This window comes from Alloalcanivorax gelatiniphagus, from assembly GCF_005938655.1.
In the GTDB taxonomy this organism is placed as follows: Bacteria; Pseudomonadota; Gammaproteobacteria; order Pseudomonadales; family Alcanivoracaceae; genus Alloalcanivorax; species Alloalcanivorax gelatiniphagus.
Genome location: NZ_VCQT01000025.1, coordinates 114,880 through 172,142, shown reverse-complemented (window position 1 = coordinate 172,142; position 57,263 = coordinate 114,880). Strand labels below are relative to the sequence as shown.

At 65.7% G+C, this 57,263-nt stretch carries 49 protein-coding genes and 1 pseudogene (2 of these 50 only partly in view); 28 read left to right on the top strand and 22 right to left on the bottom strand.

The genetic code is table 11. From position 1 onward, the window contains the following. Positions 1-500, bottom strand: partial view of a lipase family alpha/beta hydrolase gene (locus FGS76_RS07580; RefSeq protein ID WP_138772014.1) — the 5' portion only. 424 nt of this gene lie to the left of the window's left edge; the window shows 500 of its 924 coding nt (coding positions 1-500); its start codon is at positions 498-500; its stop codon lies off the left edge, out of view. A gap of 179 nt (positions 501-679) precedes the next feature. Between FGS76_RS07580 and FGS76_RS07575 the strand changes: the two genes are divergently transcribed. Further along, the gene (locus FGS76_RS07575; RefSeq protein ID WP_170214424.1) at positions 680-1,675 is read left to right on the top strand and encodes a lipase secretion chaperone; all 996 of its coding nucleotides are present in this window, start codon (positions 680-682) and stop codon (positions 1,673-1,675) included. A 389-nt stretch (positions 1,676-2,064) separates the two neighbouring features. Here FGS76_RS07575 and gpmA read toward each other — a convergent pair whose 3' ends face one another. Beyond that, positions 2,065-2,811 (bottom strand): 2,3-diphosphoglycerate-dependent phosphoglycerate mutase, encoded by a 747-nt coding sequence (gene gpmA, locus FGS76_RS07565; RefSeq protein ID WP_138772012.1) that lies wholly within the window; start codon positions 2,809-2,811, stop codon positions 2,065-2,067. A 115-nt stretch (positions 2,812-2,926) separates the two neighbouring features. Between gpmA and rnd the strand changes: the two genes are divergently transcribed. Genes rnd through FGS76_RS07540 form a run of 5 tightly spaced genes read left to right on the top strand, consistent with a single transcriptional unit; the run spans position 2,927 to position 5,679 of the window. Then, positions 2,927-4,033: a ribonuclease D gene (rnd, locus tag FGS76_RS07560; RefSeq protein ID WP_240692458.1), complete on the top strand. Its 1,107-nt coding sequence runs from the start codon at positions 2,927-2,929 to the stop codon at positions 4,031-4,033. Positions 4,034-4,054: 21 nt separating this feature from the next. Further along, complete coding sequence (locus tag FGS76_RS07555; protein WP_138772010.1) at positions 4,055-4,381, top strand: YcgL domain-containing protein; 327 nt, start codon at positions 4,055-4,057, stop codon at positions 4,379-4,381. 5 nt (positions 4,382-4,386) lie between these two features. Beyond that, on the top strand, positions 4,387-4,824 hold the full coding sequence (locus FGS76_RS07550; RefSeq protein ID WP_138772009.1) for a YcgN family cysteine cluster protein: 438 nt from the start codon (positions 4,387-4,389) through the stop codon (positions 4,822-4,824). 28 nt (positions 4,825-4,852) lie between these two features. Further along, positions 4,853-5,233: a hypothetical protein gene (locus FGS76_RS07545; RefSeq protein WP_240692457.1), complete on the top strand. Its 381-nt coding sequence runs from the start codon at positions 4,853-4,855 to the stop codon at positions 5,231-5,233. Next, entirely contained in the window at positions 5,230-5,679 is a 450-nt protein-coding gene (locus FGS76_RS07540) for an HIT family protein (RefSeq protein ID WP_138772008.1), read from the top strand. The genes FGS76_RS07545 and FGS76_RS07540 overlap by 4 nt, the downstream gene beginning before the upstream one ends. A 100-nt stretch (positions 5,680-5,779) precedes the next feature. Here FGS76_RS07540 and FGS76_RS07535 read toward each other — a convergent pair whose 3' ends face one another. The 4 genes from FGS76_RS07535 to FGS76_RS07525 form a co-directional block, all read right to left on the bottom strand. After that, positions 5,780-6,517: a class I SAM-dependent methyltransferase gene (locus tag FGS76_RS07535; protein WP_138772007.1), complete on the bottom strand. Its 738-nt coding sequence runs from the start codon at positions 6,515-6,517 to the stop codon at positions 5,780-5,782. Beyond that, positions 6,514-6,864 (bottom strand): PilZ domain-containing protein, encoded by a 351-nt coding sequence (locus FGS76_RS07530; RefSeq protein WP_138772006.1) that lies wholly within the window; start codon positions 6,862-6,864, stop codon positions 6,514-6,516. The genes FGS76_RS07535 and FGS76_RS07530 overlap by 4 nt, the downstream gene beginning before the upstream one ends. A 4-nt stretch (positions 6,865-6,868) precedes the next feature. Next, positions 6,869-7,024 (bottom strand): hypothetical protein, encoded by a 156-nt coding sequence (locus FGS76_RS19440; protein ID WP_170214423.1) that lies wholly within the window; start codon positions 7,022-7,024, stop codon positions 6,869-6,871. Positions 7,025-7,099: 75 nt separating this feature from the next. Further along, entirely contained in the window at positions 7,100-9,427 is a 2,328-nt protein-coding gene (locus tag FGS76_RS07525; protein WP_138772005.1) for a TRAP transporter large permease subunit, read from the bottom strand. Positions 9,428-9,624: 197 nt separating this feature from the next. Between FGS76_RS07525 and FGS76_RS07520 the strand changes: the two genes are divergently transcribed. Next, on the top strand, positions 9,625-11,454 hold the full coding sequence (locus FGS76_RS07520) for a long-chain-acyl-CoA synthetase (RefSeq protein ID WP_138772004.1): 1,830 nt from the start codon (positions 9,625-9,627) through the stop codon (positions 11,452-11,454). 92 nt (positions 11,455-11,546) lie between these two features. Here the strand turns inward: FGS76_RS07520 and FGS76_RS07515 are convergent, their stop codons facing one another. The 3 genes from FGS76_RS07515 to FGS76_RS07505 all read right to left on the bottom strand — a co-directional run bounded on the left by FGS76_RS07515 (position 11,547) and on the right by FGS76_RS07505 (position 16,000). Next, positions 11,547-13,871 (bottom strand): TRAP transporter large permease subunit, encoded by a 2,325-nt coding sequence (locus tag FGS76_RS07515; protein ID WP_138772003.1) that lies wholly within the window; start codon positions 13,869-13,871, stop codon positions 11,547-11,549. A gap of 108 nt (positions 13,872-13,979) precedes the next feature. Beyond that, positions 13,980-14,987, bottom strand: a complete 1,008-nt coding sequence (locus FGS76_RS07510) for a putative solute-binding protein (RefSeq protein ID WP_138772002.1) — start codon at positions 14,985-14,987, stop codon at positions 13,980-13,982. A 74-nt stretch (positions 14,988-15,061) separates the two neighbouring features. After that, a complete protein-coding gene (locus tag FGS76_RS07505; protein ID WP_240692456.1) occupies positions 15,062-16,000 on the bottom strand; it encodes a hypothetical protein in 939 nt (312 codons plus the stop codon). 446 nt (positions 16,001-16,446) lie between these two features. Here FGS76_RS07505 and FGS76_RS07500 point away from each other — a divergent pair, with 446 nt between their 5' ends. After that, on the top strand, positions 16,447-17,814 hold the full coding sequence (locus tag FGS76_RS07500; protein WP_138772000.1) for an ABC1 kinase family protein: 1,368 nt from the start codon (positions 16,447-16,449) through the stop codon (positions 17,812-17,814). An 84-nt stretch (positions 17,815-17,898) separates the two neighbouring features. Here FGS76_RS07500 and FGS76_RS07495 read toward each other — a convergent pair whose 3' ends face one another. The 6 genes from FGS76_RS07495 to FGS76_RS07470 all read right to left on the bottom strand — a co-directional run bounded on the left by FGS76_RS07495 (position 17,899) and on the right by FGS76_RS07470 (position 23,829). Further along, positions 17,899-18,933, bottom strand: coding sequence for a putative solute-binding protein (locus FGS76_RS07495; protein ID WP_138771999.1), 1,035 nt, complete (start codon positions 18,931-18,933; stop codon positions 17,899-17,901). After that, positions 18,930-20,018, bottom strand: coding sequence for a putative solute-binding protein (locus tag FGS76_RS07490; protein WP_377899630.1), 1,089 nt, complete (start codon positions 20,016-20,018; stop codon positions 18,930-18,932). Before FGS76_RS07490 ends, FGS76_RS07495 begins: the two co-directional genes overlap by 4 nt. A gap of 314 nt (positions 20,019-20,332) precedes the next feature. Next, entirely contained in the window at positions 20,333-21,106 is a 774-nt protein-coding gene (locus FGS76_RS07485; protein ID WP_138771997.1) for a YciK family oxidoreductase, read from the bottom strand. A 14-nt stretch (positions 21,107-21,120) separates the two neighbouring features. Then, complete coding sequence (locus FGS76_RS07480; RefSeq protein ID WP_138771996.1) at positions 21,121-21,783, bottom strand: HAD-IA family hydrolase; 663 nt, start codon at positions 21,781-21,783, stop codon at positions 21,121-21,123. Next, positions 21,776-22,480: a bifunctional 2-polyprenyl-6-hydroxyphenol methylase/3-demethylubiquinol 3-O-methyltransferase UbiG gene (gene ubiG / locus FGS76_RS07475; RefSeq protein WP_138771995.1), complete on the bottom strand. Its 705-nt coding sequence runs from the start codon at positions 22,478-22,480 to the stop codon at positions 21,776-21,778. Before ubiG ends, FGS76_RS07480 begins: the two co-directional genes overlap by 8 nt. After that, the gene (locus FGS76_RS07470) at positions 22,477-23,829 is read right to left on the bottom strand and encodes a TRZ/ATZ family hydrolase (RefSeq protein ID WP_138771994.1); all 1,353 of its coding nucleotides are present in this window, start codon (positions 23,827-23,829) and stop codon (positions 22,477-22,479) included. Before FGS76_RS07470 ends, ubiG begins: the two co-directional genes overlap by 4 nt. A 298-nt stretch (positions 23,830-24,127) precedes the next feature. Between FGS76_RS07470 and gyrA the strand changes: the two genes are divergently transcribed. From gyrA to FGS76_RS07410, 12 genes are all read left to right on the top strand, one after another. Beyond that, positions 24,128-26,860 (top strand): DNA gyrase subunit A, encoded by a 2,733-nt coding sequence (gene gyrA / locus FGS76_RS07465; RefSeq protein ID WP_138771993.1) that lies wholly within the window; start codon positions 24,128-24,130, stop codon positions 26,858-26,860. 107 nt (positions 26,861-26,967) lie between these two features. Beyond that, positions 26,968-28,047: a 3-phosphoserine/phosphohydroxythreonine transaminase gene (gene serC, locus FGS76_RS07460; protein ID WP_138771992.1), complete on the top strand. Its 1,080-nt coding sequence runs from the start codon at positions 26,968-26,970 to the stop codon at positions 28,045-28,047. Then, complete coding sequence (pheA, locus tag FGS76_RS07455) at positions 28,047-29,126, top strand: prephenate dehydratase (protein ID WP_138771991.1); 1,080 nt, start codon at positions 28,047-28,049, stop codon at positions 29,124-29,126. The genes serC and pheA overlap by 1 nt, the downstream gene beginning before the upstream one ends. 100 nt (positions 29,127-29,226) lie before the next feature. Continuing rightward, positions 29,227-30,333, top strand: a complete 1,107-nt coding sequence (gene hisC / locus FGS76_RS07450; RefSeq protein WP_138771990.1) for a histidinol-phosphate transaminase — start codon at positions 29,227-29,229, stop codon at positions 30,331-30,333. Continuing rightward, positions 30,330-32,600, top strand: coding sequence for a bifunctional prephenate dehydrogenase/3-phosphoshikimate 1-carboxyvinyltransferase (locus FGS76_RS07445; protein ID WP_138771989.1), 2,271 nt, complete (start codon positions 30,330-30,332; stop codon positions 32,598-32,600). The genes hisC and FGS76_RS07445 overlap by 4 nt, the downstream gene beginning before the upstream one ends. Next, positions 32,597-33,268 carry a (d)CMP kinase gene (gene cmk, locus FGS76_RS07440; protein ID WP_138771988.1) on the top strand — a complete coding sequence of 224 codons (672 nt, stop codon included), beginning with the start codon at positions 32,597-32,599 and terminating at the stop codon, positions 33,266-33,268. The genes FGS76_RS07445 and cmk overlap by 4 nt, the downstream gene beginning before the upstream one ends. 211 nt (positions 33,269-33,479) lie before the next feature. Continuing rightward, positions 33,480-35,159: a 30S ribosomal protein S1 gene (rpsA, locus tag FGS76_RS07435; protein ID WP_138771987.1), complete on the top strand. Its 1,680-nt coding sequence runs from the start codon at positions 33,480-33,482 to the stop codon at positions 35,157-35,159. A 69-nt stretch (positions 35,160-35,228) separates the two neighbouring features. After that, positions 35,229-35,579, top strand: a complete 351-nt coding sequence (gene ihfB / locus FGS76_RS07430; RefSeq protein WP_138771986.1) for an integration host factor subunit beta — start codon at positions 35,229-35,231, stop codon at positions 35,577-35,579. Between the two features lie 22 nt (positions 35,580-35,601). Continuing rightward, positions 35,602-35,841, top strand: a complete 240-nt coding sequence (locus FGS76_RS07425) for a DUF1049 domain-containing protein (protein ID WP_138771985.1) — start codon at positions 35,602-35,604, stop codon at positions 35,839-35,841. Continuing rightward, a complete protein-coding gene (gene lapB, locus FGS76_RS07420; RefSeq protein ID WP_138771984.1) occupies positions 35,838-37,013 on the top strand; it encodes a lipopolysaccharide assembly protein LapB in 1,176 nt (391 codons plus the stop codon). The genes FGS76_RS07425 and lapB overlap by 4 nt, the downstream gene beginning before the upstream one ends. Then, complete coding sequence (pyrF, locus tag FGS76_RS07415) at positions 37,010-37,705, top strand: orotidine-5'-phosphate decarboxylase (RefSeq protein WP_138771983.1); 696 nt, start codon at positions 37,010-37,012, stop codon at positions 37,703-37,705. The genes lapB and pyrF overlap by 4 nt, the downstream gene beginning before the upstream one ends. A 101-nt stretch (positions 37,706-37,806) precedes the next feature. Then, positions 37,807-38,214, top strand: coding sequence for a ComEA family DNA-binding protein (locus FGS76_RS07410; RefSeq protein WP_138771982.1), 408 nt, complete (start codon positions 37,807-37,809; stop codon positions 38,212-38,214). A gap of 354 nt (positions 38,215-38,568) precedes the next feature. On the opposite strand, the gene nth is transcribed toward FGS76_RS07410, so the two are convergent. The 3 genes and pseudogenes from nth to rsxB form a co-directional block, all read right to left on the bottom strand. Further along, on the bottom strand, positions 38,569-39,207 hold the full coding sequence (gene nth / locus FGS76_RS07405; protein ID WP_138771981.1) for an endonuclease III: 639 nt from the start codon (positions 39,205-39,207) through the stop codon (positions 38,569-38,571). Between the two features lie 201 nt (positions 39,208-39,408). Beyond that, positions 39,409-39,939, bottom strand: coding sequence for a glycine zipper 2TM domain-containing protein (locus FGS76_RS07400; protein WP_138771980.1), 531 nt, complete (start codon positions 39,937-39,939; stop codon positions 39,409-39,411). A gap of 480 nt (positions 39,940-40,419) precedes the next feature. Further along, positions 40,420-40,818: pseudogene (gene rsxB / locus FGS76_RS19640) on the bottom strand (electron transport complex subunit RsxB); the annotation flags it as partial. Positions 40,819-41,108: 290 nt separating this feature from the next. Between rsxB and FGS76_RS07390 the strand changes: the two are divergent. Next, positions 41,109-41,567 (top strand): Spy/CpxP family protein refolding chaperone, encoded by a 459-nt coding sequence (locus tag FGS76_RS07390; RefSeq protein WP_138771978.1) that lies wholly within the window; start codon positions 41,109-41,111, stop codon positions 41,565-41,567. Positions 41,568-41,999: 432 nt separating this feature from the next. Here the strand turns inward: FGS76_RS07390 and metG are convergent, their stop codons facing one another. Beyond that, a complete protein-coding gene (metG, locus tag FGS76_RS07385) occupies positions 42,000-44,021 on the bottom strand; it encodes a methionine--tRNA ligase (protein WP_138771977.1) in 2,022 nt (673 codons plus the stop codon). Positions 44,022-44,163: 142 nt separating this feature from the next. Continuing rightward, positions 44,164-46,959, bottom strand: a complete 2,796-nt coding sequence (locus FGS76_RS07380; RefSeq protein WP_240692455.1) for a hybrid sensor histidine kinase/response regulator — start codon at positions 46,957-46,959, stop codon at positions 44,164-44,166. A 133-nt stretch (positions 46,960-47,092) separates the two neighbouring features. On the opposite strand from FGS76_RS07380, the gene FGS76_RS07375 reads away from it, so the two are divergent. From FGS76_RS07375 to FGS76_RS07360, 4 genes are all read left to right on the top strand, one after another. Continuing rightward, on the top strand, positions 47,093-48,517 hold the full coding sequence (locus FGS76_RS07375) for an alkaline phosphatase D family protein (RefSeq protein ID WP_138771976.1): 1,425 nt from the start codon (positions 47,093-47,095) through the stop codon (positions 48,515-48,517). Positions 48,518-49,150: 633 nt separating this feature from the next. Beyond that, entirely contained in the window at positions 49,151-49,462 is a 312-nt protein-coding gene (locus FGS76_RS07370) for a DUF2288 domain-containing protein (RefSeq protein ID WP_138771975.1), read from the top strand. 171 nt (positions 49,463-49,633) lie between these two features. Then, complete coding sequence (locus FGS76_RS07365; protein ID WP_138771974.1) at positions 49,634-50,680, top strand: PA0069 family radical SAM protein; 1,047 nt, start codon at positions 49,634-49,636, stop codon at positions 50,678-50,680. 38 nt (positions 50,681-50,718) lie between these two features. After that, entirely contained in the window at positions 50,719-51,369 is a 651-nt protein-coding gene (locus FGS76_RS07360) for an alpha/beta family hydrolase (RefSeq protein ID WP_138771973.1), read from the top strand. Here FGS76_RS07360 and FGS76_RS07355 read toward each other — a convergent pair. Next, a complete protein-coding gene (locus tag FGS76_RS07355; RefSeq protein ID WP_138771972.1) occupies positions 51,344-51,817 on the bottom strand; it encodes a hotdog fold domain-containing protein in 474 nt (157 codons plus the stop codon). The genes FGS76_RS07360 and FGS76_RS07355 overlap by 26 nt on opposite strands. A 158-nt stretch (positions 51,818-51,975) precedes the next feature. Between FGS76_RS07355 and FGS76_RS07350 the strand changes: the two genes are divergently transcribed. Next, positions 51,976-54,864 (top strand): DUF748 domain-containing protein, encoded by a 2,889-nt coding sequence (locus FGS76_RS07350; RefSeq protein ID WP_138771971.1) that lies wholly within the window; start codon positions 51,976-51,978, stop codon positions 54,862-54,864. Further along, a complete protein-coding gene (locus FGS76_RS07345; protein WP_138771970.1) occupies positions 54,864-55,610 on the top strand; it encodes a spermine/spermidine synthase domain-containing protein in 747 nt (248 codons plus the stop codon). Before FGS76_RS07350 ends, FGS76_RS07345 begins: the two co-directional genes overlap by 1 nt. Before the next feature lie 168 nt (positions 55,611-55,778). On the opposite strand, the gene htpX is transcribed toward FGS76_RS07345, so the two are convergent. After that, positions 55,779-56,675 (bottom strand): protease HtpX, encoded by an 897-nt coding sequence (htpX, locus tag FGS76_RS07340; protein WP_138771969.1) that lies wholly within the window; start codon positions 56,673-56,675, stop codon positions 55,779-55,781. Positions 56,676-56,791: 116 nt separating this feature from the next. Here htpX and FGS76_RS07335 point away from each other — a divergent pair, with 116 nt between their 5' ends. Next, a protein-coding gene (locus FGS76_RS07335) for a class I SAM-dependent methyltransferase (protein WP_138771968.1) crosses the window boundary here: on the top strand, positions 56,792-57,263 show its 5' portion. Its footprint extends 449 nt past the window's final position; only the first 472 of its 921 coding nucleotides appear in the window; the start codon lies at positions 56,792-56,794; its stop codon lies off the right edge, out of view.

Below are 57,263 nucleotides of genomic sequence, written 5' to 3'. Positions count from 1 at the left end.
AGGTCGATAAGACCGGCCAGGGAATTGCCCAGGTAGGCGATCAGGTTGCCGGAGAAGGGCACATTGTCGGCCACGCCCTGCAGCACGTCCGCCAGCCGGGCGCCCCAGTTGACGCCGCCCACGCTGGTCACCGAACTCACATACTGCGGATACACCGAGGCCACGTAACGGATGGTGGGCCCGCCGTGGCTGTGGCCGATCAGGTTGACGCTGTCGGCGCCGGTGCTGGCGAGGATGGTTTCCACCTGGCGGGCCAGCTGTTCGCCGCGCACCACGGTGTCCTCGGCGGCACTGACCTGGGCCACGTACACCTGGGCGCCGCTGCGGCGCAGTTCTTCGGGAATCCGGTACCAGTAATCGACGCCGGCGGCGGTGTCGAAACCGAACAGGCCATGCACCAGCACGATGGGGTGGCGGGTCTCGGTGTAGCCGGCGGTGGCGGGGCCGCTCAGGCCGAGCAGAAGCAGGGCGCCCAGCAGCGCGTGAATGACGATTTTCATAAGCTTCCCTGGTCGTTGTTGTTGAAATGTATTTCTTGCCAATGTCCTATTGGGAAACTCCCGGCCATTGACCGGGCGTGCAAACAGCCTAATTCGGCTGTCCATTGGATTTCATTAATAAAAAAGTAGTAATCCGATTAATGGTCGGTGAACAGGGATGGACAATAAGGAGAACATGGATGCGGGTATGGCTCCCGGGACTACTGATTTTGCTGGCTTTGGCGGTATTGGCCTGGACGCTGGCGCCATTCTCCGGCGACGACGACAGGCCGTCCGTGACGCCCACTTCTGCACCAAAAAGTCCGGTGAGGGCGGACAGCCAGGGCAATGATTTCGATACCTTCGTGGCACGCGGCGAGAAACTGAAAGAGACCCCCGCGTCCTGGCGGGGCACGGTGCCGGACGGTGAACTGCGCCACGACGACAACGGCGACCTGGTGGTCAGCGAAGGGGTGCGGCGGCGATTCGACTATTTTCTTTCCGCCCTCGGCGAGGAAGACCTGAACGTGCTGCGCGCCCGGCTGGCCGCCCATCTGGCCCAGGCGCTGCCGGATAAGGCGGCGCACCAGGCCTGGGCGCTGTTCGAGCAATACATCGGTTATCGGGCGGCGCTGCGCCAGCTGGAGGAGCCGAACCGGGAACCGGAGTCACTGCGGCGTAGCCTGGAGCAACGCCAGGCGTTGCGCGCCCAGTGGTTCGACGCCACCACCCGGGAGGCGTTTTTCGGCTTCCGCGACCGTTATGACCAGTTCGCCCTGGCGCGCCGGAAAATCCTGGAAAACCAAGGGCTGGACGCGGACCAGAAGGCGGCCCGCATCGCCGAGCTGGAAGCCTCCCTGCCGGAGCATATGCGTGACATGGTGGCGGCGTCGCGGCAGCCCGTGGAGGTGGCCTCCCAGGTGGCGGCCCTGCGCCAGCAAGGGGCGTCGGATTCGCGCGTCTATCAGTTGCGCGAGCGGGAGCTGGGGGCGGAGGCCGCGGAGCGGCTGGCGGCTCTGGACCGGCAACAGGCGGAATGGGAGCGCCGTTACCGTGAATACCGCGAGCAGCGCCGGGCGATTCTGGACAGCGGCCTGGCACCGGCGGACCGGGACGCCCAGGTGGAGGCGTTGCGGACGCGGCTGTTCGATGAAGGGGAGCTGCGTCGGGTGGAGGCGTTGGATGGTGTTCGGTGATGCTCCGGGGGGATCGCGACTGAAGTCGCTCCTACTCGGGACACCTTGTAGGAGCGACTTCAGTCGCGATTAATTCTCAGCCCTTGGTCTGATTCGCCACCGCTTCGGCGGCCTTGGCGGCGGCTTCCTCGTCGCCCAGGTAGTAATCGCGGATCGGTTTCAGATCGTCGTCCAGCTCGTAGACCATGGGAATGCCGGTGGGGATATTGAGCTGGCACCGGCGGACCGGGACGCCGAGGTGGAGGCGTTGCGGGCGCGGCTGTTCGATGAAGGGGAGCGGCGTCGGGTGGAGGCGTTGGATGGTGTTCGGTGACGCTCTGGGGGATCGCGACTGAAGTCGCTCCTACAGTAGGTCACCTTGTAGGAGCGACTTCAGTCGCGATTAATTCTCAGCCCTTGGTCTGATTGGCCACCGCTTCGGCGGCCTTGGCGGCGGCTTCCTCGTCGCCCAGGTAGTAATTGCGGATCGGTTTCAGATCGTCGTCCAGTTCATAGACCATGGGAATGCCGGTGGGGATATTGAGCTTGACGATATCCTCGTCGGAGATGCCGCTGAGGTGCTTGACCAGGGCGCGCAGGCTGTTGCCGTGGGCGCAGATCAGCACCTGCTTGCCGGCGCGCACCTGGGGCTCGATTTCCGCCTGGTAGTAGGGCAGGAAGCGGGCCACGGTGTCCTTGAGGCTCTCGGACAGGGGAATGCGTTCTTCCTCCAGATCCTTGTAAACGCGCAGCCGGCCGGCGTAACGCTCGTCGTCCCGGTCCATCTTCGGCGGCGGGGTGTCGTAGCTGCGACGCCAGATCAGCACCTGCTCATCACCGTATTTCTCGGCGGTTTCGGCCTTGTTGAGGCCCTGCAGGGCGCCGTAGTGGCGCTCGTTGAGGCGGTAGTCACGGATCACCGGAATCCACATCTGATCCATGTTGTCGAGAATCGTCCACAGGGTGCGGATGGCGCGTTTCAGCACCGAGGTATAAGCCATGTCGAACTCAAAGCCTGCTTCCTGCAGCAGCACGCCGGCCTGACGGGCCTCCTCGCGGCCCTGTTCGGTCAGGTCCACGTCTTTCCAGCCGGTGAAACGGTTTTCCTTGTTCCAGACGCTTTGGCCGTGACGGACCAGTACCAGTTTGGTGGTCATGGGGATGTCCTGTGGGTTTCGATGAACGTAAAGGCCGCGAATCTTACCAGAAACCTCCGGGAGGCCGAAATGCCGTCGGCCGGCGCCGTTCCAGCCGCCGCCCGCGACCCGTATAATGCGGCGGATCATTCGCAAGCCCTGGACCGAAATGAGTTATCTCTGGTGCGAGAGCACCGATGCCATCGCCGAATGGGCCGCCGCGTTGCCCGCCGGCGCGCCCCTGTACCTGGACACCGAATTCATGCGCGAGCGCACCTATTATCCGCGCCTGGCGCTGGTACAGGTGCACGACGGCCAGGCCATCCGTCTGATCGACACCACCCGGGTGGCGGCGGCGGACCTGGCGACGGCGCTGGCCGGCCGGGTGCTGGTGATGCACGCCTGCTCGGAGGATCTGGAAGCGCTGGCCACCTTCACCGGCGACTACCCGGCGCGGGTGGAAGACACCCAGATCGCCGCCGCCCTCACCGGCGAGGACATGCAGATGAGCTACCAGCGGCTGGTGGAGGACCGGTTGGGAGTGAGCCTGCCCAAGGGCGCCACCCGCACCGACTGGCTCAAGCGGCCATTGAGCGAGGAGCAGCTGCGTTACGCGGTGGACGACGTGAAGTACCTGATCGAGGTGGCCGAGGGGCTGCGCGAGCAACTGGCGCGGCTGGGCCGGCTGGACTGGTGGCACGAGGAATGCGAGCGCCTGCGCGAGGACGCCCTGCGCCGTGCCGCCCCCGGTGACGCCTGGCGTCAGGTGAAGGGCGCCGGGGCCCTGCGCGGCCAGGAGCTGGCGGTGCTGGAGGCTCTGGCGGAGTGGCGCGAGGCCTGTGCCCGGGAGCGCGACCTGCCCAAGGGGTTCGTGCTGCGCGATCCGGAGCTGCTGGAACTGAGCCGGGTGACGCGGCCCTCCGAGGAGGCCCTGCGCCAGGCCGGCATGCACCCCAAGGCGATCCGCCGCGACGGTGAGCAGGTGCTGGCGCTGATGGCGCGGGCCGCCACCGCCACGCCGCCGGCGCCGTTGCCGGCGCCGCTGGACCCGGCCCAGCGCCAGCAGGTCAAGGCGCTGCGCGAGCGGGTCGGCGCCATCGCCGAGCAGTTGGATCTCAAGCCCGATGTGCTGGTGCGCCGTCGCTGGCTGGAAGCGCTGGTGCGCGACCCGTCCCGGTTGCCCGAGCCGCTCACCGGCTGGCGCCACGAGCTGGTGGCCAAACCGCTGCTGGAACGGCTCTGAGCCGATTCGACGGAGATTCCCATGCTGCAAGGCAAGCTGTTTTGTTCGATCTATAAAAGCCCGCGCCGCGAGGGTATGTACCTTTACGTGGAACGGAGCAAAGGCCTCAAGGACCTGCCGGACGCCCTGCGCGAGCGGTTCGGCACGCCCCGCCATGTCAGCGACCTGATTCTCGATCCGGCCCGGCCGCTGAGCCGCGCGGACGTGAACCAGGTGATGGCCCGCATCCGTGAGCAGGGCTTTTACCTGCAGATGCCACCGCCGCCGGATCAGGACCTGTACCTGGCGGAAGGGCACCCGGACCGGCCAAGACCGGACCAGACCCGCCCGGACCGGAGCAGAGACTGAACGTTATGCGTGAACGGTTCTGGGAATTGCCCCTGGCGGAACTGGACGCCGACGAATGGGAAGCGCTCTGCGATGGCTGCGGGCGTTGTTGTCTGGTTAAACTGCAGGATGAGGACAGTGGCGAGGTGGCGTTCACCAACGTGGCCTGCGCCTACCTGGACGACCAGGGCTGCCGCTGCACGGTGTACGCCGAGCGCCAACGTTATGTGCCGGATTGTATGCGGGTGACCCCGGATCTGGCCGAGCATTTCGATTGGTTGCCGGTGACCTGCGCCTACCGGCGGCGGGCCCATGGCCAGGCTCTGAACGCCTGGCATCCGCTGATTTCCGGGCGCGCCGATTCGGTGCGCGAAGCGGGCATCAGCGTGGCCGGCCGGGTAGTGTCCGAGCGCGGGGTGGCCGACGACGACCTGGAAGAGCATATTGTGCACTGGGTGGGCTGACGCCGCCCTTCGATTAACTGGAGTAACCGTGACGACGAAAGCCTATATGTGGGGATGGTTCGCCTATTTGCTGGGATGTGTGGGAGTGCTGTTCGTGCTGTGGTACATCACCCGGCCGTTCGCCACCGCCGTGCGCCTGCCACTGCGCGCGGTGGGCGCGGCACTGCTGCTGACGCCCTGGTCGGTGTCGCCGGAACACGGCGAGCTGGCGCCGGCCTGGGTGGTGGTGGTGTTCGACGGGCTGTTCCAGGAAGACACCAGCCCGTGGCGGGCCGGCGCGCCGCTGCTGGCGATCCTGGTGGTGGCGGTGCTGGTGGCGACGGCCGAGATCTGGCGCCGGCGGCGCAAGTATGGCCAATACGATCACCACCATGATGACGACGATGACCGGTACGCGGGGGCGGAGTGAGCGATTGCGTTTTCTGCCGCATCCGCGATGGTGAGTTGCCGGGCAGCGTGGTCTACCGGGACGAACGGGCCATCGTGCTGCTGGATCTGTTTCCGGTGCGCGAAGGCCATTGCCTGGTGATTCCCCTGGACCACCACCCGCTGCTGCAGGATCTGTCGCCGGAACTGACCGCCCATCTGTTCGAGCTGGCGCGGCGCACCATCCGCGCCCAGAAGCGGGCCGGGCTGGATGTGCTGGCGCACAATGTGATGGTCAACGATGGCCGCGAGGCCAACCAGCACGTGCCCCATGTGCACATCCACGTGATCCCCCGGCGCGGCGGCGACACCCTGGCCACGGCGCTGACCTGGGGCACGCGCATGATGAACATCTTCGGCCTGGCCAAGCGCCGCCACCGGCTTGATCGGCTGGCTGGTTTGCTGGCCGAGCATTTTCCCAAGGCCTGATCTCGCGTGGGATCGCGACTGAAGTCGCTCCTACAGTAGCGTGAACAGGGCGCTGTAGGAGCGACCGGGCGGCGTTCCGCTTCAGTCGCGATCCAACCCCTCAAGGCCGCGCGCAACAACGCACCCGCAACGGCCAGCACACGGTTCTTTTCCCTTCACCCCAGGCCGCCCGCAGGGCCGGCACAAAGGCCGCCAGCGGGTCCTCCCCGGCGGCGCGGGCGCTGACCAGCGCCGACCAGGTATCCAGGTAACCGGCCATATCCCGCCAGCCCCATTGGCGCCGGATCGGCGCGGTCGCCAGGTCGGGCAGTTCCGGCCAGGGCAGGGGCAGGCCACGATAACCGTCCACCACCAGCCAACGGGCCGCCGGCCACCAGGGCCGCAGGGTGCGGTCGTGGAAGTCCTCCACCAGACCCTCCAGCCCCTGCACCATGCACAGGCCATAGCTGATGATCGCCAGCACCCCGCCCGGGCGCAGCACCCGGCCGGCTTCATGGAAAAAAGCGGGTAACGGAAACCAGTGCAGGGCCTGGGCCACGGTGATCAGATCCAGGCTGGCGTCCGCCAGCGGCAGGGCATCGGCGCGGGCGGCCAGATAGTGGGCGCCGCCCGGCGGGGCGGCACGCAGCTGTTCCAGGCTGACATCGGCGCCCAGCACCTGCTGGAAGTGCGCGCCCAGGGCGCGGCAGGCCTGGCCGCTGCCGCACCCCAGGTCCAGGGCCAGGCGGCGCGCCGGGGCCCGTTGGGCCAGGGCGGCGAACAGACTGTCGGGGTAGTCGGGCCGGTGGTTCTGGTAGCGGGCGCCGCGCTGGAACAGGCGCTCCGCATCGTCCTTCATGACGCCACGCCAGGGGCGAAGCGCGCCTCCCAGCCGGCACCGTCGCCGCGCTCCAGATTCAGGGCGATGCCGGCGCGCCACTGGCCCAGGGGGGCGGCGCACCAGGCCACGGTGCCGAACAGGTGCAGCGTGCCAGCGCCGGGCTCGGGCAGGTGTACCCACAGTTCCACGTCGGTGTCCGGGGGGATGGAGTGGGGAAAGCGGACGCCGAGACCGGTGCGTGACAGGTCCCGGCAAAGCAGCTCCAGGGGTTCCTGATCATCCCCGCGCTCCGGGCGCAGGATCAGGGTGACGCCCCCGGGGGCGTCGTGGCGGGGATGCTGGCGGTGCTCGTCGCTGGCGCCCATGGGTTCAGCCGTAGATCAGCCGGTCCACCACCGCGGCGGCCACGGCGATGGCCGCGGTCACCGCCAGCAGGGCCCCCAGCAGGGTGAGGGCCGGCCGCCAGCTTTTGGGCAGGGGTTCAGTGGCGCGCAGCGGCGTGCGATCAGATTCCGGGCGTTTCATGACGGCCTCGCATGGCGGAAAAACATCTCCGCAGATTAGCGCATAGGGCTTGCCCGAGGCCAGACACCGGCGCCCTTATCCGGCCTGAATTTTCTGGAACACCCAACCGTGCACGCTATCCGAGAGCAGCGGCAGAAACGCCACGATCAACAGCACCGTCAGCATCACCGAAATGGGCAGCAGGAACTTCTCGTAGCGGCGGAAGAAACTGCCGGTCTTGAGTTTCGCGCTTTCCACTTCGTCGTCGCCCACCACCTGTCGGGTCAACAGGTGGTTGAGCGCCACCGGCGGCGTCAGATAGCCCAATTCAAAGGCCACCAGCGCGATCATCCAGAAGTGCAGGGCGCTGATGCCGTTGGCCTGGGCCATGGGCGCCATGGCGGCGTTGACCAGAATCACCGCGCCCAGCGGGTCGATGAACATGCCCACCAGCACCAGGGCCACCACGAAGAAGGCGGCGGCGATCCACACCGAGCTGAAGGCGCTGGGCAGCGCGTCCAGTACCCCGGAACGCTCAATGATGCCGGAGGCGGCCATGGACATGGCCATCAGCAGCAGCAGGGCGCCGATATGGCCGGTGGTCTCGGTGGTGGCGAAGCGCATGGAGCCTTCCAGTTTTTCCGAGATGCCTTTTTCTGGCGCATAGTGCGGGTCCTGGTCGCCGGTGGGCACCAGGTAGTGCACCACCAGGAACAGGGTGAACAGCAGGTTGCGCCACAGGTCGCCCCACAGTGCCGACTCCAGTTCGGTGGCGTTGACACCGGCGGGCAGGGTGCCGCCGCTGATCGCCTGATAGCCATCCCAGATGCCCATGTAGGAACTGATCAGCATGCCGGCCATGAACAGGGCGAACAGATGCACCACGTGGCGGCTGAATTTTTCGTACACCAGGATGGCGATCAGCATCACCGGCAGAATGATCGGCGCGGAAAACTCATCCAGTTGGCGGGCCAGCAGGTCATTGAAGAACAACGCCACGGCGCCCACCACGATGCCGTAGGGCATTAGCGGCACGGCGCGCTTGAGGCTGGCCGGCAGCGCCTTGGCGAACGGCGCCACCCGCGCCGGGGTGGTGCGCGCGAACTGGCTGTACAGGAAAAACACCAGCAGGCTGAGGAAGAACACCTTGCCGCCGGCGGAGAACATCTCGGCGGTGGTCACGCTCTTGTTGAGCGCGGCGATTACCACCACGATCAGGCAGGGGCGCAACACCACGCCCATGGAACCGGACATGGCGGTGGCCGCCAGGGCCAGCTGCTTGCGGGCGCCCACGCGGATCAGTTCCCGATAGATGGTGGCACCGGCGGCGATCACGAAAATACCGGAGGCACCGGTATAGGCGGTGAGTACCGCGGCGAACGACAGCACCACCAGACACATCAGTTCCGGTGACAGGTTCCAGGGGCGCATCAGGTCGAACACGATGTGCGTCAAACGGGTTTGCTTGAGCATCATGCCGATCCAGATGTACAGCGCCAGGTTCAGGAACAGAGTGGACAGTTCCATCATCATGTTCATGTAGACGCTGACGCCGTGGAAATAGCCCTGGCCGTAGAACTGCACCGACGCCGAGATGCACATGAAGCTGAACAGCGGAATGGTGAGCAGGGCCTTGCCCCAGGAGCCGCCGGTTTCCAGATCACGGGGCGGCTTGAGCAATTGATACAGCGCGGCCAGCGCCAGTATCGCGAAGCCGATCACCCAGACCCAGTGCAGGTACAGCGCATCCACGGTGACGCCGGCGTTGGCGGCGCGCAGGTCCGCGTTGCGGTAGACGATGGCGGAGACCAGCAGCAGCGAATTGGAAATCACCTGGGCGCCCATGGAGATCAGGTGGTCCTTGCGGGTGCGCGATGGCCGCAGGCAAATGTGGTGGCGCTGGAGGGTGGTGGTGGTGGCGCAGATCAGCAGCAGCAAGGCCAGCAGCAGGCGCTTGTAGTCCCCCAGGGTGGCCACCAGGGTGGCCACGCCGCCTTCCAGGTTGCGGAACGCCACCACCCCTGGCGTGACCTTTTCCTGCACGGTCTGGAAGCGCTCCCACTTGGCCCGGCAATTGGCACGGGCGGCGGTCAGCGACTGGCGCACCGCGTCACGGTCAACGCTGCCGCCGCCGAGAATGTCGGCGAGCGGGTCGGCGCTGGCATCCGCCTGACGGCGTTGCACGATTTCCTCGGTGCGGGCTTCGATGTCCGGGTCGCGCTCGCAGGTGGGCGGCGGCGTCAGACCGGCGGTGCGCAGCAGGAAATATTCGTCCCAGGTGGTTTCGCCGATTTTCAGCAATTGGGAGTGAATGATCTGACCGGAAGAGAGGAAAACCACCAGCAGCAACAGCAGGAACACCGGCAGCGTGGAGAGCCATTCCTGGGGGGAACGGCGGAGTATTTCCGGATTCCTTGTTTCCATGAAGCGATTCCTTTTTTGTTTATGTGTTCTTGATTTTTGTTGTGGTGGTTCGCTTTTTTCTATGTGTACAACTATAAACATTGATGCTATAGATTCGTCCCCTGTACCGCAACGCGGTGGATTGACCGAAGCCACACGCCCGGCCCGTGTTTTCAGTCAACGAACATTAGAACAATACCGATAATGGGGGACAAACCATGCGCCATACGGATGTGATTACCTTGCCAAAGCTGCTGGCCCGGGTGCCCGACGTGATCGGACACCTGCCCGGGCTGATCAAGGGATCGCGGATGAGCAAAATCACCGATACCCAAAAGCCGGTGGGCTTGGGCGTGGCCTTCGAGCGCACCGCCAAGCTGCACCCGGCGGGGATCGCGCTGATTCAGGACGAGCGCGCTTTCACCTACCGCACGTTGAATGCCTGGGCCAATCGCATTTGCCACTATCTGGCCGGGCTGGGTCTGAGCAAGGGCGACACCGTGGCGGTGAACCTGGAAAACCGGCCGGAGCTGATCGCCACGGTGATCGCCTGCGCCAAGCTGGGGGTGTGCGCGGCGCTGCTGAATACCTCCCAGAAAGGCAAGGTGCTGGTGCACAGCATCAATCTGGTGACGCCGAAGGCGGCGATCATCGGCGCCGAGCAACTGGCGGTGGTGGAGGCGGTGCGCGGACAACTGGCGGTGGACGGTCCGTTCCTGTATTTCGCCGACCAGGACACCCTGGCGGACCCGGGGCCGGCGCCGGAGGGCTATATCAATCTGGCCGAAGTGATCCACGGCCGGCCCGATGAAAACCCGGCCAGCACCTACCACACCTATCTGCGCGATCCGCTGTTTCACATCTACACCTCCGGCACCACCGGCCTGCCCAAGGCGGTGGTGTTCAATCATGGCCGCTGGGAAAAAGCCTACGGCGGCTTTGGTTATTCCTCCGTGCGTTTGGGGGAGCAGGACCGCCTGTACTGCACCCTGCCGTTCTACCATGCCACCGGCCTGGTGGTGTGCTGGGCCTCGGTGATCGCCGGCCAAGGTGGTCTGGTGTTGGCGCGGCGGTTTTCCGCCAGCGCTTTCTGGCACGAGGTGCGCAAGCACAACTGCACCGCCTTCGGCTATGTGGGTGAGCTTTGCCGCTATCTGTACGAACAGCCGGAACGGCCGGACGACGCCGATAACCCGGTGCATACCATCGTCGGCAACGGCCTGCGGCCGGGGATCTGGAAAGGGTTCAAGCAGCGCTTCGGCATCGAGCGGGTGGCCGAGTTCTACACCGCCTCGGAAAGCAATGTGGCGTTCACCAATGTGTTCAACTTCGACAACACCGTGGGCTTCTCGCCGGTGAGCTATGCCATCGTCCGCTATGACAAGGACGGTGACCGCCCGCTGCGCGACCGGCGGGGCCGCATGATCCGGGTGGGCAAGGGCGAGGCCGGTTTGATGCTCGGCGAAATCACCGACAAGACCCCCTTCGATGGCTATACCGATCCGGAAAAAACCGAGAAGGCGATCTTCCGCGATGTGTTCAAGAAGGGCGACGCCTGGTTCAACACCGGCGACCTGATGCGCGATATCGGTTTCCGCCATGCCCAGTTCGTGGACCGGCTGGGGGACACCTTCCGCTGGAAAGGGGAGAACGTGTCCACCACCGAGGTGGAGCAGATCTTGGACGACACCGGTCCGGTGGTGGAATCGGTGGTCTACGGGGTGGAAATTCCCGGCACCAATGGCCGTGCCGGCATGGCCGAACTGCGCCTGGACCGGGCCCACGGGGAAGTGGACTGGGCCGCCTTTACCGCCGCCCTGGGCGAGCAACTGCCGCCGTTCGCGGTGCCGGTGTTTCTGCGCATCAACGACCAGGGCGTGGAAACCACCGGGACCTTCAAGCACCAGAAGAACAAGCTCAAGGAAGAAAAGTACGACCTGGAACGGGTGGGTGACCCGGTTTATGTACTGCTGCCCGGGGAGCGGGTTTATCAGCCGCTCACACCGGAAATCCAGAAGGGCATCGATAGCGGTCGGTACCGTTTCTGACACCATCGATCCATGTAGGAGCGGCTTTAGCCGCGAAAAAAAAGCGGGCCGAGGCCCGCTTTTTCCTTTCTCCGTTTTTTCTCCGTTAACCGTCAGCCCACCTGGATCCGGTGGAACAGCCAGTCGTGCAGGCTGTCCGAGATCAGCGGCAGGAACGACACGATCAACAGGGCGGTGAGCATCACCGCGATTGGCAGGATGAACTTCTCGTACCGGCGGAAGAAGCTGCCGGTGGTGAGCTTGGCACTCTCCACCTCGTCGTCGCCGACCACCTGTCGTGTCAATAGATGGTTGAGCGCCACCGGTGGTGTCAGATACCCGAGTTCGAATGCCACCAAGGTGATCATCCAGAAGTGCAGCGGCGCGATGCCGTTGTCGAAGGCCACCTGGGCGATGGTGGCGTTCACCAGAATCACGGCCCCATAGGGGTCCATGAACATGCCGATGATCACCATGGTCACCACCAGAATGGCCATCGCCACCCAGATCGAGGAGAAGGTCTCCGGCAGCATCTCCAGCACACCGGAACGCTCGATGATGCCGCCGGTGCTCACCGACAGCGCCATCAGCATCAGCAGGGCACCGATATGCCCGGTGGTTTCGTTGGTGGCCAGCCGCAGGGCGCCTTCCATTTTTTCCGACACGCCTTTTTCCGGCGCGTAGTGCGGGTCCTGATCACCGGTTTTCACCAGGTAATGAATCACCAGGAAGCCGCCCAGCACCAGGTTACGCCAGAACTCCGCCCACAACACATCTTCCAGCTGGGCGGCGGAAACGCCCGCCGGCACATTGCCGCTGCTCAGGGCCTGGTAGCCTTCCCAGATGCCCATGAACGACAGCACCACCATCACACCCAGGAACAGGCTGAACAGATGCAGCAGATGGCGGCTGAGTTTTTCGAACAGCAACACCGCCAGCAGCATCACCGGCAGAATGATGGGCGCGGAAAACTCGTCCAGGTGCCGGCCCAGCAGGTCGCTGAACAGCACCAGAATGGCGCCCACGATGATGCCGTAGGGCATCAGCGGTACCAGCCGCTTGAGGCTGCGGGGCAGGGCTTCGGAGAACGGCGCGATGCGCGCCGGTGAGGTGCGCGCGAACTGGCTGTAGATAAAGAACAGGAACAGGCTCAGGAAGAAGATCTTGTAGCCGGACGCGAACAGCTCGGCGGTGGTCACGCTCTTATTGAGCGCGGCGATGATCACCACCAGCAGACAGGGGCGCAGCACCACGCCCATGGAGCCGGACATGGCGGTGGCCGCCAGGGCCAGCTGCTTGCGGGCGCCCACGCGGATCAGTTCCTGGTAAATGGTGGCACCGGCGGCGATCACGAAGATACCGGAGGCACCGGTGTAGGCGGTGGGGATAGCGGCCACCGCCAACACCACGAAGCACATCAGCTCCGGGGACATTTTCCAGGGCCGCAGCACATCGAACACCAGATGGGCCAGCCGGGTCTGCTTGAGCAGCATGCCGATCCAGATGTACAGCGCCAGGTTCAGGAACAGGGTGGACAGTTCCATCATCATGTTCAGATAGACGCTGATGCCGTGGTAGTAGCCCTGGCTGATGAACTGGGCCGACGCCGTCAGACACATGAAGGTGTACAGCGGAATGGTCAGGAATGCCTTGGGCCAGGAGCCGCCGGCTTCCAGATCCCGGGGCGGCCGTATCAACTGATACAGGGACGCGGCGGTGAGCAGGGCGAAGCCGGCCATCCAGAAGGCATGCAAATAGAAATTGCCCACCGTGACCCCGGAGGCCATGGCCTGGGTATCCTCGGCGCGATACACCGAAGCCGACATCAGCAGCAGGCCGTTGGCGGCCAACTGAGCGATGGTGGAGACGTAATGGTCCTTGCGGGTCCGTGGCGGCCGCAGGGCGATATGGTGGCGCGCCAGGGTGGCGGTGGCGGCGCAGATAATCACCAGCAGACACAGCAGCAGCCGTTTGTAGTCACCCAGGGTGGACACCACGCTGGCCACGCCGCCCTCGATATTGCGGAAGGCAATGACCCCGGGGGTGACTTTTTCCTGCACCGTTTTATAGCGCATCCACTTGGCGCGGCAGTTGGCGCGGGAGGCCTCCAGGGACTGGCGGATGGCGTCCTCGTCCACCTCGGAACCACCGAGGATATCGGCCAGGGCGTCGTCCGCCTGGGCCTGGCGCTGCTCGACGATTTCGCGCACGCGCTGGTTGATATCCGGGTCCGGGTTGCAGCTGGGCTCGGCCACCATGCCGGCGCCCCTCAGCAGAAAATATTCATCCCAGGTGGACTCACCAATCTTGAGAAGCTGGGAATGAATGATCTGACCGGAGGAAAGAAAGATCACGATCAGAAGGATAAACAGCGTTGGCAGTGACGAAAGCCACTCGCCCACCGAACGTCTGGCCACGGTAAAGGTTGGTTTTTCCATTTTTCACCCGGTTACTGGTTCACCGCCGGATTGGCGGCATGGGGCGCGGAGGGGATTAAGAAACGGGGCCCGGAAGGGCCCCGTGGGCTGGTCGATCACGTTACCCCATCAAAGGGTGCATTCGGCCCGGGAGGGCTCGTAGCGGCAACGCACTTTCTTGAGCAGGGAAATCAGGTCCTTGTTGTAAATACCGTCCTCGGTCATTTCCATGCGCGCTTCGCGGAGCATTTCGTCGTAGCGCAGCTTGTCGTCATGGGGAATATCGATCCACCACTTCTTATCCACTTCGTTTTCCGCGTTGTGGATCACGTTCATGGCGCGGTCGAACTGGCCATACATGAATTTGCGGGACTTCTGATCGAAACCTTCCGGGAAGCGGTCGGCGCGAAGCACGATCTGGGTGGTCAGCATGCCCAGGGTGTAGCGCACGATGCCGCCGTCCGGCTGCATGCCCTTGTAGAGCTCCAGGGCGGAGTAGGCCACCACCGGCGCGAAGCAGATGTCCACGGAGTTGTTGTTGAAACGACCGGCGAAGTTGGTGATGTCGGACAGCACCGGGGACATGCCCACCTTGGCGGCCATTTCCGCCTGGGCCGGGTCGTATTCCATCACCGAGATGGACTTGCCGGACAGTTCACCGACGGTGTCGATGGACTTGTCCTTCACGAACAGATAGGCGGCGCCCATGGGAATCATGCCGCCCATGGTGTAGTTGCCGGTTCTCATTTTCTCGGTGATCTTCGGTGAGTCGCTGGCCATGACCTGCATCACCGTTTTCAGCTCTTCGTAGGTGGGGATGGCGCCAATGGCCTCCATGCTCCCGGAGAAGCTGTTGAACTGGCGCACACGCAGGCCGGTGAGCACCGCGCCGTCGCACTGACCTGCTTTCAGGTCCTCGGCGGCGATTTTCTCGTCGGTGTAGGGTTTCAGCGTCAGGTTGACGCCCCAGCCCGCTGCCTGGGTTTTGAGGTCCTTCATGACGTTGAACACGTCACCGTTGGCGCCAATGATGTCGAACACGCACAGGCTGCGGTCCACGGCCGCCTGGGCCGGGGACAGGGCGCTCAGGCCCAGAGAGGCTGCCGCGGCCAGGGCGAAAGTCTTGAAAACGCGCATCACGGTATCTCCTTGCGAATACTTCTTGGAATAGGCGGGACCGGCTCGGGGTGGTCCCGCCCGCAGGGTGCGGATTAAAGCAGGTCGTCGATATCGACCTCGGACTCTTCCGGCTCGTCATCCCAGAAGGTGCCCAGGGCGCCGATGGGGGTACGCTTGCCGGTGTTCTCGGTCCACAGCAGGTCGGACAGACCGGTCACCAGCACGCCGGCGATGGTGTCCATCATCATGTACTGCGGGTCCACGTTGTCGCCGTTGGCGGCGAAGTTGCGGATCGCGTCGCGCAGGCGCTCGTTGTCGCCCTTGCTGTAGGCGCTCATGGCGTAGAAGGCGCTGCCCAGACGAACACCCTGCTCGAAGCCCATCTGTTCGGACTCATGCAGGACTTTCCACGGCTCGGCACCTTCCGGAGCCAGCTGGGGCAGGATCGACCAGATGGTGGCTCGCACGCCCATGGGGGCGCCCCACCATTTTTCGTTGTCGAGACACTTCATGCGACGCTCGACCTTGGCGACGATGTCGCGGGGCACGCCCACGGTACCGTCGGCGGCGCCGTCGGCCACCAGCGCCTGGACGCCGGAGATGTTGCCCACCAGCCAGACCAGTTCATCCAGATCCTTGCGCAGGTAGGGGCACTGGCCCTCTTCCAGGGGACCGAATTTCTCGTTCATCAGGGTGTAGGCTTTGTACAGCCGCTTGGCGGCCACGGCGGACAGACGTTTCTGGGCGATACGTGCGTCCTGGGCACTGGAGACGTTGCCGGCACGGACTTCACGGTGGTAACGCAGTTCTTCCTCGAGAGCCTGTTGCTGCATGCAGACGGCGGCGGTGGTGAAGGTCAGCACGCCCAGTTTTTCGGGCCAGGAGCCGACTTCGGCGAACGACATGAGCAGCGGAGTCTGAGCTTCGCCGGTCATGCAGCCCATGCGGATATCGTCGTAGGTGAACAGGTACGGGGCCATTTCGGCTTCGCCGAAGGTGACCAGGATGTCCCCGGTGCTTTTCCAGATCATGGCACAACCGGAGAGCGCTACAACCATCCCCCCCGCCAGCACAAGACGCGAGGAACGGATGATCTTATCGAGTAGAGAACGCATTCCATGAGCTCCTTTTTATTGTTCTCTCGGCGCGGGCAACATTACAGAAAGGCTCTGAGTTGGCACAAGCGCCAATTACATAAATGCCTGTAAGTCATTACAAACATGATGCTAGCCTTGCGATGATCGGTTTGCGGCACGCCGGTGATAATGACCCTGCGTCTCGGCTCTACTGTCAAAATAGTCAATGCCTTCATGTGAATCCTCGTGGTGGCCTGCTGAAAGCCTTGTTTTTCAAGGTGTTGGCGAGAGCGTGGCGGGGCGCCGGAATAGTGAACGCCTGTTTTCGAAAGAGCTGTCCGAAAAACAACAACAAAGGAGGACCCTGTCGATCAACGGATTGGCCATTGAACGGAGTTTAAATGAGCAAGGAATCCACCCTGAAAACCGGTCGCGGTGATCTGGCCCGCGAACGGGAAGGTCTGGCGCTGATGCGTAACACCGCCCGTGGCGCCCTGCGCGTGATGGAAACCGTGGGCGTGGTGGGCCGCCAGGGCATGGGCTGGCTGCTCGGTGACCGGGACGAGCTGCCGGTTCGCCTGCGGCGCACCTTTGAGTCGCTGGGGGCCACCTACATCAAGCTCGGCCAGTTCATCGCCAGTTCCCCGTCCCTGTTTCCCGAGGACTATGTCCGCGAGTTCCAGAAATGCCTGGATCGCACCCCGCCGATGCCGTTTCACTATATCCGCGACACCGTGGAGCAGGAGCTGGGCCAGCCGCTGAGCGCTCTCTATGAGTGGGTGGACCCGGAGCCCCTGGCGAGCGCCTCCATCGCCCAGGTGCACGCGGCCCGGCTGCACAATGGCGCCGATGTGGTGATCAAGGTGCAGCGCCCCGGCGTGCGCCATGTGCTGCTCACCGATTTCAACTTTCTGTATTTCTCGGCGCGGGTGTTGGAATCCCTGGCGCCGGGCCTGTCGCGCTCGGCCCTGTCCGGGGTGATCGAGGAGTTGCAGGCGGGCATGCTGGAGGAGTGCGACTTCCTGCAGGAGGCCCGCAATCTGGAGGCGTTCAACCGGTTCCTGGTGGAAAGCGGCAATAATGCCGTGGCGGCGCCGCGCCCGGTGGCCAGCCACACCACCGCACGGGTGCTGACCATGGAACGCTTCCACGGCGTGCCGCTCACCGACCTGGAGGTGCTGCGCGCCTACACCGACGACCCGGCCGGCACCCTGATCACCGCGCTCAATACCTGGTTCTCCAGCCTGATGATGTGCGACTTCTTCCACGCCGACCTGCACGCCGGCAACCTGATGCTGCTGGAGGACGGCCGCGTGGGCTTTATCGACTTCGGCATGGTCGGCCGCATTCGCCGGGAAACCTGGGCGGGCATGATGGAGCTGTTCGAAGCCATCGGCCACGGCGACGTGGACAGCATGGCGCGGGCCATGGCCATGGTTGGCATGACCCGGGAGGAGGTGGACGTGGCCGCCCTGGCCCGGGACATCGGGGCCCTGCAGGACCGGCTCACCGATGTGGACGCCAGTTCCCTGGTGCAGGCGGACCGCAACGACCGGGAGGTGAACCAGCTGCTCACCGATCTGGTGCGCATCGGCGAAGGCCACGGCATCCGTTTTCCCCGGGAGTTCGCGCTGTTGCTCAAGCAGTTCTTGTATTTCGACCGCTATGTGCAGGCGTTGGCCCCGGAGCTGGACATGTTCAGCGACGGCCGGGTGGATATGTTCGGTGCTCTGGATCAGCTGCCGGGTGGGGATGAGCCGCTGCATTGAGGGGGGGTTGATCGCGACTGAAGTCGCTCCTACATCGCGCCGTGGCGGGGTAGGAGCGACTTCAGTCGCGATCACACACGGATTTCATCGCTTGATATCCGAACACTCCGCACGGGTATTATCCAGCTTGCAGCGGATCTTCTTCTGCAGCGCCAGCATGTCGCCACTGTAGTAGCCGCGCTGGCGCAACTCCTCGCGCGCCTCCCGCATCATCACCTCGTACTCCCGTTTGTCTTCCTCGGGGATGTCCACGAACCAGTGCTTGGGCACCACCTTGGTTTCCTGGTGCACCCGGCCCAGGAAGTCGTCGTAGCTCTGGAAAAACAGCTCCCGGGTAATCTGCGCCAGTTCCGGGGTCACCCGGTCCCGGTGGCCCACCAGCTGCAGGGTGATCTGCGCAAGTGGGTAATCGATGATGCCGCCATTGGGTTTCAACCCCTTGTACAGCTCCATCAGCTGATAGGCGGCCAGCGGCGCGGCCAGCACGTCCACCACGCCGTTGTTGAACAGGCCGGGGGCATGAACGATGTCCGTGGGCACCGGCGCGGCGCCCAGGTCGCCGACCATTTCCGCCTGCACCGGGTCGTAATCCAGCACCGCCACTTTCTTGCCGGCGGCCTTGCCCAGGGTGTTGATGCGCTTGTCGTTGACGAAGATATAGGCGCCGCCGGCGGGGGCCACGCCCAGTATCACGTACTCACCCTGGGTCATGCGCGGCGCCGAGCGCGGATCGGCCAGCACCTTGAGCAGCAGACGCAGGTGCTCGGAGGTGGGCAGGCCGCCGATGGAATCGATGGTGCCGGTGTATTGATTGAACAGCCGCGCGCGCATGCCGGTCATCAGGGCGGCATCGCAGCGGCCGGCCTTGAGTTCCTCCACCATTACCCCCTCGTTGGTGTACGGCTCCAAATTGACCTTGATGCCGTACTCCAGGAACCGGGTGGTTTGATCCTGGGCGGCGGTGAAGATCGGCCCGTGGCGTCCCACCAGATCCCAGATGCAGATGTTCACCTCGCGGCGTTCCGCCAGGCGTTCGCGCAGCGGGCGCTCATCGGCGCCGGCGGGGGAGGCCAGGGCGCCGGCCAGGATCAACAGGGTGCTGAGCAGCGCCGCCTTCATGGGTTGCCCCCTTCGCCGGCGCACTCGCCCCGGGAGCTGTCGAATTTGCAGCGGATGCGCCGTTGCAGGTCCAGCATGTCGCCGTTGTAGTAGCCTTCCTTGCGCAGCACGTCGCGGGCGTCCTGCATCATGCTTTCATAGACCCGGCGTTCGTCGTCGGGAATATGAATCCACCAGTGTTTCGGTACCCGGTCTTCCTCCACCTTGACCCGCTCGCGCACCTGGTCGTAGGCCTCGAAGGAGGCTTCCCGGATCAACTGGGCGATTTCATTGGGAAACTTATCCAGCCGCCCCACCAGCTGCATGCTGAGCTGGGCGATGGGGTAGTCAACGATGCCGCCCTTGGGGTCCATGCCCTTGTACAGTTCCAGCAGCTCATAGGCCACCAGCGGCGCGGCGAGAATATCCACCACGCCGTTGTTGAACTTGTTGGGGGCGCTGACGATGTCGGAGGGCACCGGGGTGGCGCCGATGCCGGCCACCATTTCCGCCTGGGTCTGGTCGTAGTCCAGCACCGCCACTTTCTTGCCGGCGGCCTTGGCCAGGGAACTGATGCGCTTGTCGTTGACGAAGATATGAATACCGCCGCCGGAGAACATGCCCATGATCACGTATTCACCCTGAACCATCTTGTCCGCCTGGCTGGGGTGGGCGAGGACCTGCAACAGGGTGCGCATATGTTGGTTGTCCGGCACCCCGCCGATGGCATCGATGGAGCCGGTGTAGTTATTGAACAGGCGGGCGCGGAAGCCGCTCATCAGGGCCGCGTCGCAACGCCCGGCCTTGAGCTCCTCCACCATCACGGTCTCGTTGGTGAACGGCACCATTTCCAGATTGACGCCGTATTCCATGGCCAGGGCGCGCTGGTCCATGGCCGCCTGGAACACCGGCCCGGCCCGGCCGGCGATGTCCCAGATACAGATCTTGCGGCTGAGCGCGGTGCCCGGTGGCATCTGATCAATGCCCACCAGTTTGGCGATGGCCTTGAGCCGCACCCGCACCGGCATGTCCCGGGAATAGAAAATATCCGAGAGCCCTTTTACCAGCCGGTCATCGATGGTGACCCCGGGCAGCAGTTTTTCCATGGCCGCGCGCTGGTCATTATTAAGACGCAGCTCCTGCGCGCTCACCGCGCAAAAACCGGTGAATACCATTGCAAAAATAATGAGAAAAAATCGGCGCATATTAATCCCTGCTGTTGTTTTTAGAGGGTGATGCGCGGAGTAAAGCACGGCGTTCCGGGCGGGAAGATGCCGGTAGGACGAGGGCGGATGGCGCGGCGGCCAAAGGGGGCGGAGGCGTTGAAAGCCCGAGTGTAGGAGCGGCTTCAGCCGCGATGCCGGTGGCACCGACGCTGATCGCGGCTGAAGCCGCTCCTACAATTATACGGTTGGGGCGCTTATTTCGGTTGCGCGTCCAGCGACACACCGTTGATGTCGGCGCTGTCCGGGCCCAGCAAAAACAAATAGGGGGCAACGATGTCCGCCGGGGTTTTCAGGGTGGCCGGGTTTTCGCCGGGGTAGGCGAGGGCGCGCATGTCGGTGCGGGTGGCGCCGGGGTTAATGGTATTGGTGCGGATGCGGCTGGTGTTTTCCAGTTCATCGGCCAGGGTCTGGGCCAGGTTTTCGGTGGCCGCCTTGGAGGCGGCGTAGGCGCCCCAGAAGGCACGGCCCCGGCGGCCCACGCTGGACGAGGTGAACAGGATGCGGCCGTCCTCGCTGCGGCGCAGCAGCGGCAGCAGCGCCTGGGTCAGATAGAAGGCGCTGTTCACGTTGACCCGCATCACCGAGTCCCAGGTGTCCGGGCCGTAGCGGTCCAGGGGAGTCAGGTCGCCGAGCACCGAGGCGTTGTGCAGCACGCCGTCCAGGCGGCCGAACTCCCGGTCGAACAGGTTGGCCAGTTCGTGGTAGTCCTCCGGGCGGGCCACTTCCATGTTCACCGGCGCCATGGCTGGCTCGGCGCCGCCGGCGGCCTTGATCTGGTCGTAGACCGCTTCCAGTTTGGCCTGGGTGCGGCCCAGCAGGATCACGGTGGCGCCGTGGGCGGCCAGGGCCAGGGCCACGGCGCGGCCGATACCCGCTCCGGCGCCGGTGACCAGGATAACGCGGTCCTTGAAGGCGTCGGTGGCGCATTGATAGCCCACGGCGCGGTCGTTGATCCCTTGGATGTCCATACGGGTGTTCCTCGTTACTGCATCAGACGTTGCAACAGCGGTGGCAGCTGGTCGCCACGCTCCAGATAATAATCCGCCGCCCAGGCCCGCGGGTTGTCATCCGGGTCCACATAGCCGAACGCGGCGGTGGCGGTGAGCATGCCGGCGTTAATGCCGGCCTGGATGTCGCGCAGGTGGTCGCCCACATAAAGGCAGCGGGCCGGGTCGGCGTTGGCGGCGGCGGCGGCCATCAGCAGGCCTTCCGGGTCCGGTTTGCGCTCGCGTACATGGTCCGGGCAGATCACCGCCACCGCCCGGTCGAGCAGGCCCAGGCCGGCCAGCACCGGGCCGGTGAAACGCTCCGGCTTGTTGGTGACCACGCCCCAGGGCAGGCCCCGGCGGTCCATCCAGTCCAGCGACTCGGCCATGCCGTCGAACAGGCGGGTGTCCACGTCCAGGCGGCCGGCGTAGGCGTCCAGCAGCTGCTGCAGATAGCGGTCGAAGTCCGCATCCCCCGGCGCCAGGCCAAAGCCCAGTTCGGTGAGCGCGCGGGCCCCGTTGGACACGGTGGCGCGCACCGCCGCGTAGCTCACCGCGTCGCGGCCATGGTCGGCCAGCACCTGGTTGAGCACCACGTGGAAGTCCGGCGCGGTATCCACCAGGGTGCCGTCCAGGTCGAAGAACACCCCTTTAAGCATGCCGCACCGCGTGCATCAGGTAGTTCACCGACACGTCCCGGTTCAGTTTGTAGACCTGGGTCAGCGGGTTGTAGGTCATGCCGGTGGTGTCGCGCACCTCCAGGCCCGCGTCCCGGGCCCAGCCGGCCAGTTCCGACGGGCGGATCAGCTTGGCGTATTCGTGGGTGCCCCGGGGCAGCAGGCGCAGCACGTACTCGGCGCCGACGATGGCGAACAGGAACGCCTTGGGATTGCGGTTGATGGTGCTGAAGAACACCTGGCCGCCGGGTTTCACCAGGGTGAAGCAGGCGCGGATCACCGAGGACGGGTCGGGCACGTGTTCGAGCATTTCCAGGCAGGTGACGGCGTCGTACTGGCCGGCCCGCTCGGCGGCGATGTCCTCGGCGGAGATTTGCCGGTATTCCACTTCCACGCCGCTCTGTTCCGCGTGCAGCCGGGCCACCGCCAGGGGCGCCTCGCCCAGGTCGATGCCGGTGACCTCGGCGCCGCGCCGGGCCATGCCCTCGGAGAGCAGGCCACCGCCGCAGCCGATGTCGATCACCTTCTTGCCCGGCAGGCTCAGGCGCTCATCGATGTAGTTGAGGCGCAGCGGATTGATTTCGTGCAGGGGCCGGAACTCGGAGTTCGGGTCCCACCAGCGTTCCGCCAGGGCGTTGAATTTAGCGATCTCGGCGCTATCGACGTTGGCTTGGCTCATTGTTCGTTCTCCGGTGATTGGTCGGCCCGGGCAATCCTTTCCCGCCATTCGCCGGCGTTCTTGGCGATCAGGACGGCGTTAAGCGTGGTCAGTTGGCGGTCTTGCATCAGGCAGCGGCCGGCCACCCAGCTGTGGGTCACCTGGTCGCGGGTGGCGGCGTACACCAATTGTGCCACCGGGTCATAGACCGGTTGGGTTTCCAGGGCGCTCAGGTCCACGGCCACCATATCCGCCTGCTTGCCAATCTCCAGTGAACCGGTGCGCTCCTCCAGGCCCAGGGCGCGGGCGCCGTTGAGGGTGGCCATGCGCAGGGCGGTGGCGGCGGACACCGCCTCGGCGCGCAGGCTCACGCCCTTGGCCAGCAGGGCGGCGGTGCGCATCTCGCCGATCATATCCAGGTCGTTGTTGCTGGCGGCGCCGTCGGTGCCCAGGGCCACGTTGACGCCGGCCTCCAGCAGCCGCTGCACCGGGCAGAAGCCGCTGGCCAGCTTGAGGTTGGATTCCGGGCAGTGCACCACCTGGGTGCCGGTGTCCACCAGCCACTGGATTTCCTCGTCCAGCAGCTGGGTCATGTGCACCGCCAGCAGGCGGGGATTGAGCAGGCCCAGCTGCTTGAGCCGGGTCAGGGGGCGTTCGCCGCTGGCCTCCACCGCCGAGTGGATCTCGCCGGCGGTCTCGTGCACATGCATCATCACCGGCGCGTCCAACTCCTCGGCCAGGGTCAGGATCTTGCCCAGTGGCTCGTCGGACACGGTATAGGGAGCGTGCGGGCCGAAGCCGATGGTCAGGCGCGGCTCATGGCGCCAGGCGTCGGCGGCGCGGGTGGCCTGGCCCAGATAGTCGTCCGGGCCGTCGCCCATGGGCGTGGGGAAGTCCATGATCGGCGCGAACAGCACCGCCCGCAGGCCCGCCTCCATGGCCACCCGGGCGGTGGTTTCCGGAAAGAAGTACATGTCGCCGAAGCAGGTGGTGCCGGAGCGGATCATCTCCGCCGCCGCCAGCCGGGCGCCGTCGCGCACGAAACCTTCCTCGCCCACCCAACGGCCCTCGGCGGGCCAGATGTGCTTTTCCAGCCAGGTCATCAGGGGCAGATCGTCGGCCAGACCCCGGAACAGGTTCATGGCGGCATGGGTGTGGGCGTTGATCAGCCCTGGAATGAGCAGGTGGCGGTCCAGGGTGACGGTCTCCGTGGCGGTCCATTTCTGGGCGGCCAGGGCGGTGGGCAGCAGGTCGGCGATGACGCCGCCGCGTACCACCAGGGCGTGGTCGGCCAGCACACCGGCGTCGGCGGGCGCCACCGGGGCCACCCAGCGGGCCTGGATGATCAGATCCGCGTGGTTATCGCTCATGCAAGGCTCCCTGTTTGGTCAGGCCGCGAGTATAGCCGTCCGGCAGTTGAAAGTTAAAAGTTGCAAGTTGAAAGGGGCGGCGCGGCCACGGCCGGGCTGGCCGCAGGCCACGGGAAAGCCGCCCGGTCGGCTCAGCCTTGCAACTTTTAACTTGTAACTTGCGACCGACTGGCCGGTGCCCCGACCTTCCCGTTGGCATCGGTACCCTGGTCCGTTTGTCCGTATCGCCCGGCGAGCCGGCGCTGTGCTATGATCCGGGGCTTTCCGGACTGTACCTGGACTCTTATAAAGGAACGCCATGACGGACCTCGCCAAAGAAATCACACCCGTCAATATCGAGGACGAACTCAGGCAGTCGTACCTGGATTACGCCATGAGCGTGATCATTGGTCGGGCCCTGCCGGACGTGCGTGACGGCCTCAAGCCAGTGCACCGCAGGGTGCTGTTCGCCATGCACGAGCTGAGCAACGACTGGAATAAACCCTACAAAAAATCCGCCCGGGTGGTCGGTGACGTCATCGGTAAGTACCACCCGCACGGTGATTCCGCCGTGTACGACACCATCGTGCGCATGGCGCAGCCGTTCTCGCTGCGCTACATGCTGGTGGACGGGCAGGGTAACTTCGGTTCCATCGACGGTGACTCCGCCGCGGCCATGCGGTACACCGAAGTGCGCATGTCCAAGATCGCCCACGAGCTGCTGGCCGACCTGGACAAGGAAACCGTCGATTTCGTCGATAACTACGACGGCACCGAGCGGATTCCCGAAGTGATGCCCACCCGGGTGCCGAACCTGCTGGTCAACGGCTCCTCCGGCATCGCCGTGGGCATGGCCACCAATATTCCGCCGCACAACCTGCGCGAGGTGGTGGACGGCTGTCTGGCGCTGATCGACGACGACAGCCTGACCCCGGACGACCTGATGGAGTACATCAAGGGTCCGGATTTCCCCACCGCCGGCATCATCAACGGCCGCGCCGGCATCGTGCAGGCCTACCGCACCGGCCGGGGCCGCATCTATGTGCGCGCCCGCGCCGACATCGAGCAGATGGACCGGGGCGGCAAGGAAGCGATCATCATCCATGAGCTGCCCTATCAGGTGAACAAGGCTCGGCTGATCGAGAAGATCGCCGAGCTGGTCAAGGACAAGAAGATCGAGGGCATCACCGAGCTGCGCGACGAGTCCGACAAGCAGGGCATGCGCGTGGTGATCGAGCTGCGCCGGGGCGAGAACGCCGAGGTGGTGCTCAACAACCTCTATCAGCAGACCCAGATGGAGTCGGTGTTCGGTATCAACACCGTGGCCCTGGTGGACGGGCAGCCCAAGACCCTCAACCTGCGCGAGCTGCTGGACGCCTTCCTGCGGCACCGCCGCGAGGTGGTCACCCGCCGTACCGTCTATGAACTGCGCAAGGCCCGTGAAAAGGCCCATCAGCTGGAAGGTCTGGCGGTGGCCCTGGCCAACATCGATCCGGTGATCGAGTTGATCAAGGCGTCCCCCAGCGGTGCCGAGGCCAAGGAAAAACTGCTCGGCCGGGGCTGGGCGCCCGGCGACGTGACCGCCATGCTGGAGCGTGCCGGTGGCGAGAACGCGGCCCGCCCGGACGGTCTCGACGAGCAGTTTGGCATGCGCGACGGCCTTTATTACCTGAGCCCGGAGCAGGCCCAGGCGATCCTTGATCTGCGCCTGCAGAAACTGACCGGCCTGGAACGGGAAAAGCTGATCACCGATTACCAGGAGCTGCTGGAGCAGATCAGCGAGCTGATGCTGATCCTGGCCGATCCCGAGCGCCTGATGCAGGTGATCCGTGACGAGCTGACCGCCATCCGTGACGAATACGGCGACGAGCGCCGCAGTGAGATCCAGACCTCCCGTCTGGATCTGAGCATGGAAGACCTGATCGCCGAGGAAACCGTGGTGGTAACCCTCAGCCACGGCGGCTACGCCAAGATTCAGCCGATCGACACCTACCGGGCCCAGAAGCGCGGCGGGCGCGGCAAGTCCGCCGGCCAGCTGAAGGACGAGGATTACGTGGAGCAGCTGCTGGTGGCGGGCACCCACGACACCCTGCTGTGCTTCACCAACGTGGGCAAGGTCTACTGGCTGCGGGTGTTCGAGCTGCCCCAGGGCGGCCGGGCCTCCCGGGGCAAGCCCATCGTCAACCTGATTCCGGCGCTCAAGCCGGAGGAACGGATCACCGCCATCCTGCGTCTGGACGCCGAGCAGGTGCGCCAGCAGGCGGGCCCTGAGGACGAGGAAGAGGGTGAAGTGGACACCGCCGAGGTGGTCGAGGACGTGGAAGCGGTGGAAGCCGTGGACGGCGCCGATGCCGAGGTGGAAGCGCCGGCGACCTCCGGGCCCTTCATCTTCATGGCCACCTCCAGCGGCGTGGTCAAGCGCACCGAGCTGGCGCGCTTCGCGCGGCCGCGCAGCAGCGGCCTGATCGCGGTGCGCCTGCTGGAAGGCGAGGACCTGGTCAACGTGGCCATCACCCAGGGCGACGAGGACGTGGTGCTGGTGGCCGGCAACGGCAAGGTGGTGCGCTTCAAGGAATCCCGCGTGCGGGTAATGAGCCGTATCGCCCGGGGCGTGCGCGGCATGAAGCTGGCCGACGGCGAGCAGGTGATTGCCCTGATCGTGCCCCAGGACGGCGGCCAGATGCTGGCGGCCTCGGAGCACGGCTACGGCAAGCGTACCGATCTCAGCGAGTTCCCCACCAAGGGCCGTGGCACCCAGGGTGTGATCGGCATGGTGGTCAACGAACGCAACGGGCCGCTGGTCGGCGCCACCCAGGTGTTCGGTGGCGAGGACGTGATGCTGATCTCCAACCAGGGCACCCTGGTGCGCACCCGCGTGGACGAAGTCAGCCACCTGGGCCGCAACACCCAGGGCGTGCGTCTGATTCGTCTGGGTGACGGGGAGGCCCTGTCCGGGTTGGCGCGGATTCCGGAGCTGGACGGCGACGACCAGGACCTGGACGAAGTGGACCCGGACGCGCCGGAAGCACCGGTCGAGGACGGCGAGGAATAGGCCGGCTTTTGCCGGCGTGTGGATTGATCGCGGCTGAAGCCGCTCCTGCGGCGGGGAGTCCGCGTGGTAGGAGCGGCTTCAGCCGCGAACCAACGGGAGAACAATGAATGAGCCGCGCGTATAACTTCTGCGCCGGGCCAGCGGCGCTGCCGGAGCCGGTGCTGCAACGGGCCCGCGAGGAAATGCTGGATTATCAGGGCACCGGCATGTCGGTGATGGAAATGAGCCACCGTGACGATGTGATCGTGCACATGGCGGAAAAGGCGGAGCGCGACCTGCGCGACCTGCTGGGCATTTCCGACGACTATGCGGTGCTGTTTTTGCAGGGCGGCGCCAGTGCCCAGTTCTCCATGGTGCCGCTCAACCTGTTGGGCGACGCCGGCAAGGCGGATTACGTCAACACCGGCCAGTGGTCCACCAAGGCGATCCAGGAAGCGCGCCGCTTCTGCGAGGTGAACGTGGCGGCGTCCAGCGAGGACGCCAACTTCAGCTACGCGCCGGCGCAAAGCGAATGGCGGCTGTCCGACGACGCCGCCTATGTGCATTACTGCCCCAACGAGACCATCGGCGGCCTGGAGTTCGACTTCATTCCGGAGGTGGACAAGCCGCTGGTGGCGGACATGAGCTCCACCATTCTGTCGCGGCCGATGGACGTGAACCGCTTCGCGCTGATCTATGCCGGCGCCCAGAAGAACATCGGCCCGGCGGGCCTGACCCTGGTGATGGTGCGCAAGGATCTTCTCGGCCGCGCCGGCCCAACGGTGCCGGCCATGCTCAACTACCAGATCCACGCGGACAACGGCTCCATGTACAACACGCCGCCCACCTTCGCCTGGTATCTGGCCGGCCTGGTGTTCGAATGGCTCAAGGAGCAGGGCGGCCTGCAAACCATGGGTGAGATCAATGGCCGCAAGGCGGCCAAGCTGTATGATTTCATCGATGGCAGCGATTTTTACGGCAACCCGGTGCGCCCCGGCCAGCGCAGCCGGATGAACGTACCCTTCGTGCTCGCCGACAGTGCCCTGGACAAGGCATTCCTGGCCGAGGCGGACGCCGCCGGCCTGCGCAACCTCAAGGGCCACCGCAGTGTCGGCGGCATGCGCGCCAGCATTTACAACGCGGTGCCCGAGGCGGCGGTGGACGCTCTGATCGGGTTCATGTCGGACTTCGAAAAACGGAAAGCCTGATGACGGATCTCAACGCACTCAGGGACCAGATCGACGCCCTGGACCAGCAGCTCCAGGACCTGCTCAACAAGCGCGCCGACCTGGCCCATCAGGTGGCGGAGGTGAAGCGCGCCGAGGACCCGGAGCCGGTGTTCTACCGGCCCGAGCGTGAGGCCCAGGTGCTGCGCCGGATCAAGGAGCGCAATGCCGGCCCCATCGGCGCCGAGGAAATGGCGCGCCTGTTCCGCGAGGTGATGAGCGTCTGTCTGGCCCTGGAACAACCCATGCGGGTGGCGTTTCTGGGCCCGGAGGGCACCTTCACCCAGCAGGCGGCGATCAAGCATTTCGGCCACGCCGTGGAGAGCGTGCCCCTGGGCGCCATCGACGAGGTGTTCCGGGAAGTGGAATCCGGTGCGGTGCATTTCGGCGTGGTGCCGGTGGAAAACTCCACCGAGGGCATGGTCAACCATACCCTGGATTCGTTCATGAATTCGGACCTGAAGATCTGCGGCGAGGTGGAGCTGCGCATCCACCATCATCTGTTATCCGGGCCGCACACGCGCCGGGACAAGGTGACGCGCATCTATTCCCACCAGCAGACTTTGGCCCAGTGCCGCCAGTGGCTGGACGCGCACATGCCGGCGGTGGAACGGGTGGCGGTAAGCTCCAACGCGGAAGCGGCCCGTCGCCTGCGTGATGAATGGAACGCCATGGCCATCGCCGGCGACATGGCCTGCGAGCTGTATAACCTGGACAAGGTGCAGGTGAACATCGAGGACCGGCCGGACAACACCACCCGGTTCCTGATCATCGGCCGCCAGGACACGCCGCCCTCCGGCCACGACAAAACCAGCCTGCTGGTGTCCGGCAAGAACCGTCCGGGCCTGCTGTCCGACCTGCTGCGCCCGTTCCGGGAAAAAGACATCAACCTGACCCGCCTGGAAAGCCGGCCGTCGCGCATCGCCAACTGGAGCTATGTGTTCTTCGTGGACTGTGAAGGCCACAAGGAAGACCCGGCCCTGACCGAAGTGCTCGACGCCCTGGACAGCGACGGCACCACCATCAAGGTGCTCGGCTCCTACCCCAAGGCGGTTCTATAAGGAAGCAGGAGCGCCGAGGATCGCGCTCCTGCAGTGAATCCGTAGGCGCGAGCGGCTTTAGCCGCGATCAAGGCAGCGGACCAGAGCACAAGGAAAAACCATGACCTGCGATTACACCCAACTGGCCAACGACGGCGTGCAGCGGCTGCGGCCTTATCAGCCCGGCAAACCCATCGAGGAGCTGCAGCGTGAGCTGGGCATCCGCGACGTGATCAAGCTGGCCAGCAACGAAAACCCGCTGGGCCCCAGTCACAGGGCGCTGGACGCCGCCCGCCACGCTCTGGACCAGATTCACCTGTACCCGGACGGCGCCGGCTTCTCGCTGAAGGCGGCCCTGGCGGAACGGCTGGGCGTGGGCGCGGACCAGCTGGTGCTGGGCAACGGCTCCAACGACGTGCTGGAACTGATCGCCCGGGCCTACCTGCAGCCCGGCGACGAGGCGGTGTTCTCGGAATTCGCCTTCGCCATCTACCCGCTGGTGACCCTGGCCTGTTCCGCCAAACCGGTGCAGGTGGAGTCGCACCTGTTCGGCCACGACCTGGCGGCCATGGCCGACGCCATCACCGAGCGCACCCGGGTGGTGTTCCTGGCCAACCCCAACAACCCCACCGGCACCTGGTTCAATGACCATGCCCTGGACGCTTTTCTGGCCCGGGTACCGGAAAACGTGCTGGTGGTGCTCGACGAAGCCTACTTCGAGTACGTGGAAGAGAGCCATTACCCGGACGGGCTGCGGCGCATGGCGCGCTACCCGAACCTGATCGTGACGCGCACCTTTTCCAAGATTCATGGCCTGGCCGGGCTGCGGGTGGGCTACGGCGTGGCCCATCCGCAGGTGGCGGACGTGCTCAACCGGGTGCGCCAGCCGTTCAACGTGAACATTCCGGCCCTGGCCGCCGCCGAGGCGGCCCTGGACGACAGCGATCATATCGAGAACTCCAAGAGCGAGAACACCACCGGCCTGGTGCAGCTGGCCGAGGGGCTGGCGGCCCTGAATCTCGAGCAGATTCCGTCGGTGGCCAACTTCGTCGCCTTCGACTGCGGCGGTGACGCCCAGCCCGTATATGAGGCGCTGCTGCGCGAAGGCGTGATCGTGCGGCCGCTGGGCGGCTACGGCATGCCCCGCCATCTGCGTGTGACCGCCGGCACCGCCCGCGACAACGAACGCTTCCTGGCGGCCCTGGGCAAGGTTCTGAGCGCCCGATGAGCGCCGGGCCGCTGTTCCGGCGGGTGACGGTGATCGGCCTGGGGCTGATCGGCGGCTCCTTCGCCGCCGCCCTCCGTGAGCGAGGATTGGCCGGCACCGTGGTGGCCGGCTCGCGCTCCGCGCGCACCCTGGAGCAGGGCATGGCCCTGGGCCTGATCGACGAAGGCAGCCAGGATCTGGCGCTGGCGGTGCGCGGCGCCGACCTGGTGTTCGTGTCCACGCCGGTGTCGGCCATGGAGGCGGTGTTCCAGGCGCTGGCCCCGGGGCTGGCGGAGGGCGCCATCGTCACCGACGGCGGCAGCGTCAAGGGCGCGGTGATCGAGCAGGCCAGGCGCACCCTGGGCGCCGGGTTTGCCCGCTTCGTGCCCGGCCATCCCATCGCCGGCAAGGAAAAAAGCGGGGTGGAGGCCGCCGACGCGGAACTCTACCAGCATCACCGGGTGATCCTGACGCCGGTGGCCGACACCGATGCCGACGCCGCCCGCCGGGTGGCGGAGCTGTGGAGCGCCCTGGGCGCGGAAGTGCTGACCATGGCCCCGGAGCACCACGACCGGGTGCTGGCGGAAACCAGCCACCTGCCGCATCTGCTGGCGTTTTCGCTGGTGGATACCCTGGCCCGCCAGGGGGACTCCACCGAGATTTTCCGCTACGCCGCCGGTGGCTTCCGCGACTTCACCCGTATCGCCGGGTCCGACCCGGTGATGTGGCACGATATCTTCCGTGAGAATCGCCAGGCGGTGCTCGATGCCCTGGATCTGTTCAGTGACGGCATCGAACGCTTCCGCCGGGCGGTGAGCGACCAGGATTCCGAGGCCATGATGGGTATCATGAGCCGGGCGAACACCGCCCGGGCCCATTTCCTGGCCATGAACACGCGCTCGTCCTATACCCGGGCGCGTCATTCCGACGACGAGACAGGCATGACACACGATTCCGATCCCACCTTCGTGGTATCCCCCGGCGGCCGGTTGCAGGGCCGGTTGCGGGTGCCCGGCGACAAATCCATGTCGCACCGCTCGATCATGCTGGCCTCCCTGGCCGAGGGCAGCACCGAGATCAGTGGCTTTCTGGAGGGCGAGGACGCCCTGGCCACGCTGCAGGCGTTCCGTGACATGGGCGTGGTGATCGAGGGCCCGCACAACGGCCGGGTGGTGGTGCACGGGGTCGGCCTGCATGGTCTGCGTGATCCCGGCAAGCCGCTCTATATGGGCAACTCCGGCACCTCCATGCGGCTGCTCACCGGCCTGCTGGCCGGCCAGAGCTTCGACACCGAGCTGACCGGCGACGAGTCGCTTTCCAAGCGCCCCATGGAACGGGTGGCGGCACCGCTGCGGGAAATGGGCGCCGTCATCGACACCGGCGAGGGCGGCCGCCCGCCGGTGCGTATTCACGGCGGCCATACCCTGAAGGGCATTCATTACCACCTGCCGATGGCCTCCGCCCAGGTCAAATCCGCGGTGCTGCTGGCCGGCCTGTACGCCGAGGGCGCCACCTCGGTGACCGAACCTGCGCCCACCCGTGACCATACCGAGCGGATGCTGACCGGCTTCGGCTACCCGGTGGGCCGGGACGGCGCCACCGCCACGGTGCACGGCGGCGGCGCTCTCAGCGGCGGCCGGCTGGACGTGCCCGCGGATATCTCCTCGGCGGCCTTCTTTCTGGTGGGCGCCAGCATCGCCGAGGGCAGCGAAGTGACGCTTCCCCATGTGGGCGTGAACCCCACCCGCACCGGCGTGATCGATATTCTCAAGCTGATGGGCGCGGACATTCGCCTGGAAAATCAACGGGATGCCGGTGGTGAGCCGGTGGCCGACCTGGTCGTGCGCAGTGCCCCCCTGAAGGGCATCACCATCCCCGAGGAGCTGGTGCCCCTGGCCATCGATGAGCTGCCGGCGGTGTTTATCGCCGCCGCCTGCGCCGACGGCGAGACCGTGCTGCGCGGCGCCGAGGAGCTGCGCGTCAAGGAGTCCGACCGCATCCAGGTGATGGCCGACGGGCTGGCCACCCTGGGGGTGGAGCATCAGGTCTATGAAGACGGCATCCGCATCGTTGGCGGCGCCTTCGGCGGCGGCCAGGTGGAATCCCACGGCGATCACCGCATCGCCATGAGCTTCGCCATGGCGGCGCTGCGCGCCGGCGCGCCGATTACCATCCACCACTGCGCCAACGTGGCCACCAGCTTCCCCGGCTTCGCCACGCTGGCCGCCGGCGCCGGCCTGGCCCTGGACGTGCAGGGCGCGGCGGTGCCGGCCGGAGAGGGCTCATGATCCCGGTAATCACCATCGACGGCCCGGTGTCCTCCGGCAAGGGCACCGTGGCGCGGCGGGTGGCCACCGGGCTGGGCTGGCATCTGCTGGACTCCGGGGCACTCTACCGGGTGCTGGGCCTGCACGCGGAACGGCGCGGCGTGGCCCTGGACGACGAAATGCGTCTGGTGGACCTGGCCGAGCAGCTGCCGGTGGAATTCCGGGAAGGAGGGAACGACACCGCGGTGCTGCTGGACGGCGAGGACGTGGGCCAGATCATCCGCGAGGAGCGGGTCGGCGAACTGGCCAGCCAGGTGGCGGTGCTGCAGCCGGTGCGCGATGCCCTGTTCGCCCGCCAGCGGGCCTTTGCCCAGCGCCCGGGGCTGGTGGCCGACGGCCGCGATATGGGCACCGTGGTGTTCCGTGACGCGCCGCTGAAGATCTTCCTCACCGCCAGCGCCGAGGAACGGGCCCGGCGGCGCCTGGGCCAGTTGAAGGAAAAGGGCTTTGATGCTAACCTCGCCACCCTTATCGAAGACATCCGCACCCGGGACGAGCGCGACATGCAGCGTGCCGTCGCCCCCCTGAAGCCGGCGCCGGACGCGGTGGAGATTGATTCCACCGAGCTCAGCGTGGATCAGGTGGTGGAGCGGATTCTCGACGAAGCCGGTGCCCGGTCCCTGACCTGAGGCAGCGGTTGTCCAGATTACCCCGTAGGAGCGGCTTCAGCCGCGATATCTCGCCGGCCGGCCAGTATCGCGGCTGAAGCCGCTCCTACAATGGTGTTCTGACTTTTCTGAAAACAGGTCGCCCGGTTTCTTACAGTAAACCAGCTTGGAACCGCGGCCTTTTATGAATAACCCATGCCTGCTGGTTGGTATGTGTATCACGAGATTATCCATGACTGAATCTTTTGCCGAACTTTTCGAAGAAAGCCTTAAGGACCTGGACGTTGCCCGCGGTTCCATCATCAAAGGTACCGTGGTCGCCATCGACAGTGACTGGGTCACCGTCAACGCCGGTCTGAAGTCCGAAGGCATCATCGCCCGCAACGAATTCATCAGCGAAAGCGGTGAGCTGGAAATCGCCGAAGGCGACGAAGTGGAAGTGGCGGTCGACGCCATCGACGACGGCATGGGCTTCACCCGCCTGTCCCGTGAGAAAGCCAAGCGCGCCGAAGTATGGGCCGAGCTGGAAGTGGCTTTCGACAAGGACGAAATCGTCAAAGGTCAGATCTCCGGCAAGGTCAAGGGCGGCTTCACCGTCGATATCGGCCCGATCCGCGCGTTCCTGCCCGGCTCCCTGGTGGACATCCGTCCGGTACGCGATGTTACCCACCTGGAAGGCAAGGACCTGGACTTCAAGGTCATCAAGCTGGATCCGAAGCGCAACAACGTGGTGGTTTCCCGCCGCGCAGTCATGGAAGCCGAACACTCCGCCGAGCGCGAAGCGCTGCTGGAGTCCCTGCAGGAAGGCATGGTGGTCAAGGGGATCGTCAAGAACCTCACCGACTACGGTGCGTTCGTGGACCTGGGCGGCATCGACGGCCTGCTGCACATCACCGACATGGCCTGGAAGCGCATCAAGCATCCCAGCGAAATCGTCGAAGTGGGCCAGGAAATCGAGATCAAGGTTCTCAAGTTCGACCGCGAGAAAATGCGCGTCTCCCTGGGCCTCAAGCAGCTGGGCGAGGATCCGTGGCACGACATCGTGCAGAAGTACCCGGAAGGTTCCAAGGTCCGTGCCCGCGTCACCAACCTCACCGATTACGGCTGCTTCGCCGAGATCGAGGAAGGCGTGGAAGGCCTGGTTCACGTATCCGAAATGGACTGGACCAACAAGAACATCCACCCGTCCAAGGTGGTAGAGATTGGCGACGAAGTGGAAGTGATGATCCTCGACATCGACGAGGACCGCCGCCGTATTTCCCTGGGTATCAAGCAGTGCATGTCCAACCCGTGGGAATCCTTCGCCGAGAACTACCAGAAGGGCGACCGCATCAGCGGCAAGATCAAGTCCATCACCGACTTCGGCATCTTCATTGGCCTGGAAGGCGGTATCGACGGTCTGGTGCACCTGTCCGACATCTCCTGGGAAGAGCAGGGCGAGGAAGCGGTGCGCAACTTCAACAAGGGCGATGAACTGGAAACCGTGGTTCTGTCCATTGATGCCGAGCGGGAAAGAATTTCCCTTGGAATCAAGCAGTTGACAGACGATCCGTTTGCTCAGTATGTTGCTGCCAATGAGAAGGGCACCATCGTTAAGGGCACGGTAAGGGAAGTGGACGCCAAAGGCGCCACCCTGGACCTGGCCGAGAACGTGGAAGGCACCCTGCGTGCCAGCGAAATCAGCCGCGACCGCGTCAACGATGCATCCGAAGTTCTCAAGGTGGGCGACGAGGTGGAAGCACGTATCACCAACATCGACCGCAAGAACCGCATCATCAATCTGTCCGTGCGTGCCAAGGATCAGGTACAAGATCGTGAAGCCATGGACAACCTGCAAGGTCAGGACGCCAATTCACCGAAAACCATCGGTGACCTGATCAAGCAGCAAATGGAAAACAGCAACGAGTCATAACGGCTCCTCCCCGGGGGCCGGCCAACCGGCCGGCCCCCCTGGGCAGGGAGCCCAGGGGAGAAGGTTGCAATGGCGTCAGCGTTAACGAAGTCGAAACTGATAGCCCGGATTTCCAAGCAGAATGACCACTTGTCTCCCAGGGATGTGGAGCTCGCCGTCAAAACCCTGATCGATTACATGGCCGACACCCTTTCCGAGGGAGGCCGTATCGAAATCCGCGGGTTTGGCAGCTTTTCCCTTCATTTCCGCGCCCCCCGAGTGGGCCGCAATCCCAAAACCGGCGCCAGCGTGAAGCTGGACGGTAAATACGTTCCGCACTTCAAGTCCGGCAAGGAACTGCGCGAACGGGTCAACGAATCCATGGTCGATGATGAAACCGACGACCACGGTGATTCCCGGGGCCAGGCCGCCCACGGCTGATTCCACCGGGCAGGATGAAGTGATGCGAAATCTCTACCGAATTTGTTTGATCGTTGCGCTGCTGGCGGTGTTCGTCGCGGCGTTTCTGTTTGTCACCGCCAACACGCAGCTGGTGACCCTGGCGCTGCCGGTCACCGGCTGGCAATGGCAGGTCACCCTGGGCGCCATGGCGGTGCTGCTGCTGGCCCTGGGGCTGTTGCTGGGGCTGCTGACCGGACTGGGCCTGCGAGGAGTACGTGGTCTGTTCGGGTCCCGTTCATGAGCGAACCGCTTTGGCTGATTCCGCTGTTCTTCTTCGCCATCGCCACCGGCTTCTATCTGGGGCGACGGGAAGGTAAGCGCCGCCAGCGCCGGCGCATGGAGTCCCTGTCCCAGGAATACGTGGCCGGGCTCAACTTTCTGCTCAATGAAGAGCCGGACAAGGCGGTGGAAGCCTTGCTCAGCAGCCTGGAAGTCACCGACCAGACCCTGGAAACCCACCTCAGCATGGCGCGGCTGTTCCGCAAACGCGGCGAATTCGACCGTGCCACCCTGATTCACTCCCACCTGCTGGAGCAGGGCGAGCTGCCGCGCGCCACCCAGGAACAGATCCAGCTGGAACTGGCCGAGGATTACCTGGCCGGCGGCCTGTTCGACCGGGCCGAGGAAGTGCTGCTGGAGATGCTCGACCAGGACTGCGAGAAGCGCGAGCAGGTGATCCGCCAGCTCACCCACCTGTACGAGCAGGAACGGGACTGGACCAGCGCCATTTCCATGGGCGAGCAGCTGGTCAAATCCGACCCCAAGATGGCGCCGATCCTGGCCCATTACTGCTGTGAGGAAGCCGACTCGCAAATCGCCCGGGGCGAACTGACCCCGGCGCGCCGCATGTTGCGCCGGGCCCTGGGGTTCGACCGGCAGTGCGTGCGCGCCAGCGTGGTGCAGGGCCGGCTGGAAATGCGCGAGGAGCAGTGGGGCGACGCCATCGAAGCCTTCAAGCGCATCTGGCAGCAGGACAAGGATTTCTTCGACGAGGTGCTCGGCGAGTTGCGCCAGTGTTACCAGCACCTGGAAAAAGAAGAAGAGTTTATCCGCCTGCTGGCCGATTTCAGCGCCGAGCAACCCTCCACCGCCCGGGTATTGCTGCTCTCGGAACAGCTGCGTGAGCGCTACGGTGACCGCGAGGCGGCGGACTTTATCGCCGATTACATGAAAGCCAACCCGTCGGTGCGCGGGCTGCAACGCATCATCGACATGAATCTGCAGGTGTCCGCCCAGGGCGAGGCCCGCGAACACCTGGGCATGCTCCGGGAACTCACCGAGCGCCTGGCCTCGGACAAAACCACGTACCAGTGCCGCCGCTGCGGCTTCCAGACCCCGCTGATGCAATGGCGCTGCCCGAGCTGCCGCCGCTGGGGCACCATCAAACCGCGCTCCGAAGGAGGCAAATCGTGACCGCCGACAGCCCCATTATCGTTGCCCTGGACTACCCGGAGGCCGACCAGGCCCTGGCCATGGCGGAGCGGCTGGACCCGGCACGGGTGCGCGTGAAGGTGGGCAAGGAGCTGTTCACCCGCGCCGGCCCGGCGGTGGTGGAAGCCCTGCGCCAGCGCGGTTTCGAGGTGTTCCTGGATCTCAAATTCCACGATATTCCCAATACCGTGGCCGGTGCCGTGCGCGCCGCCGCCGACCTGGGAGTGTGGATGGTCAATGTGCACGCCAGCGGCGGCGGGCGCATGATGGACGCCGCCCGGGAAGCCCTGGCCAATTGCAGCGAGCGCCCCCGGCTGATCGCGGTGACCGTGCTGACCAGCCAGACCGAGGACGATCTCCGCGAGATCGGCGTTACCGTCAGCGCCGAGGAGCAGGTGCGCCGGCTGGCCCTGTTGACCCGTGACCATGGCCTGGATGGCGTGGTTTGTTCCGCCCGGGAAGCGCCCATGCTGCGCGAGATCTGCGGCGCCGACTTCGATCTGGTAACGCCGGGCATCCGGCCCGCCGGCAGCGCCGGCGACGATCAACGGCGGGTGGTGACGCCGGCCCGGGCCCGGGAGCTGGGCGTAAGCCATATGGTGATCGGCCGGCCCATTACCCGTGCGCAAAATCCTACAGCGGTGGTGGACGATATCCTACAAAGCCTGACCTAGATGTCCGGCATTGGATCAGGCCGGTAGCCTACAGCCGGCCTGATCCGTTTCTCCTACAGTGAAGTCACCTTCAATTAAGGATGACTGACAGGAGAAAAAACATGGGACTTATTCGGAAAGCAATCGCCCGCAAAGGAATCACCCCGCAACCCTTTATCCCGCAGGACCTTCCCTCGAACGGCGCCGCCCGCCGCCGGACCAGCGCCACCCGCGCGCGGCTGGCCCCGGTGCTGCTGCTGGGCGCCTTGCTGACCGCCGGCCTGCCCCCGGCCCAGGCGGCCCAGCCCGCGGACGATGCCGCCCCGGCGGCGGCCATCGCGCCGATCAACCTGAACACCGCCACCGTGGAGGAGCTGCAACAGCTGCGCGGCGTGGGACCCGCCACGGCGGCGCGCATCGTGGCCTGGCGGGAACAGGAAGGGCCGTTCAAATCCGTTGATCAACTGATGGCGATCAAGGGCATCGGCGAGAAAACCCTGGCCCGTTTCCGCGACCGGCTGACGCTCTGACGGTGGGCGCGGTCTCCCCGCGCTGACGGTGTTTTGCGTGGAGCGTGCGCTTGTGGGTCCATGGCAGGCTGCTACTCCTTGGCTCCACGCGTCCGGCTATCCTGCCCCGGGATAGCCGGCTTTTTATGGGCTGCACACGACGGCCGTAACGGTGGCGGGGCGCCAGTTACAAGTTGAAAGTTGAAAGTTGAAACGCGGGTGGGGCCGACGATACGGCGGGGCCGTGCCCGCGCTCCCGGCCGCAGGCCGCGGGAAAGCCGACCGGCTATCTCTCTTTAACTTTCAACTTTCAACTGGCTTTTGCTCGGCACGGCACCACCTCCATCCTGCCCTGGCTTGCAGCTTGCAGCCGCCTCAGACCGGGCGCTGGCTTGGGGGAAACTCGCACAGGTCCGCGATGACGCATTCGCCGCATTTCGGTTTGCGGGCGGTGCAGGTATAGCGGCCGTGCAGGATCAGCCAGTGGTGGCAGTCCCGTTTGAACTCCTCGGGCACCACGCGCATCAGCCGGTTTTCCACTTCCACCACATTCTTGCCCGGGGCGATGCGGGTACGGTTGCTGACCCGGAAGATGTGCGTATCCACGGCGATGGTGGGTTCACCGAAGGCGGTATTGAGCACCACATTGGCGGTTTTGCGGCCCACCCCGGGCAGTGCCTCCAGGGCGGCGCGGGAGCGCGGCACCTGGCCATCGTGCTTCTCGATCAGCTGATCGCACAGCTTGATCACGTTGTTGGCCTTGGAATTGAACAGGCCGATGGTCTTGATGTACTCCTTCAGACCGTCCACCCCCAGGGCGCGGATCGCCGCCGGCGTATTGGCCACCGGGAACAGGCGCGCGGTGGCCTTGTTGACGCCCACGTCGGTGGCCTGGGCGGACAGCACCACGGCCACCAGCAGCTCGAAAGGGGTGTCGTAGTGAAGTTCAGTGGTGGGTACCGGGCGCTGGTCGCGCAGCCGGCGGAAGATCTCGGTGCGTTTTTCGCGGTTCATGATGGGCGCTTCCGGCCTGTCCGATCAATGAAACGCGCAGTATAGAGAGAATGGATCCAGGATGCAGGATTCAGGGCGAGACGTTCCCGCGACCTTCGGCCGGTAAAGGTATGCACGGCCCAGAATGCTTTAAGCGCGGGCACGGCCTTTCCGCCTCAGGGGCCCCGGCCCGCGCTGTATCCTGCATCCTGTATCAGCCTGTCAGTCGGTAACCACCTGGCCGTTTTCCACCGGCAGCCGGTCGCCGGGCTTGTCGTCCATGTGCACGGTGTGGGTCTGGCCATCCAGCCGGTAGGTAACGTTGTAGCCGTTTTTCTCGGTGCGGGTATTCATCACCGTCTGGCAGCGTTCCTCGGTGGTGGTGTAGGTGTTGTTCTGCTGCATCCGTTCCTGGGCCTTGTTGCCGGCGTAGCCGCCGGCGATGGCGCCCGCCGCCGTGGCCGCGTCCTTACCGCTGCCGCCGCCGAACTGGTGGCCAATGACCCCGCCGACCACCGCGCCGATGGCGCTGCCGGCGATCTGGTGTTCATCCTTCACGGGCTTCTGGCGCTGCACGGTGACCTGCTCGCAGCGTTGCTCCGGCTCCTGGTAGCTCTTGGTGGCCTGTTCCACCTTCACCACCTCGGCATAGCGATCCGCGTCGCCACCGAGGGCCTGATAGCCGGCGTAACCCACACCGACCACCGCCAGGGTGCCGGCCACGGTCAGGGCCAGCGTTGCGGGAGTATTCATGACGGCCTCCTTATTCCTTATTGGCATCGCTGCTTTTTTAACGGAAAACCGGCGTGAACGTTGTATAAGGTGGTTAAACGCCCCTCAATCGGCCTGATCGGACGGGCCCAGGTCATCCAGGCGCCGCCGGGCCTGGTCGGCGCGGGCCTGCATGGCCTCCACCCGGGCGCGCATGGCGTCCAGATCGCCGCTGCCCTGGCGTTGCGCGCGCTCCAGGGCGGCGCGGGCCTGTTTGCATTGCTTATGGGCCATATTGTAGGCGGTGGTGAGCTTGAGCCGCTGACGTCGCTGGTCGTCGCCGGCGGGGGCGGCGGGCGCCGGTGGCGGCGCCGTCGGCGGTTCGGCGCGGCGCGCCTGCCGCCGTTCCATCTTGCGGGCCTGTTCCCGGGCCAGGCGGGCTTCGCGGGCCTGGAAACGGTCCCGGGCCTGGTCCGCCCGCTGCCGTTCCGTCGGGTTGCGGGGATCAAAGGCCGGGCCACCAACGGTCAGCATATCGATGCAGTCCACCGGGCAGGGCGCCACGCACAGGTCGCAGCCGGTGCATTCGTCGGCGATCACCGTGTGCATGCGCTTGGCGGCGCCGACGATGGCGTCCACCGGGCAGGCCTGGATGCACTTGGTGCAGCCGATGCACTCGTCCTCGCGGATAAACGCCACCTGGCGGGTGGCGGCGTCCGGGTAGCCACGCGGGTCCAGGGGCAGCGACGGCCGCGCCAGCAGTTCCGCCAGGGCGTCGGCGGTGGCCTGGCCGCCCGGTGGGCAGTGGTTGTGCGCCTCGCCATCGGCCACCGCCCGGGCATAGGGCCGGCAGCCCGGGTGGCCGCACTTGCCGCACTGGGTTTGTGGCAGAAGATCGTCGATGCGCTGGACCAGAATGTCCTGTCCGGCGCTCATGGTAGCCGGGCCGTGCCGGCCACGGAGAACGGCGTCTCGATCATGGTTTTCCTCGATCCTGGCGCTGTGAGGCGGTGAGTTTAGCAAAATTTTCCGATTCCGAGAGACCCCCTGGAGGCCCCGTCATCACCGGGCCGGGCCCGCGAAGCGCCAGGCGGACACCGCCCCGGGTGGTGAAAACCTGGGGAACGGGGATGAAGTTCCGTTGCCCCATCGGGTAGGGTGATGCACTTACTGCGGATCACCGATTCGAGATTGGCTGAATGGAGAACCATATGACGACCGTAAAGCGACTGAGTATCGCGCTGCTGATGGCCCTGGGTGTAACCGGCACCGCCATGGCTCAGCAAGGCCCGGGAATGGCCCAGGGCGACCAGGTGGAGCAGCTTGATCAGCTGGTGAGCCTGAGCGCCGACCAGAAGAAGGAACTGCGCTCTCTGATGCAGGACTCCGAGGCCAAAATCAACGAAAAACGTAAGGAGGCCCAGGCGCTGCAGCAATCCCTGAGCAGCCAGATCGGTCCCGATTACGATGAGGACAAAATCCGTGACGACGCCGAGGAACTGGGTGAAGTCACCGGCGACATCGCCGCCGAGAGCGTGCTGCTGCAAGCCCGGATTCAGGACAGCCTGACCGAGGAACAGCGTAACACCCTGGAAGAGCGTGCCCGCCAGCAGCGCGAGCAGATGCGCCAGATGCAGGAGCAAATGCGCCAGCAGGGGCAGCAGCAGTAACCGTCGGCCCACACGGCAATAAAAAAAGCGCCCTTCGGGGCGCTTTTTTTTGCCATAACGAACCGCTAACTGCTGTTGTAGGAGCGGCTTCAGCCGCGATCAAAGGCGCAGCCAACCGCATCGCGGCTAAAGCCGCTCCTACGGGGAATTCCCCGCACTACGGCGAGGTTTTTGTAGGAGCGGCTTTAGCCGCGATTAAAGGCGCCGCCATCCGTATCGCGTACGGGGGATTCCCCGGCACTACGGCGAGGGTTTTGTAGGAGCGGCTTCAGCCGCGATCAAAGGCGCCGCCATCCGCATCGCGGCTAAAGCCGCTCCTACGGGGATTCCCCGGCACTACGGCGAGGTTTTTGTAGGAGCGGCTTCAGCCGCGATCAGAGGCGCTGCCATCCGCATCGCGGCTAAAGCCGCTCCTACATAAAACCGCTGGGGTTAGCGGACTTCCATGCCCGGTTCGGCGCCGTTGTCCGGTGACAGGATGAAGATGTCCTCGCCGCCGGGGCCGGCGGCCAGCACCATGCCCTCGGAAACGCCGAACTTCATTTTGCGCGGCGCCAGGTTGGCGACCAGCACCACCATTTTGCCTGCCAGGTCCTCGGGGGCGTATTTCGCTTTGATGCCGGCGAACACATTGCGCTGGCCCAGTTCGCCCACATCCAGGGTCAGTTGCAGCAGCTTGTCGGCGCCTTCCACGTGCTGGGCCTGCACCACGCGGGCGGCGCGCAGCTTGACCTTGAGGAAGTCGTCGATGGTGATGGTGTCGTCACCGTCCTCCGCCGGTTGCTCGTCCTTGGCCGCCGCCGGGGCCGGGTTGGTTTCCCGGGAGTCGCTCAGCATGGCTTCGATATGGGCCATGTCCACCCGCGCCAGCATCGGCGTGAACTTGTTGATCTCGTGCTCCAGCAGCAGGGCGTCGCTGTCCGCCCAGGTCAAAGGCGGAATATTGAGAAACGCCTCGGCCCGTTCGGCCAGACCCGGCAGCACCGGCTTCAGGTACAGCACCAGCAGGCGGAACACGTTCAGGGCGGTGGTGCAGATCTCCAGCACTTCCTGCTCGCGGCCTTCTTCCTTGGCCAGCGACCAGGGTGCCTTGTCGGCGATGTAGCCGTTGGCGTGGTCGGCCAGCTGCATGACCTCGCGCATGGCCTTGCCGAATTCGCGCTGCTCATAGAAGCCGGCGATGGCGGCGGCGGCCTGCTGCGCTTCCTGGACCAGCAGCGGATTGTCCGGATGGTCACTGAGGGTGCCGCCGAACTTCTTGACGAAGTTGCCGGTGCGGCTGGCGATATTGACCACCTTGCCCACCAGGTCGGTATTCACCCGCTGGGCGAAGTCCTCCAGGTTGAGGTCGAAATCGTCCACCCGGTTGTTGAGCTTGGCGGCGAAGTAATAGCGCAGGTATTCCGGATTGAGATGGTCCAGGTAGGTGCGCGCCTTGATAAAGGTGCCCCGGGACTTGGACATCTTGGCGCCGTTGACGGTGACGAAGCCGTGGCTGTAGATCGCCGTGGGTTTACGCAGCCCGGCGCCATCCAGCATGGCCGGCCAGAACAGGCCGTGGAAGTTGATGATGTCCTTGCCGATAAAGTGGTAAAGCTCGGCGTCGGAATCCGCTTTCCAGTAATCGTCGAAGTCCAGGCCTTCCCGGTCGCACAGATTCTTGAAGCTGGCCATGTAGCCGATGGGCGCGTCCAGCCAGACATAGAAATACTTGCCCGGGTAACCGGGGATCTCGAAGCCGAAGTAGGGCGCTTCCCGGGAGATGTCCCAGGGTTGCAGGTCCTCGATCCATTCCTGCAGCTTGTTGGCGACGCCTTCCTGCAGTGAGCCGGAACGGGTCCACTGGCGCAGCAGAGGCTCGAACTGGGGCAGGTCGAAGAACAGCTGGGTGGTTTGCTTCTCCACCGGGGTGGCACCGCTCACCGCGGAGTAGGGCTCGATCAGCTCCGAGGGCGAGTAGGTGGCGCCGCACACTTCGCAGTTGTCGCCGTACTGGTCGGCGGCGCCGCATTTCGGGCAGGTGCCGCGCACGAAGCGGTCGGACAGGAACATGCCCTTTTCCGGATCGTACAGCTGGGTGATCTCCTTCTCGATGATGTAGCCGGCGTCCTTGTTACGCTGGAAAATCATCTCCGAGAACATCCGGTTTTCCGGACTGTGGGTGCTGTAGTAGTTGTCGAAGCGGATCTGGAAATCGGCGAAGTCCCGCTCGTGGTCGGCTTTCACCGTGGCGATCTGCTGCTCCGGGGTAACGCCGTTTTCCTCCGCCTTGAGCATGATGGCGGTGCCGTGGGCGTCGTCGGCGCAAACATAGAGGCATTGCTGCCCGCGCAGCTTCTGGAAGCGCACCCAGATGTCGGTCTGGATGTACTCCAGCAGGTGGCCCAGGTGAATCGGGCCGTTGGCGTAGGGCAGGGCGCTGGTGACCAGGATCTTACGGGGTGTGTCGCTCATGGGGCCTTCAATCTTCGACGGGAAAACAGGGCCGCTATGATACTGGCCCCGGGGCGTGGTTGAAACTGTGCCTGGATGGATCGCGGCTGAAGCCGCTCCTACGGCACGCGAGTTTGTAGCAGCGGCTTGAGCCGCGATCCCTTCAGCCGGCGCCGCTCAGCGCCCGGTTGCGCTGCAGTGCCTCCAGCACCTGATCCCGGGATACCGGCTTGCTCAGGTAGTCGTCGACGCCGGCGTCCCGGGCCCGCTGCACATAGTCGCCGGTGGCATGGGCGGACAGGGCGATGATCCAGCACGGGTCCACGTCGCGGTCCTGCTCCAGCAGACGGATCTCGCGGGTGGCGTCGTAGCCGTCCAGCACCGGCATCTCGCAGTCCATGAAGATCACGTCCCAGTTGCCCGGGGTGTCCTCCATGCGCCGCACCGCCTGGGCGCCGTCGGTGAGCAGGGTGGCATGGATGCCGATGGAGCGCAGGATGCTGTCGATCACCAGCTGGTTGACCGCGTTGTCCTCCACCACCATCACGTTCAGGCGCGACAGCCGTGGCAGCCGTTCGCTGTTTTGCTCTGGCGGCACCTCGGCGTTGGCTTCTTCCCGCTCGCGCAGTTGCGTGCACAGGCTGTGCTTGAGAGCCCGGGACGACACCGGCGTTTCCACCAGCAGCATGTCCATGGGCAGCTCACCGGTGATCTCGGCGCCGGTGGCCTGCAGGATCAGCAGCGGCGGATCGCCCAGGCGCCGGCGCACTTCCATCAGCTCGGCGCGGCGCGCCAGGTTGGGCTCGGAGGCCAGCAGGATATCGGCGGCCTCCTCGCCGTCCGGCGCCGCCAGGGCCTGGTCACAGTCCGCGTATTCCCGCACCGACAGGCCCCAGCGGGCCATCAACTGCGACAGGCTCAGCGCCAGGGAGGCGTCGTGGCTGATCATCACCGCCTGGTGGCCGGCCAGGGCCTTTTCCGGACGCGCCGGTTCGCGGACCACGGTGGGCAGGCTGAGCCAGAAGGTGGCGCCCCGGCCCAGCGAGCTGGACACGCCGATTTCGCCGCCCAGCAGCTCGGCCAGGCGCTTGCAGATGGTCAGCCCCAGGCCGGAGCCCTGCATGCGATGGCGGTGGTTGCCGCCGCCGTTCTGGCCGAACACCTGGAACAGGTTCTGCTGCTGGGCCTCGTCCAGGCCGATGCCGGTGTCCACCACCTCCAGCATCACCACGCAGTTGCCCTGGTCGTCCGGCGGCTGGCGCACGCCCAGGTGCAGCGCCACCTGGCCCTGGTCGGTGAACTTATAGGCGTTGCTGAGCAGGTTGGTGAGCAGCTGTTTGACCCGGATCGGGTCGGTATGGATACGGCGTGGCACCCGCGAGTCGATAAAGGTGTACAGGGGCACGCCGCTTTCCGAGGCACGCAGGGCGAACAGCCGCACGCAGTCGTCCACCAGCTGCTCCACGTCCACGTCCTGATATTCCAGCTCCAGCTTGCCGGATTCGATGCGTGAGTAATCCAGGATGTCGTTGATCACCGTGACCAGCGACTGGGTGGACTGATGGATGGTGTCCACGTACTGGGCCTGCTGGGTGCTCAGGGTGGTGCGGCGCAGCAGGTCGGTCATGCCGATGATGCCGTTCATGGGGGTGCGGATTTCGTGGCTCATGGTGGCCAGGAATTCGCTCTTCGCCTGGTTGCGGGCGCCGGCCTTGAAGGCGTCCATCTCGGCCACCGCCTTGTCGCGCACCGACAGGGCGTGGGCTTCCTTGAGCCGGTTGATGCGCCGCGCCAGGGCCAGCGACAGCAGTACCACTTCCAGGAACACGCCGGCCTGCAGCAGATTTTCGGTGAGGTCGGTGCGTGGCAGTATCCCGTACTTGTTCAGTGACATGGCGGCGGCGCCGACAATAAAACACAGCCAGGCGGCGGTGAAGATGCGCGCGTCCGGGTCACCGGCGGCGGCACGCAGCAGGCTGGCCAGCAGGATGCTGAAATCCATCGCCAGAATCGCCAGCACCGCCAGCGGCACCAGCCATTGTCGCTCCACGAAGGGCGCCGCCAGCAGCAGCACCACGCCGGTGCCGACCAGCGCCTTGAGCAGCCGCGCCAGGGGTGGCGCCCGCCGGGGCAGATCGAGAAAGTGCAGGGTGAACAGGGTGGGCAGAATCACCAGCATCGGCAGCAGGTAATGCAGGATGTAACGGCTGAGCAGCGGCGCGCCGGGCCACAGGTACTTTTGCCCATAGCCGTGCAGGATCGCCATGAACAGGGTGATCGCCAGGGACCAGAACACATAGAGCAGATAGGCCTTCTCGCGGATCGAGAAGAACAGCGACAGGTTGTACAGAATCATCACCAGCATGCCGCCGAAGAACAGCCCCTGCACCAGGGTGTGGCTGAGCAGGCTCTGATCCAGGGCCGGCTTGCTCATCAGCTTTATAGGCAGTTGAATGCTATGGGGCGAGGTGATATCGATCAGCACCGTGCGCGCGGCGCCGGCGGGCAGGACCAGCGGAAAGGTGGGCAGTGCCTGATCGCCCGGGCGCACGTCGAAGGCCCGGTCCATGCCGGCCTGATAGTGAACCGGTGGCTGGCCGTCGCCGAGCAGGTAAACGTCCAGGGTGCCGAGCATGGCGTACTCCACCACCAGCCGCCAATCCAGCGTCTGTTCGGTGGCGTTGCGCACCGTCAGCCGGAACCAGCAGCGGTCGGCGGTGAACCCCAGGTTGGGCATGCCCCGGGCGCTGACCCACGGCCAGGCGTCCAGGTCGCGGCGCAGGCTGTCCAGGTCCGGGGCCTGATCGCGGGGCGCGCAGAAGTAGTCCAGCGCTGAGTAGGGCTGCACGGTATCGACCTGGCCGTCCAGGATCAGCTCTCTTTGCGGAGAGGGCTGGCTCCAGGCGGTGGCGGGCAGCAGCCCGATCACCAGGATCAGCACGGCGAACCGCGAGAGCAATGAAACAGCGTCCTGCACCAAAATAAGGGGTACCCCGTGCGCGGATCCGGGTGGAATCCTGTGTTGACTGTTTCAGGATGCTAGCAGTGCTTCCGTGGGGGCTCAATGAATGGAGAACAGGGGGGAAGGAACCATGACCAGAACCGTGGCACCGTTCGCGGTGGGACCGTTGGCCGGCAGCGCCGACCAGACCAGTATTCGTATTTTCGGGGCCATGCCCGGCGGCGCCCTGGGCGCCGGCCGCAAGGCCCCCCACGGCCGCATCCGCTGGCGGGCGGAAGGGCAAAGCCACTGGCGGGGCCCGCGCCACTTCCGCATCAACGGCAACTTCGACAGCAGCGGGGTGGTGGTGCTGCGCGACCTGGAGCCCGGCACCCGCTACCAGTACCAGGCCGGCTATGTGGACGACCCGCAAACGGTGGACGCGGCGCTGGACTGGCACCGCGCCACGGAAGGGCATTTTCGCACCGCGCCGGCCTCCGACCAGGAGCCGGTGAGCTTTCTGTTCGGCTCCTGCTGCTACCGCTTCACCGGCCTGGACCACCAGGTGGAGGACGACCGCGCCGACCGGGTGTTCGCGGTGATGGCCGAGCAGGGCCGGGCGCGCCACACCGACTTCGTGCTGTACGCCGGCGACCAGGTCTATGCGGACGCCACCTGGCGGGTGGGCGCGGCGTCCTCCCAGCAGCAGTATTTCGACCTCTATCGGCAGAGCTTCGGCCAGCCCCACATCCGCCGGCTGATGGCCGACCACAACCACCATATGATCCTCGATGACCACGAAATCGAGAACAACTGGCCGGCCCGGGCCAACCCGGACCTGTGGACCAGCAAATACCCGGCGGCCATGAAGGCCTATCAGATCTACCAGGCGTCCCATTCCCCGGCGGTGCCGCTCAACGCCGAAGGCAGTCGCCTGGACCGGGACCCGGAGCGGCTCTGGTACAGCTATCGCTGGGGCGGCGCGGATTTCTTCCTGATGGATCTGCGCACCGAGCGGGTGCTGAGCCGCTGGCCCTGGCAGCGCCGCGTCATGTCCCGGGAGCAGGAAGAGGCGGTGGTGGCCTGGCTCAATGACGGCCCGGAGCGCATCAAATGCCTGGTGTCGTCGGTGCCGTTGCTGCCCGAGCAGCGCTGGCCGTTCCGTGGCGAGGACAGCTGGGAAGGCTTCCGCGCCCAGCGCCAGCGCCTGATCGATGCCATGCGCGCCAGCCGCGCCCGGCGCCTGCTGGTGCTCAGCGGGGATGTGCACGCCTCCCTGTACGCGCGCCTGGACAGCGCCGGCAAGGCGCCGATCCATGCCTGGATCTGTTCCGGCCTGTTCTGGCCCACGGCGCTGATGGCGTTCCGTTGGTACCGGCCGATGATCCGCGACGATCACCGCCTGTCCGGGCTGTGGAAACCGTCCCTGGGGCGGGTGCGGGTGCCCGGCCAGGTGTACAGCCGCGATGCCTTTTCCCGGGTGACCCTGGACGCGGAAGGGGCGCGCCTGGAGCTGTTCAACCGGGACGGCGAGCCGGTGCCGGAGGCCGGCGCGGAAATTCGTTGGGATGGCTGATCTCCTACAAAGATCATGGCAAATCTCCGATCCCCAGCGCCCCGGTGGGGCCCTAGAGTGGTCGTTGCACGGACGCTAAAGGACACGGAAGTCCCTTTCGGCCCGCTCAGCCGCCCGCCCTCCCCGGCGGGCTTTTTTTTGGTTCATCGCACTTTGGCGGGAAATCGATGCGAGGGGTCTCTATCCGGGACGCGGATCTGTGTGGGTGCCTTCCGGGATCGCTCAAGCCGTCCCTGGGCGCTCCCGTTTTTGGCATCCCTGCCAAAAAGGGTCCCGGAAGGCACCCACACAGCTCCGCTTCGAGGTAGCGGAACCGTTCCGGGTCCGAACAACGATGAACCATGGGGGGTAGAGGTGGCGGCTCCGTAGAGCCCATCTTCGAGCCGGCAAGCTCCGTTTTTCGCTCCGCCAAGCGTTGGAAGCGGCACGCAGCGCTGAGGCTCACTGCTCAGCGGTTCAGGGCGCGACGCCCTTCCGGGACCCTTGAGAACAGGACGTTCGAAAGGGAGCCCCCATGGACGGGTTCACGGCGTTCCCGGAAGGGCGTCGCGCCCTGAGCCGCGCCTCGGCTGGAGGAAAGTGCGAGGAACCATGCTTTTCGCCATAATGGCGTCCCCTGAATCCGGAGGACCCATGGCCGAACCCGACGACACCGCGATACTCAAAGCCAAACTCAACCAGGAAACCGCCCGCGCCGGCTGGCGCGAACTGCAGCCGTTCTTTGCCCGGGGTCAGACCGTGGCGGTGGCCGGCGACCTGGATTTGATCGAGGTGGCGGTGGCGTTCGCCGAGGACCGGGTGGAGCAGATCCGCCAGTGGCGCAGCCAGGGCCGGGTGGACGCGGTGGGCGATGACCAGGCGCGCGGCTGGTTCGAGGCCGACCAGGAGATGTGGACCCTGGTGGTGAAGCCCTGGGTGCTGGTGCAGCCGGCGCGGGCCCACTAACACCGCCACCATCCAGGCTGAAGCGCAACGCCGCCCGGCCGCTCCCACCGTTTCGATACACCTGTAGGAGCGGCTTCAGCCGCGATGCCCACCCGGCCGGCCACGAACACATTGCAGTCCCGCCCACGCTCACTATACTGTCCATAAGAACAGTACTCGGAGAGCGTGCCCATGGCCACCAGCGCGTCCAATCGGGGCACCCTGAACCGGCAACCCGGCCGGTTCGCGGTGACCCACAGTGAACACGACGAACCGGCGGCGGCCCGGCCCAGCCGCTATCACCGGGAAATCGCCCGTTCCATCCTGACCCGCAACCAGAGCCCGGACCTGCACTTCGACACCAGCCTCAACCCCTACCGGGGCTGCGAGCACGGCTGCATCTACTGTTTCGCCCGCCCCAACCACGCCTATGTGGACCTGTCCCCGGGGCAGGATTTCGAGAGTGAGATTTTCTGCAAGGACAACGCCGCCGAGGTGCTGCGCGAGACCCTGCGCAAACCCGGCTACCGGTGCCGCCCCATCGTGATCGGTACCGCCACCGACCCCTACCAGCCGGTGGAACGGGAGCGGCGCATCACCCGGGAAATTCTGCAGGTGCTGAACGAATGCCGGCATCCGTTCAGCCTGATCACCAAGAGCGCCCTGGTGCTCCGCGATCTGGACCTGATCGGGCCCATGGCCCGGGAGGGGCGGGCCTCGGTGGCGGTATCGGTGACCACCCTGGACAACCGCCTCAAGGGACAACTGGAACCCCGCGCCAGCGGTGGGCGGGAGCGGTTGCGCACGGTGCGCGAACTGGCCCGGGCCGGGGTGCCGGTGACGGTGCTGGTGGCGCCGCTGATTCCGTTTATCAATGACCATGAGCTGGAAGACATCGTCGAGCAGGTGGCCGCCGCCGGGGCGCGCAGCGCCGGCTATGTGATCCTGCGTCTGCCCCACGAGCTGGGCGGGCTGTGGGAGGAATGGCTGGAGACCCATTACCCGGACCGGGCCGGCAAGGTGATGGCCACGGTGCGCGAGCTGCACGGCGGCGCCACCTACGACAGCCGCTGGCACCACCGGCATCGCGGCCAGGGCCCCTGGGCGCAGTTGCTGTCGCGGCGCTTCCAGACCGCCTGCCAGCGCGCCGGGCTGGCGCCCCGGGAGAGCTTTACCCTGGACTGCGGCGCGTTCCGGCCGCCGGGGCTGGCCGGGCAGATGCATTTGTGGGACGGTTAGCGCCCCTTTCTTTTGATGCCGTTGCCCGGGAGTCCCTGATGACCCAGCCCGTCGCCCTGTTGTGGGACCGCCCGTCGGGACCCCACCACGCCACCCTGGTGTTCGCCCACGGCGCCGGCGCGCCCATGGACAGCCCGTTCATGGCGCGCATGGCGGCGTTGCTGGCGGAGCGGGGCGTGGCGGTGGCGCGTTTCGAGTTCGCCTATATGGCCCGGCGCCGGGAGGAGGGCGTCAAGGCGCCGCCGGATCGGGCGCCGAAACTGCTGGAGCGGTTCCGCGCCGCTCTGGCGTCGGTGGCGGAGCAGGCCCCGGGGCCGCTGTGGATTGGTGGCAAATCCATGGGCGGGCGCATGGCCACCCTGTTGCTGGCGGAACCGTCGCCGCCGGTGGCCGGGGCGGTGGTGTTCGGCTACCCGTTCCATCCGCCGGGCAAGACCGAGCGCACCCGGCTGGATCATTTTCCCGACCTGGGCGGCCCGTTGCTGATCTGTCAGGGTGAGCGCGACCCGTTCGGCCGGCGCGGCGAGGTGGAAGACTACCGGCTTGGCGCGCCGGTGACCCTGCACTGGGCCTTCGACGGTGACCACGACCTGAAGCCGCGCAAGCGCAGCGGCGGTGACCATGACGCCAACCTGGTGGCCGCCGCCGACCGGGCCGCCGCCTTTATGAACGGGTCGGCTTCTCGGTAATCCACAGATGGATGGTGCCTTCCACCACCACGGTGCCGTCCTCGCGGCGGGCGGACACCGTCACCGGCAGGTCCGGACCATGATCCCAGGCGCCGGGGGCCACCTCCGCCACCGCCGTGATGTCGCTGTCCGCCTTGGCGGTGTAGCGCACGTCCATGCCCTTGGGAATCCAGCGCAGGTGCTTGGGGACGGAGGCCTCGGCCATGGCCCCCATGGCCGCTTCCAGAGCGTTGCAAATGGCGATCACGTGCACCGTGCCAATGTGGTTCTGCACCGCCCGGCGTTTGCGGAAGGTGACCTTGCAATAATTGGGGCGCAGTTCTTCCACCAGCGGCCGCACGGTGCCGAAATAGGGCGCCTTGCGCGCGAACAGTCTGGAAAACAGCAGCTTGCCCTTGGGCAGTTTGGCGCTGCGGTTGTAGAGCTTGAGCAGATAATTGTCGCTCATGAAGATCTCCCGATGGCAAAGCGCTTATTGTCGGCGAGCATCGGTCCCGGGCAATGGCCGGCGGGGCGCGCCCGCGCCGGCGCGGCGGACCATTCCGTTCAGTGTTAGACTCGCGCCATCCGGCGGAGATAAAAACGCGACGTTAAGGAAGCGACACAATGCAGACACCGGCCCAGTGGTGGCGTGCACGGGGATGGGGTGGCCGTGCCCTGGCGATTCTCGCCGTGCTCTACGTGATCTACGTTCTGGTGGTGGGACTGCTGCTGCCCGGTTGGGTACGGGACCAGGCCCGCCAGCGGCTCGGCGAGTTGCTCGGCCGTGAGGTGACCCTGGAGCGGGTGGCGCTGAACCCCTTCACCCTGTCGGTGACCGCCGAGGGCTTTGCGGTGGCGGACCCGACCACCGACACCCTGGTGCGTTTCGACCGCCTGTATGTCAACGGCGAAATTTGGGCATCCCTGTTCCACTGGCGCCCCTGGGTGGGCCAGGTGGAACTCAAGGGGCTGCGCGCGCGGCTGCGCCGCGAGGCGGATGGCGCCCTGAATGTGGACGACATCATTGCCCGCCTGAGCAACCGGGACCAAACCGCCCAGCAAGGCGAGCCGCCCGCCGATGGGCAGGACGCCGGGCCGCCGGCCTTCACCGTGGGCCATCTGAGCGTGGACGATGGCGGCCTGGATCTGATCGATGCCGCCGGCGAGGAGGTGGTGACGGTGAGCCTGCCGCTGGCCTTCGTGGTGGAGGACCTGACCACCCGCGGCGTGGATAAGGACGACAACCGCTACAAGCTGCACGTGGAAGGCCCGGACGGCGGCACCCTGGACTGGGACGGCGGCTTCCAGGTCGAGCCCCTGGTGGTGGACGGCCGGCTGCGCATGGAGCGGGTGGATCTGGTGTCCTTCGCGCGGCTGCTGGAGCCCCATGTGCGCTTCAGCGTGCCCGCCGGGGTGCTGGCGCTGGGCGCCGACTATCGTTTCGCCAGCGGGCCCGGCGAGGGGCTCACCGTGGACAACGGCGAGCTGACCCTGACCGGCCTGCGCTTGCGCCCCCGGGGCGGTGACGAGGACAGCGTCACGCTGTCGGAGATGACCGTCAGCGGCGTCGCCGTGAACACCGCCGAGCGCCGCATCACGGTGCCTGAGGTGACGGTCACCGAACCGTCGGCGCGGGCGGTGCTCAGTGACCAGGGCCTGGACCTGGCCACCCTGTTCCTGCCGCCGGACCCGCAACGGGCGGAGCAGACCCGGGAGAAGGTCCGTGAGGAAGCCCGCCAGGCCGAGCAGAAGCTGCGGGAGGGCGAGGCGGACTGGCGCATTCGCCTGGACCGCTTCGCGGTCACCGGCGCCGCCGCCGTGTTCCGCGATACTACCCTGGCCAAGCCCCGGGAACTGACCCTCACCGACGGGGCGCTGACGGTCACCGATTTTCGTGTCGATGAAAAGGGCATGGGCTGGCAGTGGCAGGGCGACACCCGGGTGCTGGAGGAGGGCCAACTAAAGCATTCCGGCCAGGCCCATCTGGCGCCGCTGGATCTGAAAGCGGATCTCAAACTGCAAGGCCTGCCGCTGGCCACCCTGTCGCCCTGGGTGGAAGCGGCGCTGCCGGTCACCGTGCGCCAGGGCCATGCCGGCGGCGATCTGACGGTGACCGTGGCCGGCGACACGCCACGGGTCACGGTCACCGGCCGCGCCAGCGTCGAGCAGGGAGTACTGGAAGAAAATGGCCGCCGTTTCCTGTCGGTGGCCAACCTGAGCGCCGACGGCCTGAAGGTGGATACCGGCGCCGAAACCGTCACCCTGGACGGCCTGGCCGCCCGTGGCCTGGACATCCTGCACGTGATCGACAACCAGGGCCGGGGGCTGGCCACGCGGCTGGCCGGTAACGACGACGGCAAGGACCAGGGCGGCGCCTGGCGGGTACGGCTGGGCAAGGTGTCGGTGCGGGATTCCCGCATCGCCCACCGGGACCTGACCCTGTCCCCGGAGTATCAGGTGGTGGTGCAGGACTGGCAGGGCAGCATGGACGGCTTCGACAGTGCCGGCGGCCAGGCCCGCCTGGATACCCGTGGCGAGGTCAATGGCACCGCCACCCTGACCCTCAAGGGCACCGTGGACGCCAACCCCCTGGCCCTGGACCTGGACGGCACCCTCAAGGGCTATGGCATGGACACCCTGACCCCGTTCACCAGCCGCTACCTGGGCTTCGCCGTGGACAAGGGACAACTGAGCCTGGAATCCCGGATCGGCCTCAAGAACAACCGCCTGGACAGCACCACCGACGTGGCCGCCAACGATTTCTACCTGGGCAAACGGGTCCCCAGCGACCAGGCCATGGACGTGCCGGTGAAGCTGGGCCTGTCGGTGCTGCGCGACGGCTCCGGCATGATCCGCCTGCCGGTGAGCCTGTCCGGGGACCTGTCGGACCCGGACTTCAGCGTCAGCGGCGTGGTGCTGCGGGTGATCCGCAACGTGCTGGTGAAGGCGGCCACGGCGCCGTTCTCCATGCTGGCCGGCCTGCTCGGCGGCGGCGACGATGACCTGGACTACATTCCCTACCGGGCCGGCCAGGACCGCCCGGACCAGAACACCCGCCAGGCGCTGGGCAAGCTGGCGGACATTCTCAAGCAACGGCCGGCCATCACCCTGGTGCTCACTGGCCAGAGCAACGGCGACGACCGCCGCGCCCTGGGCGAGGCGGAGCTGGTGGATGATCTGGGTGGCCGCTGGCGGGGGCTGGACACCGCCCTGACCACCGAGGAGGGCCGCCGGCACATTCTCGATGCCTACCGGGAGCGGCTCCAGAAAGACCCGGGTACGCTGGACGCGGACCCACGGGAGCAGGCCCGCCAGGCCTGGCGGCTATTGCTGGAGCAGGCGGCGGAGCAGGTCGAGGGTGAGCGGCTGCGCGAACTGGCGCAACGGCGGGCGGAACAGGCCCGGGACCTGCTCACCGGCGAGCTGGGTCTGGCCGCGCAGCGCATCAAGCTGGAGGCGCCCCGGGTGGACGCGGAATACAGCGGCGTCGCCCTCGGCGCCGAGGGCCTTTGATGGCGGTGATCTGGGAACGGCAGGAGGACGGCGTGCACTATCAGGTGCGCCGTCGCGGCGCCCGGCTGCGCCTCTACGCCAACGGCGTGCAACACTCTGAATTTCACCCCAAAAGACTGGTCACCGGCAGTGTCTGGGACCTGCTGTGGCTGCCGGCGTTGCTGGGCGAGCCGGAACGCCTCAAGCGGGTGCTGATCCTGGGCCTGGGCGGCGGCTCACTGGTGCCGCCGCTGCGCGCCCTGCTGGCGCCGGAACGGCTGGTGGCGGTGGAACTGGACCCCCACCATCTGGCGGTGGCCCGGGAGGTGTTCTCGGTGGTCCAGCCCGGTGAGCAGACCGTGCTCGGCGACGCCGTGGCCTGGCTCCAGGCCTACGACGGCGAACCCTTCGACCTGATCATCGAGGACCTGTTCGCCCCCCACAACGACCAGGTCAGCCGGGCGGTGGACGCGGACCGGGACTGGGTGACCCTGTTGCAGCAGCACGTCAGCGACCACGGCACCCTGGTGATGAACTTCGGCGACTACCCGGAATACCGCCACAGCCACGCCGCCGACGCCGCTCGCATGGACGGCTGGGGCAGCCGCTTCCGGCTGTCCTGCTCGGACTGCCACAACGCGGTGATCGCTTTCACCCGCCAACCGGCGCGCAGCATCCACCTGCGCCGGCGATTGGAAAAGCACCCGGACCTGGGCAAGGCGCTCCGCAAAGGGAAGCTGGACTACCATATTCGGCAGTTGGATTGAGAGAGCGGTTGAAAGTTTAAAGTTAAAAGGTCGTGTCCGAACCGGCGCGCCGCGGCCTGCGGCCGGGAGAGGGGGGTTAAGCGCGACGCGGGCCTTACCGTGTGGCAAGGCCCGCGTCGCGTTTCAACTTTAAACTTTTAACTTTCAACTGCGCCGCGTTAGCGGCGCTTACCCGTACCGTTTCTCGTTAAGCGCCTGGATACGGTCATCCAACGGCGGGTGGGAGCGGAACAGGGCGGCCAGGCCGTGGCGCACGCCGCTGTTGATGCCGAAGGCCACCAGGGAGTCGGGCATCTGGTTGGGCACCTCGGATTCCGCTTTCAGGCGCTGCAGGGCGCTGATCATGTCGCGGCGGTCGGCCAGCTGGGCGCCGGCCACGTCGGCGCGGTATTCCCGGCGCCGGGAGAACCACATAACGATGGTGCTGGCGGCGATGCCGAAGATGATTTCCGCCACGAACACCACGATGTAATAGCCGAAGCCCAGGCCGCCGTTGCCGTCCCGGCGCAGGAAGCTGTCCACCACCGAGCCCACCACCCGGGCGGCGAAGATCACGAAGGTGTTCACCACCCCCTGGATCAGGCTCAGGGTGACCATGTCACCGTTGGCCACGTGGCCGATCTCGTGGGCCAGCACGGCGCGCGCTTCTTCCGGACGGAACCGCTGCAGCAGGCCCTGGGACACCGCCACCAGGGCGTCGTTCTTGTTCCAGCCGGTGGCGAAGGCGTTGGATTGCTGGGCCGGGAACACGCCCACCTCGGGCATTTTGATGCCGGCCTTGTCGGACAGCTCGCGGACCGTGTCCAGCAGCCACTTCTCGGCGTTGTTGGAGGGCTGTTTGATGGTCTGAACCCGCGCCGACCATTTCGCCATCGGCTTGGAGATCAGCAGCGATATGAACGAACCGGCGAAGCCGAACACGGCGCTGAAGATCAGCAGGTTACCCAGATCCAGGCCGGTACCGCTCTGCGCCAGATAGGAGTTCACGCCCAGCAGACTGAGGGTAATACTGGCGACCACGATCACCGCCAGGTTGGTGAGCAGAAACAGCGCGATGCGCATCATGCCGAAAATTCTCCCGCAAATGAAAAAAGCCAGTTCTCAAATGGGGGCGCGGCGGTTGTGTTCAAGCCCGGGCGCGGCGATACTCGCCGCCTTTGAGCCGTCCCCGATCCCGCATCATGTCCCCACTCTCCGTAGACCTGTTAACGCCGTTTCTGGTTCCCCCCGATGACGCCCGGCACCGTCTTTTTCACGGCCGTGGCAAGACCTTGCCGGGCTGGGAAGGGCTGACTCTTGACCGGTTTAAGCCGGTGCTGATGGCCACCCTGTTCGACGATTACCCTCGGGAAGTGCTGGAGGCCCTGGACGCGCGCCTGATCGCGGCGCTGCCGGCGCTGGGCTGCGACACCCTGATCCGTCAGCACCGCCACCGGCGCCCGGCGGAGACCCTCATCGTCCATGGCCAGCCACCGGCCACGCCCTGGGCGGAAGAGCAGGGGCTGCGCTACCGGCTGGATTTCGAGCGCGGCCAGAACCTCGGTTTCTTCGCCGACATGGCCCCGGGCCGGGCCTGGCTCCGTGAACGGGCCGCCGGCAAGCGGGTGCTGAACCTGTTCAGCTTCACCTGTGCCTTTTCCGTGGCGGCCCTGG

Coding starts and splice junctions, on each gene's coding strand:
- FGS76_RS07575 (WP_170214424.1), top strand. CDS start 680: ATGCGGGTATGGCTCCCGGGACTACTGATTTTGCTGGCTTTGGCGGTA.
- gpmA (WP_138772012.1), bottom strand. CDS start 2,811: ATGACCACCAAACTGGTACTGGTCCGTCACGGCCAAAGCGTCTGGAAC.
- rnd (WP_240692458.1), top strand. CDS start 2,927: ATGCGGCGGATCATTCGCAAGCCCTGGACCGAAATGAGTTATCTCTGG.
- FGS76_RS07555 (WP_138772010.1), top strand. CDS start 4,055: ATGCTGCAAGGCAAGCTGTTTTGTTCGATCTATAAAAGCCCGCGCCGC.
- FGS76_RS07550 (WP_138772009.1), top strand. CDS start 4,387: ATGCGTGAACGGTTCTGGGAATTGCCCCTGGCGGAACTGGACGCCGAC.
- FGS76_RS07535 (WP_138772007.1), bottom strand. CDS start 6,517: ATGAAGGACGATGCGGAGCGCCTGTTCCAGCGCGGCGCCCGCTACCAG.
- FGS76_RS07530 (WP_138772006.1), bottom strand. CDS start 6,864: ATGGGCGCCAGCGACGAGCACCGCCAGCATCCCCGCCACGACGCCCCC.
- FGS76_RS19440 (WP_170214423.1), bottom strand. CDS start 7,024: ATGAAACGCCCGGAATCTGATCGCACGCCGCTGCGCGCCACTGAACCC.
- FGS76_RS07525 (WP_138772005.1), bottom strand. CDS start 9,427: ATGGAAACAAGGAATCCGGAAATACTCCGCCGTTCCCCCCAGGAATGG.
- FGS76_RS07520 (WP_138772004.1), top strand. CDS start 9,625: ATGCGCCATACGGATGTGATTACCTTGCCAAAGCTGCTGGCCCGGGTG.
- FGS76_RS07515 (WP_138772003.1), bottom strand. CDS start 13,871: ATGGAAAAACCAACCTTTACCGTGGCCAGACGTTCGGTGGGCGAGTGG.
- FGS76_RS07510 (WP_138772002.1), bottom strand. CDS start 14,987: ATGCGCGTTTTCAAGACTTTCGCCCTGGCCGCGGCAGCCTCTCTGGGC.
- FGS76_RS07505 (WP_240692456.1), bottom strand. CDS start 16,000: ATGATCTGGAAAAGCACCGGGGACATCCTGGTCACCTTCGGCGAAGCC.
- FGS76_RS07500 (WP_138772000.1), top strand. CDS start 16,447: ATGAGCAAGGAATCCACCCTGAAAACCGGTCGCGGTGATCTGGCCCGC.
- FGS76_RS07495 (WP_138771999.1), bottom strand. CDS start 18,933: ATGAAGGCGGCGCTGCTCAGCACCCTGTTGATCCTGGCCGGCGCCCTG.
- FGS76_RS07490 (WP_377899630.1), bottom strand. CDS start 20,018: ATGGAAAAACTGCTGCCCGGGGTCACCATCGATGACCGGCTGGTAAAA.
- FGS76_RS07485 (WP_138771997.1), bottom strand. CDS start 21,106: ATGGACATCCAAGGGATCAACGACCGCGCCGTGGGCTATCAATGCGCC.
- FGS76_RS07480 (WP_138771996.1), bottom strand. CDS start 21,783: ATGCTTAAAGGGGTGTTCTTCGACCTGGACGGCACCCTGGTGGATACC.
- ubiG (WP_138771995.1), bottom strand. CDS start 22,480: ATGAGCCAAGCCAACGTCGATAGCGCCGAGATCGCTAAATTCAACGCC.
- FGS76_RS07470 (WP_138771994.1), bottom strand. CDS start 23,829: ATGAGCGATAACCACGCGGATCTGATCATCCAGGCCCGCTGGGTGGCC.
- gyrA (WP_138771993.1), top strand. CDS start 24,128: ATGACGGACCTCGCCAAAGAAATCACACCCGTCAATATCGAGGACGAA.
- serC (WP_138771992.1), top strand. CDS start 26,968: ATGAGCCGCGCGTATAACTTCTGCGCCGGGCCAGCGGCGCTGCCGGAG.
- pheA (WP_138771991.1), top strand. CDS start 28,047: ATGACGGATCTCAACGCACTCAGGGACCAGATCGACGCCCTGGACCAG.
- hisC (WP_138771990.1), top strand. CDS start 29,227: ATGACCTGCGATTACACCCAACTGGCCAACGACGGCGTGCAGCGGCTG.
- FGS76_RS07445 (WP_138771989.1), top strand. CDS start 30,330: ATGAGCGCCGGGCCGCTGTTCCGGCGGGTGACGGTGATCGGCCTGGGG.
- cmk (WP_138771988.1), top strand. CDS start 32,597: ATGATCCCGGTAATCACCATCGACGGCCCGGTGTCCTCCGGCAAGGGC.
- rpsA (WP_138771987.1), top strand. CDS start 33,480: ATGACTGAATCTTTTGCCGAACTTTTCGAAGAAAGCCTTAAGGACCTG.
- ihfB (WP_138771986.1), top strand. CDS start 35,229: ATGGCGTCAGCGTTAACGAAGTCGAAACTGATAGCCCGGATTTCCAAG.
- FGS76_RS07425 (WP_138771985.1), top strand. CDS start 35,602: ATGCGAAATCTCTACCGAATTTGTTTGATCGTTGCGCTGCTGGCGGTG.
- lapB (WP_138771984.1), top strand. CDS start 35,838: ATGAGCGAACCGCTTTGGCTGATTCCGCTGTTCTTCTTCGCCATCGCC.
- FGS76_RS07410 (WP_138771982.1), top strand. CDS start 37,807: ATGGGACTTATTCGGAAAGCAATCGCCCGCAAAGGAATCACCCCGCAA.
- nth (WP_138771981.1), bottom strand. CDS start 39,207: ATGAACCGCGAAAAACGCACCGAGATCTTCCGCCGGCTGCGCGACCAG.
- FGS76_RS07400 (WP_138771980.1), bottom strand. CDS start 39,939: ATGAATACTCCCGCAACGCTGGCCCTGACCGTGGCCGGCACCCTGGCG.
- FGS76_RS07390 (WP_138771978.1), top strand. CDS start 41,109: ATGACGACCGTAAAGCGACTGAGTATCGCGCTGCTGATGGCCCTGGGT.
- metG (WP_138771977.1), bottom strand. CDS start 44,021: ATGAGCGACACACCCCGTAAGATCCTGGTCACCAGCGCCCTGCCCTAC.
- FGS76_RS07375 (WP_138771976.1), top strand. CDS start 47,093: ATGACCAGAACCGTGGCACCGTTCGCGGTGGGACCGTTGGCCGGCAGC.
- FGS76_RS07370 (WP_138771975.1), top strand. CDS start 49,151: ATGGCCGAACCCGACGACACCGCGATACTCAAAGCCAAACTCAACCAG.
- FGS76_RS07365 (WP_138771974.1), top strand. CDS start 49,634: ATGGCCACCAGCGCGTCCAATCGGGGCACCCTGAACCGGCAACCCGGC.
- FGS76_RS07360 (WP_138771973.1), top strand. CDS start 50,719: ATGACCCAGCCCGTCGCCCTGTTGTGGGACCGCCCGTCGGGACCCCAC.
- FGS76_RS07355 (WP_138771972.1), bottom strand. CDS start 51,817: ATGAGCGACAATTATCTGCTCAAGCTCTACAACCGCAGCGCCAAACTG.
- FGS76_RS07350 (WP_138771971.1), top strand. CDS start 51,976: ATGCAGACACCGGCCCAGTGGTGGCGTGCACGGGGATGGGGTGGCCGT.
- FGS76_RS07345 (WP_138771970.1), top strand. CDS start 54,864: ATGGCGGTGATCTGGGAACGGCAGGAGGACGGCGTGCACTATCAGGTG.
- htpX (WP_138771969.1), bottom strand. CDS start 56,675: ATGATGCGCATCGCGCTGTTTCTGCTCACCAACCTGGCGGTGATCGTG.